At 55.7% G+C, this 56,313-nt stretch carries 55 protein-coding genes, 1 tRNA gene and 3 pseudogenes (2 of these 59 cut by a window edge); 35 read left to right on the forward strand and 24 right to left on the reverse strand.

The annotated features are described in order from the left end of the window. Both ribB and BSK21_RS10005 read right to left on the reverse strand, forming a co-directional pair. Positions 1-156, reverse strand: partial view of a 3,4-dihydroxy-2-butanone-4-phosphate synthase gene (ribB, locus tag BSK21_RS10000; RefSeq protein WP_067551116.1) — the beginning only. The gene continues 975 nt to the left of window position 1, outside the view; only the first 156 of its 1,131 coding nucleotides appear in the window; the start codon lies at positions 154-156; its stop codon lies off the left edge, out of view. An 85-nt stretch (positions 157-241) separates the two neighbouring features. Further along, the gene (locus BSK21_RS10005) at positions 242-838 is read right to left on the reverse strand and encodes a riboflavin synthase (protein ID WP_067551119.1); all 597 of its coding nucleotides are present in this window, start codon (positions 836-838) and stop codon (positions 242-244) included. 255 nt (positions 839-1,093) lie between these two features. Between BSK21_RS10005 and BSK21_RS10010 the strand changes: the two genes are divergently transcribed. From BSK21_RS10010 to BSK21_RS10020, 3 genes are all read left to right on the forward strand, one after another. After that, complete coding sequence (locus BSK21_RS10010) at positions 1,094-2,305, forward strand: capsule biosynthesis protein (RefSeq protein ID WP_082959459.1); 1,212 nt, start codon at positions 1,094-1,096, stop codon at positions 2,303-2,305. 151 nt (positions 2,306-2,456) lie between these two features. After that, positions 2,457-3,590, forward strand: a complete 1,134-nt coding sequence (locus BSK21_RS10015) for a polysaccharide biosynthesis/export family protein (RefSeq protein ID WP_067551125.1) — start codon at positions 2,457-2,459, stop codon at positions 3,588-3,590. After that, positions 3,590-5,623, forward strand: coding sequence for a capsular polysaccharide biosynthesis protein (locus tag BSK21_RS10020; protein WP_067551128.1), 2,034 nt, complete (start codon positions 3,590-3,592; stop codon positions 5,621-5,623). Before BSK21_RS10015 ends, BSK21_RS10020 begins: the two co-directional genes overlap by 1 nt. Here BSK21_RS10020 and ribD read toward each other — a convergent pair. The 6 genes from ribD to dnaG form a co-directional block, all read right to left on the reverse strand. Next, on the reverse strand, positions 5,620-6,690 hold the full coding sequence (gene ribD / locus BSK21_RS10025) for a bifunctional diaminohydroxyphosphoribosylaminopyrimidine deaminase/5-amino-6-(5-phosphoribosylamino)uracil reductase RibD (protein WP_067551131.1): 1,071 nt from the start codon (positions 6,688-6,690) through the stop codon (positions 5,620-5,622). The two genes, BSK21_RS10020 and ribD, sit on opposite strands and share 4 nt — an antisense overlap. Positions 6,691-6,713: 23 nt before the next feature. After that, positions 6,714-7,181 (reverse strand): transcriptional regulator NrdR, encoded by a 468-nt coding sequence (gene nrdR, locus BSK21_RS10030; protein WP_067551134.1) that lies wholly within the window; start codon positions 7,179-7,181, stop codon positions 6,714-6,716. Positions 7,182-7,296: 115 nt separating this feature from the next. Continuing rightward, the gene (locus BSK21_RS10035; protein ID WP_067551136.1) at positions 7,297-7,719 is read right to left on the reverse strand and encodes a secondary thiamine-phosphate synthase enzyme YjbQ; all 423 of its coding nucleotides are present in this window, start codon (positions 7,717-7,719) and stop codon (positions 7,297-7,299) included. 11 nt (positions 7,720-7,730) lie between these two features. After that, a complete protein-coding gene (locus BSK21_RS10040) occupies positions 7,731-7,943 on the reverse strand; it encodes a hypothetical protein (RefSeq protein ID WP_067551139.1) in 213 nt (70 codons plus the stop codon). A 46-nt stretch (positions 7,944-7,989) separates the two neighbouring features. Beyond that, positions 7,990-9,972, reverse strand: a complete 1,983-nt coding sequence (rpoD, locus tag BSK21_RS10045) for an RNA polymerase sigma factor RpoD (protein ID WP_067551142.1) — start codon at positions 9,970-9,972, stop codon at positions 7,990-7,992. 108 nt (positions 9,973-10,080) lie between these two features. Further along, on the reverse strand, positions 10,081-12,042 hold the full coding sequence (gene dnaG, locus BSK21_RS10050) for a DNA primase (RefSeq protein ID WP_067551647.1): 1,962 nt from the start codon (positions 12,040-12,042) through the stop codon (positions 10,081-10,083). Between the two features lie 440 nt (positions 12,043-12,482). Here dnaG and BSK21_RS10055 point away from each other — a divergent pair, with 440 nt between their 5' ends. The 4 genes from BSK21_RS10055 (at position 12,483) to BSK21_RS10070 (ending at position 16,066) form a co-directional block, all read left to right on the forward strand. Further along, entirely contained in the window at positions 12,483-13,937 is a 1,455-nt protein-coding gene (locus BSK21_RS10055) for a TadE/TadG family type IV pilus assembly protein (protein WP_067551145.1), read from the forward strand. Continuing rightward, a complete protein-coding gene (locus BSK21_RS10060) occupies positions 13,937-14,491 on the forward strand; it encodes a TadE/TadG family type IV pilus assembly protein (RefSeq protein WP_067551159.1) in 555 nt (184 codons plus the stop codon). Before BSK21_RS10055 ends, BSK21_RS10060 begins: the two co-directional genes overlap by 1 nt. After that, complete coding sequence (locus BSK21_RS10065) at positions 14,488-15,063, forward strand: TadE/TadG family type IV pilus assembly protein (RefSeq protein WP_067551164.1); 576 nt, start codon at positions 14,488-14,490, stop codon at positions 15,061-15,063. Before BSK21_RS10060 ends, BSK21_RS10065 begins: the two co-directional genes overlap by 4 nt. A 91-nt stretch (positions 15,064-15,154) precedes the next feature. Then, the gene (locus BSK21_RS10070) at positions 15,155-16,066 is read left to right on the forward strand and encodes a pirin family protein (RefSeq protein WP_067551167.1); all 912 of its coding nucleotides are present in this window, start codon (positions 15,155-15,157) and stop codon (positions 16,064-16,066) included. 16 nt (positions 16,067-16,082) lie between these two features. On the opposite strand, the gene BSK21_RS10075 is transcribed toward BSK21_RS10070, so the two are convergent. Then, positions 16,083-16,670, reverse strand: coding sequence for a TetR/AcrR family transcriptional regulator (locus BSK21_RS10075; protein ID WP_067551170.1), 588 nt, complete (start codon positions 16,668-16,670; stop codon positions 16,083-16,085). A 107-nt stretch (positions 16,671-16,777) separates the two neighbouring features. Between BSK21_RS10075 and BSK21_RS10080 the strand changes: the two genes are divergently transcribed. The 7 genes and pseudogenes from BSK21_RS10080 to BSK21_RS16180 all read left to right on the forward strand — a co-directional run. Beyond that, positions 16,778-17,017: a hypothetical protein gene (locus tag BSK21_RS10080; RefSeq protein WP_067551173.1), complete on the forward strand. Its 240-nt coding sequence runs from the start codon at positions 16,778-16,780 to the stop codon at positions 17,015-17,017. 73 nt (positions 17,018-17,090) lie between these two features. Beyond that, entirely contained in the window at positions 17,091-18,377 is a 1,287-nt protein-coding gene (locus BSK21_RS10085; RefSeq protein ID WP_067551176.1) for a homoserine dehydrogenase, read from the forward strand. Between the two features lie 176 nt (positions 18,378-18,553). Then, entirely contained in the window at positions 18,554-19,516 is a 963-nt protein-coding gene (gene glpX / locus BSK21_RS10090) for a class II fructose-bisphosphatase (RefSeq protein ID WP_067551182.1), read from the forward strand. Positions 19,517-19,594: 78 nt separating this feature from the next. After that, a complete protein-coding gene (gene recJ, locus BSK21_RS10095; protein ID WP_067551189.1) occupies positions 19,595-21,343 on the forward strand; it encodes a single-stranded-DNA-specific exonuclease RecJ in 1,749 nt (582 codons plus the stop codon). A 64-nt stretch (positions 21,344-21,407) separates the two neighbouring features. Beyond that, positions 21,408-21,482: transfer RNA gene (locus BSK21_RS10100), tRNA-Glu, on the forward strand. A gap of 207 nt (positions 21,483-21,689) precedes the next feature. After that, entirely contained in the window at positions 21,690-22,166 is a 477-nt protein-coding gene (locus tag BSK21_RS10105) for a polymer-forming cytoskeletal protein (protein WP_232230427.1), read from the forward strand. Positions 22,167-22,412: 246 nt separating this feature from the next. After that, a pseudogene (locus BSK21_RS16180) lies at positions 22,413-22,583 on the forward strand (IS481 family transposase); the annotation flags it as partial. 221 nt (positions 22,584-22,804) lie between these two features. On the opposite strand, the gene BSK21_RS10115 reads toward BSK21_RS16180, so the two are convergent. The 4 genes from BSK21_RS10115 to BSK21_RS10130 all read right to left on the reverse strand — a co-directional run bounded on the left by BSK21_RS10115 (position 22,805) and on the right by BSK21_RS10130 (position 25,842). After that, positions 22,805-24,253 carry a multicopper oxidase family protein gene (locus tag BSK21_RS10115; protein WP_067551197.1) on the reverse strand — a complete coding sequence of 483 codons (1,449 nt, stop codon included), beginning with the start codon at positions 24,251-24,253 and terminating at the stop codon, positions 22,805-22,807. A gap of 15 nt (positions 24,254-24,268) precedes the next feature. Then, entirely contained in the window at positions 24,269-24,730 is a 462-nt protein-coding gene (locus tag BSK21_RS10120) for a rhodanese-like domain-containing protein (RefSeq protein ID WP_067551207.1), read from the reverse strand. A gap of 21 nt (positions 24,731-24,751) precedes the next feature. After that, positions 24,752-25,138 carry a DUF302 domain-containing protein gene (locus BSK21_RS10125; protein WP_067551214.1) on the reverse strand — a complete coding sequence of 129 codons (387 nt, stop codon included), beginning with the start codon at positions 25,136-25,138 and terminating at the stop codon, positions 24,752-24,754. 89 nt (positions 25,139-25,227) lie between these two features. Continuing rightward, positions 25,228-25,842, reverse strand: a complete 615-nt coding sequence (locus BSK21_RS10130; protein WP_067551223.1) for an EF-hand domain-containing protein — start codon at positions 25,840-25,842, stop codon at positions 25,228-25,230. 168 nt (positions 25,843-26,010) lie between these two features. On the opposite strand from BSK21_RS10130, the gene BSK21_RS10135 reads away from it, so the two are divergent. The 9 genes from BSK21_RS10135 to BSK21_RS10175 all read left to right on the forward strand — a co-directional run bounded on the left by BSK21_RS10135 (position 26,011) and on the right by BSK21_RS10175 (position 34,505). Then, the gene (locus tag BSK21_RS10135) at positions 26,011-26,733 is read left to right on the forward strand and encodes a response regulator (RefSeq protein WP_009573615.1); all 723 of its coding nucleotides are present in this window, start codon (positions 26,011-26,013) and stop codon (positions 26,731-26,733) included. Beyond that, positions 26,730-28,115 carry an ATP-binding protein gene (locus BSK21_RS10140; protein ID WP_067551230.1) on the forward strand — a complete coding sequence of 462 codons (1,386 nt, stop codon included), beginning with the start codon at positions 26,730-26,732 and terminating at the stop codon, positions 28,113-28,115. Before BSK21_RS10135 ends, BSK21_RS10140 begins: the two co-directional genes overlap by 4 nt. A 22-nt stretch (positions 28,116-28,137) precedes the next feature. Next, positions 28,138-28,437, forward strand: coding sequence for an SHOCT domain-containing protein (locus BSK21_RS16050; protein WP_197498203.1), 300 nt, complete (start codon positions 28,138-28,140; stop codon positions 28,435-28,437). Positions 28,438-28,484: 47 nt separating this feature from the next. Beyond that, positions 28,485-30,485, forward strand: coding sequence for a heme lyase CcmF/NrfE family subunit (locus tag BSK21_RS10150; RefSeq protein ID WP_009573618.1), 2,001 nt, complete (start codon positions 28,485-28,487; stop codon positions 30,483-30,485). 3 nt (positions 30,486-30,488) lie between these two features. Then, entirely contained in the window at positions 30,489-31,049 is a 561-nt protein-coding gene (locus tag BSK21_RS10155) for a DsbE family thiol:disulfide interchange protein (RefSeq protein ID WP_067551235.1), read from the forward strand. Position 31,050: 1 nt separating this feature from the next. Then, the gene (locus BSK21_RS10160; RefSeq protein WP_067551240.1) at positions 31,051-31,521 is read left to right on the forward strand and encodes a cytochrome c-type biogenesis protein; all 471 of its coding nucleotides are present in this window, start codon (positions 31,051-31,053) and stop codon (positions 31,519-31,521) included. Then, the gene (gene ccmI, locus BSK21_RS10165; RefSeq protein ID WP_067551252.1) at positions 31,518-32,681 is read left to right on the forward strand and encodes a c-type cytochrome biogenesis protein CcmI; all 1,164 of its coding nucleotides are present in this window, start codon (positions 31,518-31,520) and stop codon (positions 32,679-32,681) included. The genes BSK21_RS10160 and ccmI overlap by 4 nt, the downstream gene beginning before the upstream one ends. A gap of 97 nt (positions 32,682-32,778) precedes the next feature. Next, complete coding sequence (gene lgt / locus BSK21_RS10170; protein ID WP_067551652.1) at positions 32,779-33,684, forward strand: prolipoprotein diacylglyceryl transferase; 906 nt, start codon at positions 32,779-32,781, stop codon at positions 33,682-33,684. Positions 33,685-33,746: 62 nt separating this feature from the next. Further along, entirely contained in the window at positions 33,747-34,505 is a 759-nt protein-coding gene (locus BSK21_RS10175; RefSeq protein WP_074039020.1) for an IS5 family transposase, read from the forward strand. 113 nt (positions 34,506-34,618) lie between these two features. Here the strand turns inward: BSK21_RS10175 and BSK21_RS10180 are convergent, their stop codons facing one another. Both BSK21_RS10180 and BSK21_RS10185 read right to left on the reverse strand, forming a co-directional pair. After that, entirely contained in the window at positions 34,619-36,967 is a 2,349-nt protein-coding gene (locus BSK21_RS10180) for a protein-disulfide reductase DsbD (RefSeq protein WP_232230428.1), read from the reverse strand. An 83-nt stretch (positions 36,968-37,050) separates the two neighbouring features. Continuing rightward, entirely contained in the window at positions 37,051-37,347 is a 297-nt protein-coding gene (locus tag BSK21_RS10185) for a DUF2933 domain-containing protein (protein ID WP_067551258.1), read from the reverse strand. 222 nt (positions 37,348-37,569) lie between these two features. On the opposite strand from BSK21_RS10185, the gene BSK21_RS10190 reads away from it, so the two are divergent. The 8 genes from BSK21_RS10190 to BSK21_RS10225 all read left to right on the forward strand — a co-directional run bounded on the left by BSK21_RS10190 (position 37,570) and on the right by BSK21_RS10225 (position 43,604). After that, the gene (locus BSK21_RS10190) at positions 37,570-38,073 is read left to right on the forward strand and encodes a L,D-transpeptidase (RefSeq protein ID WP_231924823.1); all 504 of its coding nucleotides are present in this window, start codon (positions 37,570-37,572) and stop codon (positions 38,071-38,073) included. Between the two features lie 29 nt (positions 38,074-38,102). Further along, positions 38,103-38,567 (forward strand): cytochrome c, encoded by a 465-nt coding sequence (locus tag BSK21_RS10195; RefSeq protein WP_067551263.1) that lies wholly within the window; start codon positions 38,103-38,105, stop codon positions 38,565-38,567. Between the two features lie 426 nt (positions 38,568-38,993). After that, positions 38,994-39,566 carry a cytochrome c gene (locus BSK21_RS10200; protein ID WP_067551266.1) on the forward strand — a complete coding sequence of 191 codons (573 nt, stop codon included), beginning with the start codon at positions 38,994-38,996 and terminating at the stop codon, positions 39,564-39,566. An 11-nt stretch (positions 39,567-39,577) separates the two neighbouring features. After that, positions 39,578-40,513 (forward strand): cytochrome c, encoded by a 936-nt coding sequence (locus BSK21_RS10205; protein WP_156529607.1) that lies wholly within the window; start codon positions 39,578-39,580, stop codon positions 40,511-40,513. Between the two features lie 56 nt (positions 40,514-40,569). Continuing rightward, positions 40,570-41,964: a multicopper oxidase family protein gene (locus tag BSK21_RS10210; protein WP_067551656.1), complete on the forward strand. Its 1,395-nt coding sequence runs from the start codon at positions 40,570-40,572 to the stop codon at positions 41,962-41,964. Continuing rightward, positions 41,961-42,431, forward strand: a complete 471-nt coding sequence (locus BSK21_RS10215) for a cytochrome c (RefSeq protein ID WP_009573641.1) — start codon at positions 41,961-41,963, stop codon at positions 42,429-42,431. Before BSK21_RS10210 ends, BSK21_RS10215 begins: the two co-directional genes overlap by 4 nt. Positions 42,432-42,436: 5 nt before the next feature. After that, positions 42,437-43,165 carry a DsbA family protein gene (locus BSK21_RS10220; protein ID WP_067551277.1) on the forward strand — a complete coding sequence of 243 codons (729 nt, stop codon included), beginning with the start codon at positions 42,437-42,439 and terminating at the stop codon, positions 43,163-43,165. Between the two features lie 118 nt (positions 43,166-43,283). After that, on the forward strand, positions 43,284-43,604 hold the full coding sequence (locus BSK21_RS10225) for a YnfA family protein (RefSeq protein ID WP_009573643.1): 321 nt from the start codon (positions 43,284-43,286) through the stop codon (positions 43,602-43,604). An 88-nt stretch (positions 43,605-43,692) separates the two neighbouring features. Here BSK21_RS10225 and BSK21_RS10230 read toward each other — a convergent pair whose 3' ends face one another. After that, positions 43,693-43,893, reverse strand: coding sequence for a heavy-metal-associated domain-containing protein (locus tag BSK21_RS10230; RefSeq protein ID WP_067551283.1), 201 nt, complete (start codon positions 43,891-43,893; stop codon positions 43,693-43,695). Positions 43,894-44,067: 174 nt separating this feature from the next. Here BSK21_RS10230 and BSK21_RS10235 point away from each other — a divergent pair, with 174 nt between their 5' ends. From BSK21_RS10235 to BSK21_RS15915, 3 genes and pseudogenes are all read left to right on the forward strand, one after another. Then, the gene (locus BSK21_RS10235) at positions 44,068-46,587 is read left to right on the forward strand and encodes a heavy metal translocating P-type ATPase (protein WP_067551659.1); all 2,520 of its coding nucleotides are present in this window, start codon (positions 44,068-44,070) and stop codon (positions 46,585-46,587) included. Then, positions 46,584-46,988 (forward strand): Cu(I)-responsive transcriptional regulator, encoded by a 405-nt coding sequence (gene cueR / locus BSK21_RS10240; RefSeq protein ID WP_067551288.1) that lies wholly within the window; start codon positions 46,584-46,586, stop codon positions 46,986-46,988. The genes BSK21_RS10235 and cueR overlap by 4 nt, the downstream gene beginning before the upstream one ends. Before the next feature lie 123 nt (positions 46,989-47,111). Beyond that, positions 47,112-47,287: pseudogene (locus tag BSK21_RS15915) on the forward strand (IS3 family transposase); the annotation flags it as partial. A 169-nt stretch (positions 47,288-47,456) separates the two neighbouring features. Here the strand turns inward: BSK21_RS15915 and BSK21_RS10250 are convergent. The 8 genes and pseudogenes from BSK21_RS10250 to BSK21_RS10295 form a co-directional block, all read right to left on the reverse strand. Continuing rightward, positions 47,457-48,221: pseudogene (locus BSK21_RS10250) on the reverse strand (ATP-binding cassette domain-containing protein); the annotation flags it as partial. Positions 48,222-48,401: 180 nt separating this feature from the next. Further along, positions 48,402-49,159 (reverse strand): IS5 family transposase gene (locus tag BSK21_RS15790; RefSeq protein ID WP_156529608.1). Its coding sequence is split into 2 segments (ribosomal slippage): positions 48,402-48,841 and positions 48,841-49,159, totalling 759 coding nucleotides; the frame shifts between segments, so codons are not numbered across the junction. Between the two features lie 808 nt (positions 49,160-49,967). Continuing rightward, on the reverse strand, positions 49,968-51,698 hold the full coding sequence (locus BSK21_RS10270; protein WP_067551311.1) for a DNA polymerase: 1,731 nt from the start codon (positions 51,696-51,698) through the stop codon (positions 49,968-49,970). Then, a complete protein-coding gene (locus BSK21_RS10275; protein WP_067551314.1) occupies positions 51,698-52,282 on the reverse strand; it encodes a hypothetical protein in 585 nt (194 codons plus the stop codon). Before BSK21_RS10275 ends, BSK21_RS10270 begins: the two co-directional genes overlap by 1 nt. A 107-nt stretch (positions 52,283-52,389) precedes the next feature. Next, on the reverse strand, positions 52,390-52,581 hold the full coding sequence (locus tag BSK21_RS10280) for an AlpA family transcriptional regulator (RefSeq protein WP_067551317.1): 192 nt from the start codon (positions 52,579-52,581) through the stop codon (positions 52,390-52,392). Between the two features lie 74 nt (positions 52,582-52,655). Then, positions 52,656-53,213: a hypothetical protein gene (locus BSK21_RS10285; RefSeq protein WP_156529609.1), complete on the reverse strand. Its 558-nt coding sequence runs from the start codon at positions 53,211-53,213 to the stop codon at positions 52,656-52,658. Further along, entirely contained in the window at positions 53,197-54,405 is a 1,209-nt protein-coding gene (locus tag BSK21_RS10290) for a site-specific integrase (RefSeq protein WP_067551322.1), read from the reverse strand. Before BSK21_RS10290 ends, BSK21_RS10285 begins: the two co-directional genes overlap by 17 nt. A gap of 159 nt (positions 54,406-54,564) precedes the next feature. Beyond that, positions 54,565-55,521, reverse strand: a complete 957-nt coding sequence (locus BSK21_RS10295; protein WP_074039022.1) for an NAD(P)-dependent oxidoreductase — start codon at positions 55,519-55,521, stop codon at positions 54,565-54,567. Between the two features lie 311 nt (positions 55,522-55,832). On the opposite strand from BSK21_RS10295, the gene BSK21_RS10300 reads away from it, so the two are divergent. Next, a protein-coding gene (locus tag BSK21_RS10300) for a Zn-dependent alcohol dehydrogenase (protein ID WP_067551325.1) crosses the window boundary here: on the forward strand, positions 55,833-56,313 show its start. The gene runs 602 nt beyond the window's last position; only the first 481 of its 1,083 coding nucleotides appear in the window; its start codon is at positions 55,833-55,835; the stop codon falls past the right edge of the window.

Consider the following 56,313-nt stretch of genomic DNA (forward strand, 5'->3'; position numbering starts at 1 on the left):
AGGGATCACCAGATCGCCTTCGTTCTCGCGATCTTCGTGATCGACGAGGATAAACATCCGACCGTTGCGGGCCTCATCAATAATCTCTTCGATGCTCGAAATGGCATCTTTGAGCTCCCGTTCTACTGGGCCTGCGGCTTCGAATTTGGTCGACATGGTATTTCCCGATCTTGTTAGGCGATCCTAAGGGGTTAGGCTGGAAACTGAGGCCAGACTTTGCGGTAGGTCAAACGCGGGTCGGTTAGTCCCATTCCCGCAGACGCGCAACGTAGCGTGCCATCGTGTCGATCTCTAAGTTGATACGGTCCCCAACCTGAACATCGCCCCAAATCGTCACCTCTTTGGTATGCGGAATCACGTTGATCCCAAAGGTCGCGCCATCCACCTCGTTCACGGTGAGCGAGGTGCCATTCAGGGCAACCGACCCTTTGGGCGCGATGAATTTCGCTAGCTCTTCAGGCGCGCGGAATGTCATCCGCGTGCTATCACCCTCGGTCGTCATGGCAATCAGGTCCGCAACGCCATCCACGTGCCCCGACACGATATGACCGCCAAGTTCATCACCAACCTTGAGCGCACGTTCTAGATTGATCCGTTTCCCAACGGCCCATCCGCCGATGTTCGTCTTAGCTACGCTTTCGGCGCTGATTTCAACGTCGAACCAATTCTGCGGCTCACGCCCCAAAGCCACGACCGTCAAACAGCAGCCATTGCACGCAATCGAGGCGCCCAAGTCGATGCCATCCACATCATAGGATGTCCCAATTCGCGCGCGCAAATCGCCGCGCTGCTCCAGTTCGAGAACCTTGCCAATATCCGTGATGATGCCAGTAAACATGGGTCTGCCTTTCCAAAGTTGACCAAGTGGTATCGCTCCATCAGTCCCCAGACAAGGGCAAGGGTCGCCTCGCAAAACCAACAGACCAGCATCACCCATGGAAAAGGTCTTATTTATGCCTTATCCACAGGGTAATCTGCGCGGATGCAGGTAATTTTATAGAAGTGCACCCTTTTTCACGTGACCCAAAGACCGAACCGCCATTTCCTGTTTTTGCAGGGTCCACACGGGCCCTTCTTCCATCGGCTTGGGCTTATGCTCCGCCGTGCTGGGGCAGAGGTATGGCGGGTTGGGTTCAACGCAGGCGACCGCGCATTTTCGTTCGGGGATCGTGGGTTTATTCCGTTTACAGGTGCACCATCTGACTGGCCCGATACCTTTGCGGCCCTCGTCGCAGAGCATCAGATCACGGATATCGTTCTTTATGGCGATGTGCGCCCCATTCACGCTCAGGCAGTTGCGGCTGCGAAGGACATGGGCCTTACCGTTCATGTCTTCGAAGAAGGCTACATGCGGCCCTATTGGGTCACCTACGAACGCGGCGGGACCAATGGGAATTCGCGTTTGATGGACATGACCATCGACCAAATGCGTCAGGACCTTGAACGCTCCGAAATGGACGTTCCAGAACCACCTGCGCATTGGGGCGACATGCGCCAGCACGTATTTTATGGGGCGCTCTACCACTGGTTCGTGATTTTCCGAAACCGCCAGTTCCGCGAGTTTGCGCCCCATCGCGATCTCAGCCCGCTGCATGAAGCGATGCTGTATACGCGCCGCTTGCTGCTCATGCCGTTCATTTCGCTGCATCGGATGTTGGCGACTGCGCGCGTGCGATTTGGCGGGTTTCCCTATCACCTTGTCCTGCTCCAGCTCGAACACGACTCGAATTTCCTGCGCCATTCGCCCTTTGGATCAATGGAGGATTTCCTTCGCGTCGTGATCGAAGGCTTCGCTCAAGGCGCGGGACGTCACCACCACCTCGTGTTCAAGGCGCACCCGCTGGAAAACGACCGTTCGCCCACGCGCAAAAACATCAACCGCCTCGCCAAAGAATTCGGTGTTGAGGATCGCATCCACTACATTCGCGGTGGAAAGCTGGCTAAGCTCTTGGATCACGCTCGCACGGCTGTGACCGTCAACTCAACCGCCGCCCAACAGGTGCTCTGGCGATCGATCCCGCTCAAAGTGTTTGGCAACGCGGTCTACGACAAACCAGAGTTCGTCTCGACCCTGCCCCTGCCTGACTTCTTTGCCCAACCGGGGCGCCCAGACAATCGAGCCTATCGCGATTATCGTCAGTTCCTTCTCGAAACGAGCCAAATTCCTGGCGGGTTTTATTCGTCACGCGGACGCCGTCAGCTGCTACGGCAGGTTGTAGACATGATGCTCGACGATGAAGATCCCTATGATGCGCTACGGTCAGGTAAGATCGCACCGAGGCAGTCCTTGCGTATCGTGAACTAAGCACTACTACCCCTAGTGTCCCTCCACCTACTCGCGGCAGGGTGGCAACAGATTGCACGCTTTGGTGTTGCAGACTGGATTTTATTCACAGACTTCGGTAACTTACTCTCAAAACTTGAGGCAGATAATAATAGGTCGAGGAGACCGAGCAGTGAGCACCCTAAGTTTGCGCCTTGCCCGAGGTGCGGCACTTATCGCCGCATGTTCCCTTTTGGGAGCCTGTGGTTTGCCGCGTTCTGGCCCGAATAAATCTGAAATTTTTGCGGGTTCCGTCATGCGCGAAGGCGATGCATTTGTGCTGATCGTCGATGACCGCGTAAACCGCATTGCGAGCGTTTCGCCCGCGCTCGGTTTTTCAAGCTCTCTTGAAAACGCAGCGATCCTTGGGTCTGACGTTATCAGCGCTGGCGATGTACTCGGTCTGACGATCTGGGAAAACGTCGATGATGGCCTCTTGGTGCCCCAAGGACAAAACGCCACCGTGCTAAACGAGCTTCAAGTTGATGGCGCTGGCTTTATCTACGTGCCCTACGCGGGCCGCGTTCGCGCTGCTGGCAACTCGCCAGAACGTATCCGTCAGATCATCACCGAAAAGCTCGCAGAACAGACACCAGAACCTCAAGTTCAGGTGCGTCGTTTGGCTGGTGACGGTGCGACTGTGACCGTTTCGGGCCGCGTCGGTGGCCAAGGTGTCTACCCGATTGAACGCCCGACCCGCACGCTCTCATCGATGATAGCTGCCGCTGGCGGCGTTGCCATCCAACCCGAAATCGCTCAGATCACCGTGATCCGTGGCGAGGCCAGCGGCACCATTTGGTACGAAGACCTCTTTGATCACCCTGCCGCGGATATCGCATTGCGTTCGGGCGACCAGATCTACGTCAAAGAAGACAGCCGAACCTTCACCGCACTTGGCGCAACCGGCGCACAAAGCCGCGTCCCATTTGAATCCAAAGCCATTTCCGCGATTGAGGCCTTGGCGACAGTCGGCGGTTTGCAAACCGCTGCGGCCGATCCGACAGGCGTGTTTGTATTCCGCAACGAACCCGCCGAAATCGCGAACCAGCTTTTGGCTCGGACTGATTTGATCGGCACCCAGCGTGTCGTCTACGTGCTGGACCTGACTCAACCGAATGGCATGTTCATGGCCCGCGACTTTGCGATCCGTGATGGCGACACCGTCTACGTGACAGAAGCGCCGTTCGTTCAGTTCAACAAAGCCATTGCAGCAGCGACAGGCTCGCTCACCGCAGCCGACACCGCGCGCTCTGCGTTCGCGCAGTAATGCACGCGCCCGATTGGACACCCGCCGCCGCAGGGGACACCTTGCGGCGGCTTTTTGTCTACAACGGCGGGTTCTTAACCCAAAGACGTGTCAGGCGTATTCTGCAGCTGGCAGGCTACGACATCAGCCTCGGCAAACCGTCAGAAGGTGATCTGGTTGGCGTCTGGGGACAAAGCCCAACCTCCCCTCGAGGAGAGGCCGTTGCCGCCCGCACAGACACTCCTGTCATTCGTGTTGAGGATGCGTTCCTCCGATCAATCCACCCAGGTCGGGATGGAGAACCACCGTTAGGCCTCTGCATCGATGACCTCGGCATTCATTTTGATCCCGAACGGCCCTCTCGGTTGGAACGGATTTTGGCGGAACATCCGCTCGATGACACGGCCTTATTGAACCGCGCAAGGGCAGGGATAGAACGGGTACGCGGTAACGAGCTGTCGAAGTACAACGCTTTTGACGTAACACTTCCTGCGCCAGAACCGGGGTATGTTCTGGTCATTGATCAGACCGCAGGCGATGCGAGTGTCACCGCAAGCCGTGCGAACCGTCACACGTTCCAAGAGATGTTGTTTCAAGCCCGCGAGGATCACCCCAACGCGCGCATCCTCATTAAGACCCACCCAGAAACTGCGGCAGGTTACAGGGGTGGACATTTCCGTCCCGACGATTGCCGAGATGGGATGGAGCTATACGATGCTCCTGTTTCGCCGTGGACGCTGCTGGATGGGGCAATCGCCGTTTATACGGTGTCCTCACAGCTTGGGTTCGAAGCGATCTTGGCTGGTCACCGCCCACATGTCTTTGGTCAACCGTTCTACGCGGGATGGGGCCTTACCGACGATCACACGCCGCTATATCGCCGGCAACGGCGTCTCACGCGGGCACAGCTTTTTGCCGCGGCCATGATCCTTTACCCGATTTGGTTCGATCCTTATCGTGATCGCCTTTGTTCGTTTGAGGATGCCTTAACCACACTGGAAGCTGAAGTTCGCGCCTATCGCGAAGATGGTCAGGGCTGGGTTGCTGCAGGCATGCGCCTATGGAAGCGCGGGCCGCTACAAAAGGCGTTTGGCCTCCACAAGCCACTGATTTTCAATTCCAAAAACCCTGTACCTGCCGCACAAAAATCTGGCCGTCCGCTGATGGTTTGGGCAGGAAAAACCACTCCCGACCTTGATACAGCGGGCGCTGTTCGGGTCGAGGATGGGTTCATCAGGTCACGTGGATTGGGTGCGGCCCTCACCCCTCCACTCAGCCTCGTTCTAGATGATCAGGGGATTTACTATGATCCGAGCCGTCCATCGCGGCTGGATGCCATTATTAATACAACCGCTCTAAGTGACGACCAACGCCGCCGCGCTGAAGCCCTCGTCGCGCGGCTCACCTCTGACGCTTTCAGCAAATATAATCTGGACCGCTCTGCGCTGCCCAATGACCTGCCCACAGGACGGCGCATCCTTGTCCCCGGACAGGTGGAAGACGACGCATCAATTCGATTGGGCGCGGGCGATATCAACACCAACCGCGCTTTACTCAGCGCCGTGCGTGCAGCTAATCCTGACGCCGTGATCCTCTATAAACCGCATCCAGATGTTGAGGCGGGATTGCGGATTGGGCAGGTTCCAGACGCCAAAGACATCGCTGATGTGGTTCTATCTGGCATCGACGCCGTGACCGCGATTGAAGCCGTGGACGAGGTCTGGACCATGACATCCACGCTCGGATTCGAAGCATTGCTCAGAGGCAAACGCGTCGTCACCATTGGCCAGCCATTCTATGCAAGCTGGGGCCTCACCCAAGATCGCGGAATGCCTGTCGCGCATCGCATTGCACGCCCCGATTTGGGAACCTTTGTTCATTGCTGTCTGATCGACTACCCCCGCTACTTCGATCCTGTGACTGGACGCCCCTGCCCTGTCGAGGTTGCCCTCGACCGCATCAAAGACGATACGGTCACGACCAGCAACGCAGGTCTAAGGGCGTTATCGAAATTACAGGGGCTATTGGCGAGCTACGCTCATTTGTGGCGCTAATTGCGCCGCGACCAGCGGCTCATGACGTCAGCGCCAACTTGGGTCACTTCGATCAAGTCAAAGCGTGGAGCGTCCGACAAAGTATCAATGCCCATCGCAGCCAAAGCTGGCATGCCTTCAGCACCAATGCCCATACCCGCCGAAAAGACGATCAATTCGTCGACCACATCCGCCAACAAAAGAGATGCTGCCAAGGTGCCGCCCCCTTCGCAGAACACACGGGTCAATCCGTTTTCGGCCAATGCTGAGAGCGCCGACATCACAGAAACCCGCCCCTGTTCCACCTTGCACGGGAGCATTTTCACGCCAGCCTCTTCCCACGGAACGAGGCGCAATGTGGCGTCTTCTCCGTGGCACAACCATACAGGAACATCCTTGGCGGTGCGGGTCAGATCACAATCGTCTGGCAGGTCCATACGTCGCGAAACCACGACGCGGACAGGCTGAACCGTCACGCCCATATCCCGCACGGTCAAAGACGGGTCATCAGCGCGGACTGTGCCAGCACCAACCATCACAGCATCATGCCGCGCGCGTTGCGCATGCACCATCCGACGAGCCTCGGGGCCAGTGATCCACTTACTCTCGCCCGTCGCTGTCGCAATACGCCCATCCAGCGTGCAGGCCAGTTTCAGCGTAACCCAAGGCCTCGACTGAGTAATTCGGTTAAAGAAGCCTGCATGATCACGGCGGGCCTCTGCCTCGCAGACGCCTTTTGTGACCTCGATCCCAGCTGATTTTATAATATCAATTCCGCGACCCGCGACACGGGGGTCAGGGTCAGTACAAGCAACAACGACCCGAGCAATCCCCGCTTCGACCAAGGCATTCGCGCAAGGCGGCGTTTTACCGTGATGCGCGCAGGGCTCGAGGCTGACATAGGCGGTCGCGCCACGCGCCCTGTCGCCCGCTTGGGCGATGGCAACGGTTTCCGCATGAGGTCGACCGCCATCAGCAGTGCGACCACGACCAACGATAATGCCGTCATTTACCAGAACGCATCCGACCGCAGGGTTCGGCCAGACACGCCCCATCCCACGCCGCCCCAAGGACAGCGCGAGACGCATGTATCTTTCATCGTTGTCTGGCGTCACTTTTCAGGCGAAGTCGCAGGACGCAGTTCATCGATGAACTTGTCAAAGTCGTCCGCAGCCTGGAAGTTTTTGTAAACGCTGGCAAAACGCACGTAGGCGACCGTATCGATCCGCGCGAGGCTCTCCATCACGATCTCGCCGATGATTTTCGACGAAATGTCTGTCTCGCCCATGCTCTCCAGCCGGCGCACGATACCAGAGATCATCTGGTCCATACGTTCTGGCTCAACTGGGCGTTTTTGCAGCGCGATACGGATCGAACGTTCTAGTTTATCGCGATCAAAGTCCTCACGGCGACCGTTGGATTTGATGACGACCAGATCGCGGAGTTGCACGCGTTCATAGGTGGTAAAACGCCCGCCGCAGGCTGGGCAAAACCGACGACGACGGATCGCTACGTGATCCTCTGCCGGTCGGCTGTCTTTGACTTGAGTATCGACGTTTCCACAAAACGGGCAACGCATGGGCCTGTCCTCTTACCGCTCATTCCAGGGTTAATCCCTAGTTATCCACAGGCACTATAGGACCGATAACTAGATTTGGGTAGAGTCAATTTGGACACACCAGATGATGTGGCGATTAGGACTCACCTAAAAATTGCGCAACAACACGGCGATCATGGGGCCGATCCCGATGTTCGAACAGATAAATACCCTGCCACGTCCCCAGCATCGGCACGCCCGCAATGACAGGAATGCTGATCGAGACAGGCATCAAGGCCGCCTTGATATGCGCCGGCATGTCGTCAGGCCCCTCGTAAGTGTGCGTGAGATAGGACATCGTGGAATGCGTTGTAGGCGGCACGAGACGCGCGAAGAACTCTTTGAGGTCCGTTTGCACCTCAGGGTCGGCGTTCTCTTGAATCAGGAGCGAACAAGAGGTGTGCTGAACAAAGAGCGTCAACAGCCCATCACCTTGACCATGACACCAGCGTTTTACGTCCCGCGTGAATTCGTAGAGGCCCTGCCCGCTGGTCGAAATCTGAAACAAAGTATGGCTCATCTCTGCCCCTTTCAGACCACAGACTGCGCCCAAGCGCCGAAACCATAGGCAACAACCGTCAGCGCCGTCCGTAAGCTATTCATCACGAAAAAGCGCCTGTCGTATGATTTTACGCCTACCGTGCAGATCATCAGCAAAACCGTAGCAAACGGCAAAATGATCCACGGGGTCACGCCCATATACCCAAGAATACCCAGTGCAATAAGGATCAAGCCACCGATCATATACCCCCCCTTAGACGAAAAAGGCGCCCCAAAAGGCGCCTCGTTCTTATTGATCCAAGAAGCTGCGCAGCTTACGCGAGCGGCTTGGGTGTTTGAGTTTTCGCAGCGCCTTGGCTTCGATCTGGCGGATACGTTCGCGGGTAACACTGAACTGCTGACCAACCTCTTCGAGAGTGTGGTCGGTGTTCATGCCGATACCAAAACGCATACGCAGAACACGCTCTTCGCGCGGGGTCAGCGATGCCAGAACGCGGGTCGTGGTCTCTTTCAGGTTTTCCTGAATAGCCGAGTCCAGCGGCAGGATCGCGTTCTTATCCTCGATGAAATCGCCGAGCTGCGAATCTTCTTCGTCCCCAATCGGCGTTTCGAGCGAGATCGGCTCCTTAGCGATTTTCATCACCTTACGAACCTTATCGAGCGGCATTTGCAGCTTTTCGGCCAATTCTTCCGGCGTCGGCTCGCGACCAATTTCGTGCAACATCTGACGACCCGTGCGGACCAGTTTGTTGATCGTTTCGATCATGTGAACCGGAATACGGATGGTGCGTGCTTGGTCTGCGATGGAACGGGTGATCGCCTGACGGATCCACCATGTCGCGTAGGTCGAGAATTTGTAACCGCGGCGATATTCGAACTTATCAACCGCTTTCATCAGGCCGATGTTGCCTTCCTGAATAAGGTCGAGGAACTGCAGACCACGGTTGGTGTATTTCTTAGCGATCGAGATAACGAGACGGAGGTTCGCCTCGACCATTTCTTTTTTGGCCTGACGCGCTTCTTTTTCGCCCTTCTGAACCTGCTGAACGATGCGGCGGAATTCAGAGATATCAACGCCAACATATTGGCCAACCTGCGCCATTTCGGTACGCAGTTCTTCGACCTTGTCGGTGAATTTCTCAACGAACATCTGCCAGCCGCGACCCGGCTTTTCGTTCATGCGATCCATCCAAGTGGGATCGAGTTCAGCGCCACGATATTCGTCGATGAATTCGCGACGGTTAATACGCGCTTGGTCAGCGAGCTTAACCATGTTCGAGTCGATCGACATGATACGGCGGTTAATGCCGTAAAGCTGGTCGATCAGCGCTTCGATACGGTTGTTGTGTAGGTGAAGCGAGTTCACCAGTTCAACGATCTCCGAACGAAGTTTCTGGTACCGATCTTCGTCAGCCTCAGAGAACGAACCATCCTCGTTCAGAGTTGCCGACATACGGGCGTCCTGCATGTCGGACAGGTCCGCAAAATCACGTGCGATGATTTCAAGCGTTTCTAGGACACGCGGTTTGAGCGCGGTTTCCATCGCGGCCAGCGACATGTTGGCCTGTTCGTCGTCGTCATCATCGTCGTCAGAGCGGATCGGGTTACCGTCCGCATCGTATTCTTCTTCTTTTTCTTTCGAACCCGCCTCGGTCGACACAGCAGAGGTGTCGACGACAGGCTCATCGCCATCTTCGTCAAGTTGGTTACCGAATGTGGCCTCAAGGTCGATCACATCGCGCAGCAGAATGTCTTCGGACAGAAGTTCGTCGCGCCAAATGGTGATAGCTTGGAAAGTCAGCGGGCTTTCGCAGAGCCCGAGGATCATCGTGTTACGACCAGCCTCGATCCGTTTTGCGATCGCGATCTCGCCCTCGCGCGACAGCAGTTCAACACTACCCATCTCGCGCAAATACATACGAACAGGATCGTCCGTGCGGTCCAGCTTTTCGGTTTCACCGCCCGAAAGAGCAACGTCACGATTGCCGCCGACAGCAACCAGATCGGTGCCGCCTGCGTTGTCATCCGACTCTTCAGATTCTTCTTCTTCGGTGACCTGAATGCCCATTTCAGAGAGCATCGACATAACGTCTTCGATTTGGTCAGAAGAAACCTGATCTGGAGGCAACACAGCATTAAGCTGATCGTAGGTGATGTACCCACGCTCGCGCGCCTCAGCGATCATCCGTTTAACCGCCGCCTGACTGACGTCCATGGAGATCTCGTCGTCCTTGTCGTCAACCTTGTTGTCGTCGGTATCTTTGGCGGCCATGAAATGCTCCTAAGCGGTTCAGCAAGTCTGTGCTGATTCGGTTAAAGTCGAATCAACGGTTTCGCGGGGTGATTCGCAACCTCTTGGCCACGATTTTTCACCCATTAATTAGGTTCTGGGCTTTTTACGACCCGATTTGGCAGGATCGAGCGATTCGAGCACCTTGAGGAAGTCGTTCCGTTCGTCCTTTGACAATGACAGCCCATTGTCTGCGGTCACCGTTTCCGTCGTATCATCGACATCACGCTGCGTTGTGGGATCAACAGCCAGCGCGGATACACCCAACCGCCACGTCAAATCCTCTCTATCTTCAGCCTCAGCAATCTCGACCTGAGCCTCCAAGATTTCCATGGAGTGCCCACGCAAGGCCTCAAGCTTCATGAACTCTTCCTTGACCGAGTTGTAGGCGAACTCGCTATCACCAGCGCGTCGGATCGCAGGGGTGATCACTACTTGGCGCTCGGCAAAGAGGCTTTCAAGGGGGCCAGACCCAATTTGATCCTCGATACGGTCGCGCAAATCATCTTCGCCAACCAACCGCAGAATTGCATCCCGCAGGGTTCTGTTGCGTTGGTCCTGACATTCCATCCGTTCAAGCTGCATCTCGAATGCGGGCACTTCAGTCGGATTGGCGATCAGAATGGCGAGGATCACCGTCTCACGCAGATGAATTTGCTGATCGTCTCGTTGAACCAACTCTGAACGTTTTGCAGAATCGCTCGGCGCGATGACGACCGATTTGCCAGGCTGCCACGGTCTGCGAGGCTGAAACGCGGGCCGTCTGTTCGATCCGAACAACTCATACCGCAGCTCTTTAATCGCCTCGCCATAGTGGTGACGTATCGACGGATCTTGGATCAGTTTAATCTTTTCACGGAGGGATTTATCCAAGGCCGCCCGACGCTCGGGACTATCGAATATCTTCCCGTCCGTTTCGCGTTGCCAGAGCAAACGCACCATCGGCATGGCTCCATCCAGCACCTTTTGAACGGCCCCTGCCCCTTTGGATCGGATCAGATCGTCAGGGTCCATCCCATCAGGCATCACCGCGAACCGAAGCGATTTACCCGCCTCCAGCACGGGAAGCGCAAGATCAATCACTCGCATCGCAGCGCGGATACCCGCCGTATCCCCATCAAGAGCAATAATCGGCTCGTCCGCCATACGCCACATCAGCTGCAACTGGTGATCCGTGACAGCGGTGCCCAAGGGCGCAACAGCCCCGGTGAACCCAGCCTCGGACAAAGCAATCACATCCATATATCCTTCGGCGACAATCAGCGGCTGACCTTTGCCAGAAGCCTCACGGGCGTTCTTGTGGTTGAACAGATTGCGCCCTTTGTCGAACAAGTCCGTCTCTGGGCTGTTGAGGTATTTAGCGTTGTCATTGGGGTCCATCGCACGCCCACCAAAGGCAATGGCCCGCCCGCGCACATCGCGGATCGGGAACATGATCCGATGGCGAAAAACGTCATACGGCGCTTTGCCCTTATCTGAGGGTTTGGCCAGACCCGCACCGATGAGCAACTCGGGCGAAATCCCTTTGGCAGACATCGCATCGAATAGGTTCTGCCACCCCTGCGGCGCAAAGCCTATTTCCCACCGTTCCTGCGCGGTCTCAGATAACCCACGTTTCGTCAAATACGCACGCGCCTCTGCCGCAGCACCCGTTCGCAATTGAAGGCGGTAGAACTTCACCGCTTCTTCCATGACCTCGGCCAATTGGGTGCGATGGTCCGCCTTTACCTGAGCTCGCGGGTCACGTTCGGGCATTGGCAAACCTGCCTCACGGGCCAAAATCTCAATGGCCTCCATGAAGCTCACGTTTTCCGTTTCACGAACAAACGAAATCGCGTCGCCTTTGGCGTGGCATCCAAAGCAATAGTAATAACCCTTGCGGTCATCGACATGAAACGACGCGCTTTTTTCTTGGTGAAACGGACAGGGCGCCCACATGTCGCCCTTGCCTAGATTGGACTTCTTATTGTCCCACATCACTTTACGGCCAACCACTTGGGTCAGCGACAGGCGTGTTCGCAATTCATCCAAAAAACCAGAGGGCAGACTCATATCGCCAATATCGGCGCTGGACCCGCGCAAGTCCAGCGGTCGGACGCAGAAGGTTGGGGGTAAGTTTTCCGACCGAGTTATCTGTTTGTTTACGAATTTGCGCCAATCTGGACGCCACAAATGCCCGATTTTGACGGGGATCGCACCCACCGACCCGGTGATGCGACTCATTTATTGCGACTCACTCATATGAACTAGCCACCAAACGCCCTTGCATTTAGCGCGTAGCAGTTCGGTTTGCCTGCCGACCGCCACATTTCCATCGATAATCAGGAAACAAAGGGCGTTCAGAGACCCAACCGTCCACCCAGGCCACACAATAGGACCAAAAGTGGCCAGTTGCTGCCCAAATTCTGCCACTCTCTAAAGGATATAAATGGGACCAACAGAGGTGGAAGCCCCACCAAAAAGCAGTGAAGCCCCCGAAAGGTCGGTCAATAATGAAGACATTGGAAACACAGACGCAGACGATTGCATCGCGCATCGCCCGCCACCTGCGTAAATTCCAAACCCGTGAAGATGGCACCATGGTCATTTTCGCGGTTTTCATGCTGATCTTGATGCTCCTCGTTACGGGCATGGCCGTAGACTTTATGCGTATTGAATCAACACGCACGCGTATGCAGGGCACACTTGACCGCGCGGTTCTGGCCGCTGCTGACCTCGGCCAAACTCTGCCGCGTGAACAAGTCGTTCAAGACTACATGGACAAGGCAGGTCTGGGTGACGCCCTTCAAGGCACACCAACCGTGACCGAGGGCCTGAACTTCCGCGAAGTATCCGCAGTTGCCGAAGCGACGGTCCCAATGATGTTCTCTGGCCTCGCTAAGATTTTGAATGCCGACGCGACCGTGCATGAATCGATGACCGTTCCTGCGTTTTCGGTCGCCGAAGAGCGCGTCTCCAAAGTAGAAATTTCGCTCGTCCTCGACATCTCGGGTTCGATGGAGAGCAATAACCGCATGACCAACTTGCACACGGCGGCGACTGAATTCGTTAACACCGTTCTAAAGGACGGGAACGAAGACCTCGTATCCGTGTCTTTGATCCCCTATTCTGAACACGTGAACCCTGGGCCAGACCTGTTCAACTTGCTGAACGTCCGCAAGGTTCACAACTATTCCCACTGCATCGAATTCGACAACAGCGCATTCAACAGCACCACGCTGAGCATGACGCACCAATATCAGCAGATGCAATATTTCCAATGGAACTATAACGGTAGCTACTACCACGGGAACGACCTGTCGGAAACTGTTTGCCCACGCTGGGACTACGAACGGATCAACCCTTGGGAATCTAACCGCACCGAGCTCGTAACGCAGATTAACAACCTCAGAGGCCGTGCTGGTACGTCGATTTTCTTGGGCCTGAAATGGGGCGCTGCCCTCCTCGACCCTTCGACGCAACCTCTACTGACCAGCCTGGTGGGGAGCAACAAAGTAGACAGCAGCTTTGCGGGTCGACCAGCGTCCTACTCCGACACCGAAACGGTGAAGTTCATCATTCTGATGACGGACGGCGAAAACTCGACTTCGAGCCGTATCCAAAGCTGGGCCTATGACTCGGACAGCGATTACGCACACTGGAGCCGCTACAACTTTAACTGGTACCTCGACAACTACGTCTCGACCTGGAAACACAGTCAGTATTCCTACCTGAAATACAATCGGACCCTCGGCAACGAGTTGATGGACGACATATGCGACGCCGCCAAAGCCCAAGGCATCGTGATCTGGACCATCGGCTTTGAGATCCCAGACCCCGTCGGCAACCAGGTTTTGGCCGATTGTGCGACCTCACCCAGCCACTTCTTTGACGTGGACGGCATCGAAATTTCCAACGCGTTCTCTGCAATCGCAACCCAGATTAACAACCTAAAGCTTACTCACTAATGAAACAACTGCTTCACACTCTCTGGTCTGGCCTGATGCGCCCGCTTTCGCGGTTCGCACGGGATGACCGTGGGACAGCTACAGTTGAATTCGCGCTTATTTTTCCTGTCTATATTATTCTTCTGTTATCAGCGTTTGAATCCGGCATGTTGATGACCCGCCAAGTCATGCTTGAACGCGGGCTCGAGATGGCCATGCGTGATGTGCGGATCGGGGCGATGTCGCCTGTGACCCACGACACGCTAAAGAACGCAATTTGCAACAACGCTGGCATTATTCCGAACTACGCCGATGCGTTGAAGATCGAGATGCGTCGCGTTGATCTGCTGAACTGGACAAACCTTCCTGCCGCAGCGGACTGTATTGATCGCAACGATCCTGCCGCACCTCTGGTCGCATTCCAACAAGGTGGTGCAAACCAAATGGTCGTCGTTCGGGCCTGTGCTCTGTTTGATCCAGTGTTCCCGACACTTGGCCTCGGCGCACAAATCCCGCGTGAAACGGGCAATGAATACGCACTTGTGTCGCGCTCTGCATTCGTGAGGGAACCATGAATATGTCCCGCCTTTTCCGTCGGTTCCGCGATGACGAACGTGGCAGCATGGCGATCGAGACCGTCCTGATCTTTCCGATCCTATGCTGGGCCTACCTTGCAACGTTTGTGTATTTTGATGCCTTCCGCATTCAGAGCACAACGAACAAGGCCGCTTACACGATCAGCGATCAGGTGAGCCGTGAAACGGGCTATATCACGCCCAACTACATGACGTCGCTTTATAATCTGCACGAATTCCTAACTTCGTCGAACCACCCGACAAAACTACGGTTGAGCGTTGTTCGTTTTACCGACGACAACGGCTACGACGTCCGCTGGTCCCAAGGGCGCGGTGGTGCGGGCACTCTCACCAATGCGGGTCTGGCTGACATTTTGGACAAGTTACCCGTGATGCCAAACAATGAGGTTATCATCGTCTTGCAGAACTGGCTTAGCTACGAGCCGATGTTCAGCGTTGGCCTCAGCGCCTTTGAGTTCGAGAACCTGATCGTGACCCGCCCTCGATTTAATTCGGCTCAGCTTTGCTGGAATTCCCAAGAGAACGGCGGCGTGACGACGGCGACTTGCTAATTGGCGCAGGGGTCCTGTGCAAAGCAGAGTGGCTCTGACAGATTGATGGATGCTTTGAGCAGGACTATCTCTTGCTCAAAGGAGATACGCTATGTCCATCAGACCAACCCTCGAAGCTCGCCGCGCAACACCTCACATGGAAGGTGCTGGAGTACGGCTTCATCGTGCGTTCGGCTTCCAAGACCCGAGCGAGCTTGACCCGTTTTTGATGTTCGATGATTTCCGCGGGGATCACCCCGATGACTATATCCGTGGCTTTCCATGGCACCCACATCGCGGCATCGAAACCATCACCTACGTTCTAAACGGCACCGTTGAACACGGCGACAGCCTCGGCAATACAGGCACGTTGGGTCCAGGTGACGTTCAGTGGATGACCGCTGGATCAGGTATCCTTCACCAAGAGATGCCCAAGGGAAATATCGCAGGCCAAATGCATGGGTTCCAGCTTTGGGCGAACTTGCCGAGCCACCTCAAGATGACCGCGCCCCGCTATCAAGACGTGAAAGGCAAAGAAATTCCTGAAATCATCGACGACGACGGCACCCGCGTCAAAGTCATCATCGGTGAATTCTGGGGCAAACGCGGCCCTGTTGATGGTATCGCGACTGACCCGCAGTATCTGGATATTTTCGTGCCAGCTGGTGTCCGCAAGACTTTTAAGGTCGACACCTATCGCCGTGCTTTTGCTTATGTATTCCAAGGCGCTGGCGCCTTTGCGGATGCGTCAAAACCCGAAGGCGTCCTCCTCGAAAAAGAGGTGATGGGCGAAGAGGTGAACATCCGCGACATGTCGGGCAACCGGACCCTGATCCGCTTTGGCACTGGGGACGAAGTGACCGTGCAGGCAGGCGAAGAAGGCATTCGGTTCTTGCTGATCTCTGGCGCACCGATTGAGGAACCTGTCGCATGGCACGGCCCGATCGTGATGAACACCAAAGAAGAAATCCGTCAGGCCATCGCTGATTTGCGTAATGGCACCTTCATCAAACCCGCCCATTGATGCGGGAACGCGTCGGTCAGGCCGAGACTGACCGACGCACAATGCCCCAGTAAATCTCTTCGATCTCGCTCAGCGGCAGGCGGCCACCTTCGCGATACCACTGCGGGATCGCGGTCAACATGCCGATCAACGCGATTGACGTAATGCGCGGATCGCTAATGTTGAAATCACCACTTTCCTTCCCCGCCATTAGGATGCCAGCCAGCACTTGTTCGTAGTCCCGACGGCGCTCTTCGATGACCGCAAAGTTGTCCGGATCTAGGTTACGAAGTTCCATGTAAGAGATGAAAACCTGTTCAACGCGCGGAACGTGGAACAAGATGTGAAATCGAATGAAAGCCTCGAGCGCAGACCACGGCGGACCTGAAAGATCTACCTCGTTCAATGAGTCCACCAGATCATCCATGTGATCCAATACGATATCAAACAATAGGCTCTGCTTATCGGCCGTGTAATTATACAACGCCCCAGCTTGCACGCCGACTTCAGCTGCGATCTGACGCATCGAGACCGCCGCATACCCATGCTGCGCAATCAGCTTGAGCGCCACCTCCCGAACCTTGGGTCCGGTAATGTCTGAATGTGAGCCCTGTTTGCGCGCCATTCGCCAACATTAACTGAACAAATGTTCATTTGAAAAGCCTGATCTGACCTTGCCCCTCAAATGCAACCAGAGATAAGGTTCGCCGATCACAAACCACTGGAACGGCCATGCGCCTCGTATTCTTTTTGCTATCGGCGCTTTTGCCTGCCTGCGCAACTTTTCCCGCGCTGGATGAGACTATCGATCCCGCTGCGGCCAAAGCGGCCTTTCCCGACTTTGTTCCGTTCGAGACGTTTGTCACTACGGGTAATGACCAAACCGCCGCAGAAATGACCGATGACCTGCCCCTTCGCGCAGCCGTTCTGGAAAATCGGGCTGAACAATTGCGTAACAGCGCAGTTCAATAGCACCTGCGCGTTGCAGTGACCGCAAGGACGCGGTAACAGCGGAGTGGTCAAAATTCAAAAAGCGGAATCCCATATGTCTGACACCCTTCGCCTTGGTATTGCCGGTCTCGGAACGGTCGGTGTTGGCGTCATCCGCATCGTCGAAAAACAGGCTGCACTTCTCGCCCAGCGCACTGGAAAATCGATCATCGTCAGCGCTGTAAGCGCACGCTCCAAAGACAAGGATCGCGGCGTTGATCTGTCTGGCTATGCCTGGGAAGACGATCCTGTTGCTCTCGCAACTCGTGACGACGTCGATGTTTATGTCGAGCTCATGGGCGGTGAAAATGGACCAGCGAAAGCATCTATTGAGGCTGCAATCGCCGCTGGTAAAGATGTCGTCACCGCCAACAAGGCGTTGCTGGCACATCACGGCCAATCCATCGCAGAACAAGCCGAAGCCAATGGCTGCGTCGTGCGATATGAAGCTGCCGTTGCGGGTGGCATCCCTGTTATCAAAGCCCTGACCGAAGGTTTGGCTGCAAACGGCGTGACCCGCGTGATGGGCGTCATGAACGGCACCTGCAACTACATCCTTACTCGCATGGAAGACGCTGGCCTGTCGTACGAAGAGGCTTTTGCCGAAGCCGACGGTCTAGGCTACCTCGAAGCCGATCCGAACTTGGACGTTGGCGGCATTGATGCGGGCCACAAACTGTCGATCCTCTCTTCCATCGCCTTTGGAACGCAGGTGGATTTTGACGGTGTCGAGCTCGAAGGGATCGGCGCGATCACCATCGAAGACATCCGCAACGCGGCCGACATGGGCTACAAAATCAAACTGCTCGGCGTGACGCAGATGACAGGCCGTGGGCTTGAACAACGCATGTCGCCCTGCCTCGTTCCGGCGACCTCGCCTTTGGGCCAATTAGTTGGCGGTACGAATATGGTTGTCCTCGAAGGTGACGCTGTTGGCCAAATCGTCCTTCGCGGTGCTGGTGCAGGCGAGGGCCCGACTGCGAGCGCGGTGATGGGTGATGTCTGCGATATCGCGCGCGGTCTGCGCCTCCCAACCTTTGGGCAACCCGCAAACACGCTGCGTTGTGCAAAATCTGCTCGCGCCGCGATCCCTGCGCCCTACTACCTCCGTCTATCGCTCTTGGACAAACCAGGGGCGATGGCAAAAGTGGCGAGCGTTTTGGGCGATGCGGGCGTATCGATTCATCGGATGCGCCAACATGACCACGATGGCACTCACGCGCCTGTCGTGATCGTCACTCACAAAACCACCCGTCAGGCTGTCGATCAGGCGATAGAAGGCTTTGCCGCGACGGGCGTCGTTTCGGGGGCACCCGTCGCCCTACGGATCGAACAAGTCTGATCCCAAATTTCAGTTCGAAATGTCAAAGGCAGGGTGAAAACCCTGCCTTTTTTGTATCAGAAAAAAGAAATTTTGAACCAAAGCGATTTTAGCGACAGACTGTTAGCGCCGACAGCCTTGCCCCCATAGGCTTGCCCTGCGTAGATGCACCCGAATGTTACTTGAGGACTTTTGACATGTCGCAGACCACTGAATTCCACGACCGTATGCTTTCGCTCGGGCTCGCTCGCGTCTCCGAAGCTGCGGCTCTCGCATCGGCAAAACTGATCGGGCGTGGAGACGAAAAAGCTGCGGACCAAGCCGCCGTAAACGCGATGCGGGATCAGTTGAACAAACTGGACATCAAAGGCGTCGTCGTCATCGGAGAAGGCGAACGTGACGAAGCTCCGATGCTCTACATCGGTGAAGAAGTGGGCACAGGCGAAGGTCCGGCGGTGGATATCGCGCTCGACCCACTCGAAGGGACGACTCTCACAGCGAAAGATATGCCCAACGCTCTGACCGTTATCGCGATGGGTCCGCGCGGCTCGATGCTGCACGCTCCTGACGTTTATATGGAAAAGCTCGCCATTGGACCGGGTTTCAAAGCGGGCGTCGTGACCATGGACATGTCCCCATCCGAGCGCGTTTCCGCACTGGCAGCAGCCAAAGGCTGTTCGACCGAAGACATCACCGTCTGCGTTCTCGAACGTCCGCGCCATGACGAAATGATCGCAGAACTGCGCACCACAGGCGCAGCTATCCGCCTGATCACGGACGGCGACGTTGCGGGCGTAATGCACTGTGCAGAACCTGAAAAGACAGGCATCGATATGTATATGGGCTCTGGCGGTGCACCTGAGGGTGTTCTGGCTGCTGCAGCGCTGAAATGCATGGGCGGCCAGTTCTTTGGCAAGCTGCTGTTCCGCAATGACGACGAACGTGGCCGCGCCACCAAAGCTGGCATCACCAACTTTGACCGCGTCTACACCCGTGATGATCTGGTCAAAGGCGACGTGATCTTTGCAGCCACCGGCGTGACCGACGGCAGTCTCTTGGCTGGGATCAAACGCGAACCGGGGTATTTGACCGCTGAAACAATCCTGATGCGGTCCAAAACGGGCTCTGTGCGTCGGATGACTTACACCAACCCTATCTAAATCCTGATCGGGCCAGAGCATCGCTCTGGCCCTTTTCATATCATTGCGCCGCTTTGCTCTCTGGGCGATAAGCGAGGTATGAAAGCATTTCTCAACGTCGAACAGTCCGCAACGGGCCGCCGCTGGATCGGCCCGAGCATCGAAGAAGATCGGCTTGCCGAAGCGATGGAACAGGCGACAGGCCTGCCAGCGCCCGTCTGTCGGACATTGGCGCGACGTGGCGTTGAACCGCATGAAGCAGATAGTTTTTTAGCGCCCACGTTGCGGGATCTGCTCCCTGATCCGCTGACCTTGCTCGACATGAATAAGGCGTCCGAGCGGTTTATTACCGCGCTCGAGCGCCGCGAAAAAATCGCCGTTTTTGCTGATTACGACGTGGATGGCGGAACCTCTGCGGCGCTTCTCATAACATGGCTAAAGGCGATGGGACATCGGGCAACGCTGTATATCCCTGACCGCATTGACGAAGGCTATGGCCCTAATGAGCCTGCAATGGAGACGCTCGCCAAAGATCACGACCTGATCATTTGCGTTGACTGCGGCACCCTCTCGCATGGCCCAATTGCCGCCGCAAAAGGCGCGGATGTGATGGTCCTCGACCACCACTTGGGCTCTGAAACCCTGCCCGACTGTGTCGCCGTCGTGAACCCCAACCGCCAAGATGAAACGGGCGAACTCGCACATCTCTGCGCTGCGGGCGTTGTGTTCATGATGCTCGTCGACGTGAATCGCCGCCTTCGGGCAAAGGGCATAACGGGGCCAAACCTGATGTCATTCCTTGACCTTGTCGCATTAGCGACGGTTGCGGACGTGGCCCCGCTGATCGGCGTCAACCGTGCGTTCGTGCGTCAGGGCCTCGCCGTTATGGCCCAGCGCGATCGGATCGGCCTAACAGCATTGGCGGATGTCGCGGGAATGGACAGCGCACCGACCTCCTATCACCTCGGGTTTCTACTTGGCCCTCGCGTCAACGCGGGCGGTCGCATTGGGGCTGCCGATCTGGGCGCGCGCCTTTTGGCGACAGATGACCCACGCGAGGCCGAAAGCCTTGCCAAACAATTGGACCAACTAAACCGCGAACGCCGTGAAATCGAAAACGAAGTGCGTGATCTGGCGCTTTTGCAGGCGGAAGAGCGTGGGTTTGATAGCCCTCTGGTCTGGGCCGCGGGCGAAGGTTGGCATCCGGGCGTCGTCGGTATTGTTGCAAGCCGTCTTAAAGAAGCCACCAACCGCCCATCCATTGTGATTGGTTTTGACGGCGATATCGGCAAAGGCTCTGGCCGTTCGGTGACGGGTATCGACCTCGGAGCGTCGATCCAAAAACTCGCCATGGAAGGGCTACTGATCAAAGGCGGCGGTCACAAAATGGCGGCGGGCCTGACGGTACATCGGGACAAGCTCGACGCCGCTATGGAACGGCTCGCCGAACTTATGGCGCGTCAAGGCGCTGATCGCTTGGGGCCCGCAGATCTTCGGCTCGATGGCATCCTCATGCCCGGTGCTGCCACGGTAGAATTGGTAGAACAGATCGAAAAGGCAGGACCATTCGGCGCATCGGCCTCTGCCCCTCGGTTCGTTTTCCCCGACGTTCAAATCCATTTCGCGAAACGAGTCGGCGCAAATCACCTGAAGGCCACATTCGGCGACGGGCTCGGCGCACGAATCGATGCGATTGCCTTTGGCGCGTTTGATGGTCCAATCGGCCCAATGATCGAGGCCCACAACGGCGCGCGGTTCCACCTTGCTGGGCGGTTAGAAATCAATATTTGGCAAGGCAGACAGAGCGTTCAGCTCCGTCTCGAAGATGCGGCGCCTGCTGGGAAATAATTTTTTACAAAAGCCTCTTGCGGGCGGATCACACAATACGTAAAAACCGCCTCACGCACAGAGTGGCCCGTTCGTCTATCGGTTAGGACGCCAGGTTTTCAACCTGGAAAGAGGGGTTCGATTCCCCTACGGGCTGCCACTGCATTCCCCAAAATATTTTAAAAACAATATTTTAGGCGCTTAGTCATCTAGCCTGTATACCATTCCGTATACCAAATTGATGATGGATAACATTGGTCCTGAGCTGACTGAAGGTTCACACCTCACACTCGCACTCTCCAAGAAACTTGACGATGAATGCCCTTCTGGGACATGTCACTGGTGATTATCCAATGGCGGACTGATTATGCTCTCGAAATTCAAAATTAAAACGGCCAACGAAGCCCCCCCCGACGATGGGCATTCGCCAAGCGATCAGAAGCTTAAGTCATCGGCATTAGATGTGGCACCTACCAAAAAACCATTTATGCCGCCCTATCGAGAAGGCAGCGTTACCGACAAACGTCGCTCAGTTCTTCATGAAGGGATCAAAATCGAAGGCAACTGGACAAGTGATGGTGTTGTCGAGTTTGGTGGGACGATTACCGGCGACCTTACCCCTGACATTCTAGTGGTGACCAAAACTGGGAAAATCACAGGCACAATTCGGGCTGATCAAGTCATGATTGAAGGACAAGTGATAGGCAAAATCTATGCCAAATCTCTCAGCTTGAAACCGACCGCAAATGTAGAGGCAGACATCACCTCACCTACCTTGAGCATGGATATGGGTGCAAAATTCAACGGCGCAATCTCGATGCCACCCCAGAAAACTATGATTTAAGTTTGCCTCCACAAACCGCGATCGCTGCCATCGCTTCTTAGTACACGCAGACCCTGGTGCTTTATACAATAGTTCAAAAATAAGTCTCCGCGGCGCAGTTTCTCGCTCTATTTACTGATACCTAGCGTTCCGCAAAGCTCGTTTATGGTCGGGAGGTTCCGAACATCACCATCCGCGAGATGACGGATCTGGTGACGGCGAGTTGGGAAAAGCAGGAAGAGGTGGTGTTTGGGGCGTAAGGGCGGGAAGACGGTGGAGGGAAAGCTCTACCTCTTCGTCGGCATTGACCGGACTAGCAAGTTTGCCGTGACCCAACTCATGGAAAAGGCGGATCGCAAGACCGCGTAGGAGTTCTTCGAGCATCTGCTCAAGGCCGTCCCCTGTCGCATCCATACCATCCTCACCGATAACGGCATCCGGAACTGTCAGACCAATTTGAACTCGTCTCCGTTTGCCACTCAACCAAGTCTTCAGATCGCACCAAGTTGGCGCCACTCAGCGAGAGCAGCGGCTTTGAAAAGGCGACCCCAAGATTGCTCAGAGAAACCGTGCCCGAAAAAGGCCGAAAACTGCAAGAGACAGAACTGTTGCTATCGCCAAACAACCAATCAGGCGACCATATCCCCATGCTTGCACGATCATGTGACCGTGAACTGCGCCATCATTCCTCCATCTTCGTGTTCAAGGATGTGACAGTGATACATGAAGGGATTGGCGCGATCTGCCTTCTGCTCAAAGCTGACCAGGATATCGACACGGCCATTTACGAGCACGGTATCCTTCCAGCCAGAATTTTGTATGCTTGGTTTCTTTCCGTTTTCGGCGAGCACCTGAAACCTCACGCCATGAACATGAAACGGGTGCATCATCATGTTTGAGGAGACTTGCCAAATCTCGGTCGCACCCTTCGAAAGAGACAAGTCTATTCTCCCCATGTCGAAGGACTGCCCATTGATCGCAAACCGATCATTCGACCTACGCATCATCATGCCCATCCCCATTGGCATATCGAGTGTGATCTGACGTGTATTGACTGATCGGGTCTCACCGTCAGGCAGGATGCCGCCCAAGTCGGCGGGTATTTCCAGAATGCGGGCAGGAAGTCTAGCATCCGCACTAAAGGGTAGAACTACGAAGCTCCCCCCAGCAGTGCTCGCACCGCCCATCATCCCACCCATCATCTGATTGGGATTTGCAGAGGATACCAGCGTGCCAGCCTCTCCTCCCGAAAAATCGACGAGGACTTCGTATCGTTCGCCGGGAGCGATCACGAGGGACTCAATGGCGACAGGTTGATTAAGATAGCCACTGTCCGTCGCGATGAGGTGCCTCTCGCGACGGTCAGAAAACGATAGGGGATAAATCCTCGCGTTCGAGCCGTTGAGCAAGCGCAAACGGACAATACCGCGAGGGACGACAGCCTGGGTGCCTAGCTGACCGTTAACAAGAATGACATTTCCCATGAAACCCATCATCTGATCTGGCATAGACAGTCCATAATCGATGCGGCCCTGCCGGTCGAACCGGCGGTCTTGCAGAACCAAGGTCAAATCATCGACGCCGTATGAGATCGGGAGACCCCGAGCATCGTCCCGACCGTCATCAACGTGGATCACACCGGCCAATCCCCTTTGAACTTGTCGTCCGGTGTCGCCATGAACATGCGAGTGGTACCAAAGAGTAGCGGGTGGTTGTGTCAGATCCAGTTCGGGAGACCAAGTCGTGCCCGGTTCAATCGTCTGGTGTGGGCCGCCGTCAACTTCGCCGGGTATCAGCATACCGTGCCAGTGCACCGAGATTTTCTCTGACAGCGTATTGTCGATCTGTGCTTGCGTCGAAGCTCCTGCGGGAAGACGTAGCGTAGGCCCCAAAAAGGATTGGTTGAACCCCCAGGTCTCACCGCCGCCCAGTCCTGTAAAATCGGTCTTGCCCTTTTGGGCAGTCAGACGGAAATGCCGATCGCGGGTTGCGTCGAGCAATGGTGGCATAGCCAACGCCCTGACACTCCCCTGTGCGATGGCCGCCAGCGGACCTGTGGCGAACGGCAGGCCAGCCAAGCCGGCGATGAAGGCTCTACGATTTGTCATGGTATAGCCTGTTTCTCACGCTAGCTCACTTGGGAGGGCAGCCAGTGCGGCTTCTCTTGTTACTGTCGGCAGACCTTGCTCGATCCAGCCGGATCTCCCCGGGGCGCCAAGCATCCCGCCTACGGCGTCAACAAAGCCGGCAGTTTTCGCTTCACGCAACTTGCTCATTACGAGACCTGAGCGATGGCCGGTCCGACAAATCAGGGCGACCGGGCGTCCCGCAGCAAGATCGCGGGCGGCGAAGAGGCGCTCCCCGAACCGCGGATGGGTCATGTCGATTGGCCACGCCCCCTCCGCGACGCCGGTATCTTGCCATTCCTCGGGTCTGCGGATGTCCACAAGCCTTGCCAAATCGCTTTTCAGCGCATCATGGAGAGTATCGAGCGCCCATACGTCATGGTTGTCAGCCCAAGCTGGCGAATAGGCAAGCAAGGTGCTCGATGCGAACAGGCCAAAAGTTTGACGGCGGCTCAGCATGGTCTGCCTCCTCAGTTTAGTTTATGCATTATCAACCGCAGATCGCAGCATATCGCGCACCTGCGCGGCGACTTCGTGCAGCTTCTTATTCTCGACAGCGGCCATCGAAGCCACTGGATCAACAGCGCTGATTTCAGTGCCGTTTCCGACCGTCCGCAAGATCACATTGCAAGGCAGCATCGATCCTATACGGGGCTCCAGCCCAATGGCCTCCCATGCCATATGAGGGTTGCACGCACCCAGAATGCGGTATCCATCCATGTCGCGGTCAATCTTTTTCTTCATTGTTGCCTGTACGTCGATTTCGGTCAGTACACCAAATCCCTTTTCTTTCAGGGCTTCGCGCAGGCGCATCTCCGCATCATCAATCGCCGTATTGGGCAGATGTCTGTTGTAGGTATAACTCATTTTGAGCCCTCTCGATCTTGTTCAGGCAAACCCAAAGCACCGAACCGTTGACGGGCTTACCTGAATGGGGAATTTCTGAACGACGGGGTTCAGTTGTCTTGGTCCGTCATCATTCCGGGATTTGCGGCCATACCCTGTGCCATGTTGTCGGCAGGGGCGACCATTTCGCCTTGAGAAATCTGGCCGTCGCCATCAGCATCAAGCATCTGGAAACGATCGACCATGGTCTCGCGCATCGCCTTGGCGTGAAGCGACGCGAATTCGTCAATCGAGAGCGTGCCATTACCGTCGGCGTCATAGTCCGACAGCATCGACTGAAGGCCCTCATGCGCCTCTTCGGGAGACACCGCGCCGTTTCCATCCATATCGAACATTGACATCATGTTGCCCCCCATCATCGGGAACATACCTTGACCGGTTGTGCTTGGTCCCATCATGCTGCCGTTTCCGCTCATCATGCCCGAATGCATTTGCATCATCATGCCGTGCATCATCTGAAGATGCTCGGCCATCTGACTGGGATCCATCATGCCGCCACCCATCATCATTCCGGGCCCGCCCGTCCCTGCCATCGGTTGAGCAAGTACATTGGGAGAGACGCTTTCAGCGCCCGCAGCTTGGTGATGGCTGTCATCGGCGAGCGCAGCACCTGCTGTGAGAACGGCAACCAGAAGACCGGTAGAAACTTTTGTTGAGTAGGACATTTTGAAGCCTTTCCTTCTTTTGACCTCATACAACTTGGCATCAAACATTTGAATGTAAGGACGTACACCCGTGGATTTGTATCCGTCTGTCGCAATGGACAGGGGCTGATACAATTGGCGACAAAAAGGAACCTGACCGTCTGATTTCCAATGCTTTAGAAGGGCCCCATGCAACACGCGCCACATATTCTCGTCGTGGATGACCATGAACAGATCCGGAAAAGTGTAACCCGCTATCTGGAAAAGAATGGCATGCGAGCAACCGCTGCCAAGGATGCGGCGGAGATGGACGCGAAGCTGGCTGTCGGAAGCTTCGACCTACTGGTCCTGGATATCATGATGCCTGGCGAGGATGGCCTTTCCGTTTGCCAACGTCTGTCAAGCGAAGGGCGACTGCCGATCATCATGTTGACCGCGCTCGGTGAAGATGCGGACCGTATTGTCGGCTTGGAGATCGGTGCGGACGATTATCTTCCCAAGCCGTTTAATCCACGCGAACTCCTTGCGAGGATCAAAGCCGTCCTGCGAAGAAGCGAGCACAAAGAGGCCTTCACCGGATCTCTGAGCGGCCGCAAAGTCCGCTTTGCACACCTTACCTTGGATGTAGACCGGCAGGTGCTTCTCGACGACGCGGGACAAGAGACCGCTCTTACAGTCGCAGAATTCAAACTGCTGACGGTCCTTCTGGAGCGCCCTCGGATGGTGTTGAGCCGCGATCAGTTGCTAGATCTTTCTCAGGGCATTTCCGCTGGTCCGTTGGACAGGAAAATTGACAACCAGATTTCGCGCCTTCGGCGAAAGCTCGAGCCCGACATTCTCCGTCCACGTATTATCAAGACGATCAGAAGCGGCGGCTACTGCCTGTCGGTCGACGTCGAGGTGTCCGAATGATCTGGCGGCTCCTACGATCTCTCCGGGTCCAACTCGTTCTTCTCATCATCATCGCGTTGGGGGTCGCACAGTTTGTCAGCCTGTGGCTCTTTGCCGATGAACGAAGCCTCGCCATACGGGCTGCTCTTGGGTTTGAGGCAGCTGGACGAGCGGCAAATGTTGCGCGCTTGATTGAAGAGGCACCCGCTGACCTGCGCCCATCAATTATCCGCGCGGCGAACTCGCCCCTTGTTCGCTTTGACCTCGGGACGAAGCCGCTTGTGCAACATAGCGACCATTCGGATGGCGGGTTGGTTGAAACCCGCGTCCGCGCACTCCTGAACGACAGCTACAGCCGCGACATTCGAGTGGAGCTTCACCAGATCCAAGGCGCGATCCTGCCGCTACCGAACCTGTCGCACGAAATGACCGAGATGCACTTGGCCATGATGCGAGGTGAACTGTCCGCAATCGAGATGAACCTTTCAATTTCGATCGCCGGTGGCCAGTGGTTGAACGTAAGTACGCGCTTTGAGCGTCCGCCGATTCAGTGGCCGCTTTATTCCATGCTGACATTTGGTCTGACGGCAATGGCCCTGTTGGTCGCAGTGAGCTGGTTTGTCATGACCGGACTGCTGGGCCCTCTGCGGCGATTGGCCAGGGCGTCGGAACGATTGGGGCGTGGAGAAGACATAGACGCGTTGCCAGAACGGGGACCCCAGGAGGTTCGGGAGCTGACCGCTGGTTTCAACCGCATGCAGGACAGGCTGACACGGTTCGTTGCCGACCGAACGAGGGTTCTGGCGGCCCTTGGACATGATCTTCGATCTCCGCTCACCGCAATGAGAGTACATTCAGAAATGGTAGAGGAAGACGAAACCCGAGAGAATCTCGTCGCAACCGTCGAAGAAATGCAGTCGATGGTGGAAGCAACCCTTACCTTCGCGAAAGGTCTCTCAGGGAACGAACCAATGCAGGATGTTGACCTGCAATCGTTCCTGGAAGCTCTGCGGGGGGATATGGTCGTACCGTTTGTGCTCTCTGACGGCCCCGAAGTCACGGTTCGATTGCGCCCCAATGCCATTCGACGCGCATTGCGAAACGTGATCGAGAACGCGGTGCGCTACGGCGGGTCCGCAACGCTGGGCTGGATATCAGCCGATGGGGAAATTGAAATTTCCGTCACTGACAGAGGGCCGGGGATTCCAACCGCAGAATTGGAACGCGTATTTGACCCATTCGTCAGGCTTGAAGAAAGCCGCTCTCTGGAAACCGGCGGGCATGGGCTGGGCCTGTCGATCGCAAGGTCCATTCTTCGCGCGCAGGGTGGGGAGATCAGTCTGGCGAACCACCCGGACAGGGGGCTTACCGCGACAATTCGATTGCCAGTTGCTGAAACATGAAATGACAGGAAAGGAAACCGACATGCTTAGACTTACCAACACAACCGCAGCATTCACGCTGTTCGCGACGACCGCCATGGCGGACCCCGGCGGAGATTATTACGGCCACATGTGGGGCGGTGGATTTGGAATGCTGGGTGGGCTGATGATGATCGTGTTCTGGGGCGTGATTATTGCGCTGATATTCTTCGCCGTTCGCTGGTTCAGCGAAAAGGACCGTGTTTCCGGGTCTAGTGCTCAGGACATTCTCAGGGATCGCTTCGCGCGCGGTGAGATTGATGAAGACGAGTATCGCAAGCGCAAGGCCGCTTTAGACGACTGAGAAACTGATCACCAGTCGATCCCACTGCCAAAGATCATGAGGCTCCTATGACCCCGGAACTCGGCCATTTTGTGCTGGCCCTCGCATTGGCGTTGGCCCTCGTCCAATCGACTATTCCTCTTTTCGGCGCGGCCCGGGGCAATCTTCTCTGGATGCGTTCGGCCCGGTCGACTGCTTTTGGGCAGGTCGTCTTCGTCGGACTTGCCTTTGCCGCCTTGATGCGCGCTTTTGTTGTCTCTGATTTCACTGTTTTGAACGTCGCGAACAATTCGCATTCGCTGAAACCAATGATCTTCAAAGTCGCGGCGACTTGGGGAAGTCATGAAGGATCGTTGCTGCTCTGGGTCTTCATTCTGACCATCTTCGGTGCTGCGGTTGCTGCTTTCGGCTCAAACCTACCGGAAACACTCCGAGCGCGAACTTTGGCAATGCAGGCATGGATCAGCGTCGGGTTTCTGTCCTTCCTTCTCTTTACATCCAATCCGTTCGAGCGCGTCTTTCCTCCGCCGCTTGATGGCGCTGACCTCAATCCTCTGCTCCAGGATATCGGCCTCGCGATGCACCCACCGCTGCTGTATTTTGGATATGTCGGTTTCTCGATCGTCTTTTCGTTTGCAGCCGCAGCCTTGATCGAGGGGCGGATCGACACAGCCTGGGCAAGATGGGTTCGACCCTGGACACTGGCCGCGTGGATAAGCCTGACCGCGGGGATAGCTTTGGGATCGTGGTGGGCATATTACGAACTGGGTTGGGGTGGATGGTGGTTCTGGGACCCGGTTGAAAATGTCAGTTTTATGCCCTGGCTTCTCGGGACAGCACTTCTCCATTCGGCGATTGTCACTGAAAAGCGTGACGCGTTCAAAAGCTGGACAATCCTACTCGCGATCTTGACGTTTTCGCTGTCACTCCTCGGCACATTTGTGGTTCGGTCTGGCTTGCTGACCTCTGTGCATGCTTTTGCCGTGGATCCGGAGCGAGGCCTATACATTCTTGGCCTGCTTGCGATTTCAATTGGTGGCTCACTTGCACTCTATGCGTGGCGGGCGCCAATGATGGAAGGTGGCGGGTTGTTTAAGCCGATTAGCCGAGAGGCAGGGTTGTTGCTAAACAACCTGATCCTGGCTACAGCGACTGGCACGGTTCTGTTCGGTACGCTTTATCCGCTGTTTCTCGAAGCCGTTTCTGGTGACAAGATTTCCGTCGGTCCGCCGTTCTTCAATGGCGCGTTCGTACCAATGATGCTCCCCTTGGTTTTTGTCATGGGTCTCGGGCCGTTTTTGTCCTGGAAACGAGCCGATCTCGTCGGAGTGCTTCAACGTGTCCGCTTCGTGGTGGTGCTGGCGGTGCTGGCAACGCTCGCAATTTGGTATTTCGCCAAAGGCGGGCCCGTGTTGGCATATCTTTCGATCCTCATCGCGCTTTGGTTGTTTTTTGCTTCCTTACGTGAATGGGCGCTGCGGGTTCGTTTGTTCGAGGTTCCGCTCCAGGAAAGCATCCGGCGTGCCCGCAATTTGCCCCGCGCGGCGCATGGAATGACGCTGGCTCATGCGGGAGTTGCGGTCTTGATGATCGGCATGATTGGCTCTTCGGTTTGGAAATCTGAAGAGATCGCATTTGTAGAGCCCGGCACGAGTGTCAACATTGCGGGATTTGATGTCACATTTGAAGGTGTGCAGCGCGTTCGTGGCCCGAACTATATTGCGGATCAGGGAACCCTGCGCGTCGAAAGGGGCGGCTCTTTCGTGACGGCTCTCAAACCTGAACGGCGCAGCTATCCGGTCGCACAAAGTACGACAACAGAATCGGCGATACGGTCAACCCTGGCGGGAGACCTATACGCTTCGATCACGGAACCCTCTCTGGACAAAGCCGAAGAGAGCGGTGCCTGGACTCTGCGTATTCTCTATGAGCCATTCGTCGGCTTGCTTTGGTTGGGTGCGGCCATGCTTGTCATAGGCGGCAGTCTGTCCTTGTCCGATCGCCGCTTCCGGGTCGGGGCACCCCAAAGCTCCAAGGCACGATCCACGAAACCGGTCGCAGCGGAGTGAGCAATGAAACGAGCTGTAGCGATTATTCCCTTGGTACTGGCAGTGATTGTCGGCGGATTTTTCTTGTGGGGCCTGAATCCCAATCGTGACCCAAGCGAGATTCCTTCGGTTCTCATTTCTCAGCCAGCTCCCTCGTTCATTCTCGGGCCGGTGCCGGGTCTTGATGTACAGGGACTGTCTCGGGAAAACCTGCTCGGAAACCCAACGCCAGTCGTCGTTAATGTCTTCGCTTCCTGGTGCGTTCCCTGTCGTGCCGAACACGCGGTTCTGAGCGCTTTGGTTGAGCGCGATGGCGTGCGTTTGTTCGGGATCAACTACAAGGATCAACCGGTAGACGCGGTCAATTGGCTTCAAAATCTCGGTAACCCGTACGAACGTATTGGCTTGGATCTGTCAGGTCGTGCTGGGATCGAGTGGGGGATTTCGGGTGTGCCCGAGACATTCATTGTCGCAGGCGATGGAACGGTGCTCTACCGATACGTCGGCCCGATCGTCGGTGAAGAGGCTGTATCAACCTTTCGCCAGGCTCTCCGACAAGCGGGTGTGTTAGAGGAGAGGAGCTGACATGCGTCGTTTTTTCCTTGTGTTGGCACTCATCATGCCAATGTCTGCGCAGGCTGTTGAGCCCGACGAAATCCTCTCCGATCCAATCCTCGAGGCTCGGGCACGGGAGGTTTCCAGGCAGCTTCGCTGCGTAGTTTGCCAAAATCAGGATATTGACAGCTCGAACGCCGGCGTTGCGCGCGACCTACGACTTTTGGTCCGGGAACGGTTGGTTGCGGGTGACACGAACGAAGATGCACTTGCTTTCATCCAAGCGAGATACGGCGATTACGTTCTACTGAAGCCTCCGTTTAAACCCGAGACCTACGCTCTCTGGTTTACCCCCCCACTCCTTGGGCTCTTGGCTCTGGGGATCGGTGGCGACATCCTGATGGGCTCTCGAAAAAGAAAAAAAATCGCAGACCTGAGCGATGACGAGGAGGCCGAGGTCGCACGCATTTTCACTTCATCCAGCGAAGGGGACCACCGATGATATGGATTGCAATGGCAGTCCTCGCCTTGACTGCCTCAGGTATTGTTGCGGCTTCGGCGTGGAAGCCTGCCTTGGTGCAAGGTCCGGCCGAAGACAGGACTCTCGCAGTTTTGAAGGACCAGTTGTCTGAAGTCGATCGGGATGCTGAACGCGGCCTGCTTTCAGTCGCAGAGGCGCATGCGGCGCGACAGGAAATCAAGCGGCGGGTTCTCTCCGTGGGGAGAGTAAAAAACACCGGGGAATCCAACGGCGGCGGCAGGGTCATACTCATGGCTGCTGCGGTCTTTGTGCCGCTGTTCGCGGCGGGGTATTACAGTTTTGCTGGAGCGCCAAACCTATCCAGCATCGCTTTCGAGGATCGCCAGGCAGAGGTCGCGCAAAATCGTGAAATCGAAGCGTTGGCGCAGAAACTATTGCAACGGTTGCAGGCGGATCCTGAAGGTGGCGCCTTAGAGGGCTGGATGCTCCTTGGGCAGACCTTCATGAAATTGGGCCGCGCTTCGGATGCCGCATCGGCCTACGAGCGTGCAACACAATCCATGAATGCCGATTCTGCTGTGTTTTCGATCTATGCGGAAGCTCTCATCGTTTCCGAACAGGGGATCGTGACACCCCAAGCGAAGCGGGCCATTGCAAGAGCACTTGAGCTCGATCCGACCAATCCTGCTGGAACTTTTTACGATGCTGTCGGGCTTGCGCAAGCGGGTGCGAATGAGCAGGCCTACAATCGTCTTCTCACGCGATTGGACGAAGTGGATGGGTTCGCACCCTGGATGGAAACATTTGTCGCGGAAGCAAACCGGATAGGTGCGGCACTGGGCCGAGCGCCTATCAGTTTGTCGGATTATGCTCCAGTAATGTCAGGCAATTCGCCCGGCCCCACTGCTGCAGATGTCGAAGCGGCCAGCCAGATGGATGATGTCGATCGAGATGCATTTATCCGATCCATGGTGGAACGTTTGGCAACACGCCTTGAGGCTGAACCAGACGATATCGATGGATGGATGCGTCTTGGCAGGGCCTACAGGGTGCTCGGCGAAACTGACCTCGCTTTGAACGCGTACAGTCGAGCCAAAGAGCTATTGGTGCCCGTTTCCTCCGAAGACCCGCGCCAAAGTGTCATTTCGCAGTCCTTGGAAGAACTCCAGTCGGGCCAATAGCCCGCGGCAGCTTCACTCGCGATGAACAAACCATGAGAGAGCACGAACGGCTTATGTGCACGATCCGGCCTCACCCGAATGACTAGAAAGAATGTCCATGCCATTGTCCGCACTTCCGTTCCCAAATATCGGGCCGGATATATTTTCGGTTGAGATCGGCACGTTTACGTTGACTCTCCGCTGGTATGCGTTGGCCTATATCATCGGCCTTCTCGTCGGCTGGAGAATTTGTGTTGCCACGGTCAAACGCGCCGCTCTGTGGCCTGCATCGGGCGCCCCGCTAACACCGCGCCAAATTGAGGATCTTTTGACCTGGATTATCATCGGGGTGATCGTTGGCGGGCGGTTAGGGTTCGTCATGTTCTATCAGCGCGGGTTCTATCTTGCCAATCCGATAGAAATTCTAAAGGTCTGGCAAGGGGGAATGTCATTTCATGGTGGGTTTGCTGGCGTAACCATTGCCGCGCTTGTTTATGGCATCCGTCAGCGTGTGCCGCTCCTGAGCATGGCTGACCTTCTCGCTCTGGCAACGCCACCGGGCTTGTTCTTGGGCCGGATCGCAAATTTCATAAACAATGAACTATGGGGCCGCCCATCGGACATGCCCTGGGCCGTCATATTTCCCGGTGACGCAGCGCAATCATGCCCCGGAATAACCGACATTTGCGCACGGCATCCTTCGCAACTGTACGAAGCCATTTTGGAAGGCCTGTTGCTTGGCTTCGCTCTCCTATTCCTTGCGTGGCGGCGCGGATGGCTTCGGACACCAGGGGCAATTTGCGGGCTCTTCCTGGCCGGATATGGTTTTGCGAGAAGTTTTGTAGAGTTGTTTCGCCAGCCCGACGCTCAATTCGCAGACGTGAACAATCCGATTGGGTATGTTGTGCAGTTTGGTGACTGGGGGCTTACGATGGGGCAATTCCTTTCCTTGCCGATGTTAGCCGCGGGATTTGGATTACTTTGGCTGGCGCAGAAGCGGTCCGCCATAGGATCGGTATCTTAGGCTCAGGATGCATTGATTTCGGTCTCGCTGCATGATTCACGGCTCCGAAAAGGAGTGGTGACATGAGTGATCTTTTCTGGCTGACCGATGAGCAGATGGGCAAACTTGCGCCTTTCTTCCCGAAGTCGCACGGCAAGCCAAGGGTCGATGACAGACGGGTGTTGAGTGGAATTATCTTCATCAATCGCAATGGCTTGCGCTGGCGGGATGCACCGCGAGAATATGGCCCTCATAAAACGCTCTACAGCCGCTGGAAGCGTTGGAGCGACAAGGGCATCTTCGCCCGGATGATGGCCGGACTGGCGGCGGAACACGGTGAGAAGACGACCGTAATGATCGACGCGACATACCTGAAGGCCCACCGAACAGCGACCAGCATGGCCGCCAAAAAGGGGGGGCGTGGCCGTCTGATCGGACGGACCAAAGGCGGCATGAACACCAAGCTGCACGCCATCTGCGACAGCAAGGGGCGACCAATCGACCTATTCGTTACCGCCGGACAGGTGAGCGATTACATCGGCGCAAGGGCCCTGCTGCGCGGCCTGCCAAAGGTCAAATGGCTGCTCGGGGATCGCGGCTATGATGCTGACTGGTTCAGAGAAGCGTTACAGTACAAGGGGATACGCGCCTGCATCCCAGGCCGGAAAAAACGCAAGACGCCGGTCAAATACGACAAGCGCAGATACAAGCGTCGCAACCGGATCGAGATCATGTTCGGTAGGCTTAAGGATTGGAGGCGTGTCGCGACCCGTTATGACCGCTGCCCCAAGGTGTTTCTCTCTGCCATCGCGCTCGCGGCTCTCGTCATCTATTGGTTATGAATCCTGACCCTAAGTGATTATAACACGCTATCCATATGGTGTGGTTGATCTAAATCAGGGCGTTAAATGCTGCCTGACTCGGCGTCCTTGATGCGCAGCTTAGGCGAAATTACTCAGTCGGCACTTTGCTCCAAAGTGTTTCCAAATCTGGAAACCTTCACATCGTCCTCGATGAGCGTTGCTTGAGCGGCCCCCGGACGCGCCGCGTGCAGAGCAGCAAGAACATCCTGAGTCGACAATATTTCAGATAGGATAATTCCTTCGGGAGCAGACGGCCCATAAACCGCGTTGAATGGAATGCCGTAACGGTTGTTGGTCTCCAAAAAACGGGTGATCGCGTCATCTGGGCGGGTCCAGTCGGCCAGCATCGGCGTGACACCAGAGCTGTTCAATGCCGAAAGAACCGGGTCGCGTTCAAGAACGAGCGCCTTGTTGGCTTTGCAGGTCAAACACCAATCGGCGGTTACATCGACAAAAACGACCTCTCCGCGTGATACTCGACGGGCAATATCGCCGCGGTCAAATGTGACCCAGGCAATTTTTCCTGCTTGGGCATCGGGGGGGGCGGGTGTTGCCAAGAATGGCGCGGCCGCAACCGCGAGTGCCGCCAGCGCCAGCCCAAAGGGCCAGCGAAGAGATCTTGGCACCCAGGGCGATGCCGCTATGAAGAGCATAACCGCACCGAGAGATGCAACTGTTAGGGCCGCGCGCGATCCAGCAACGCCGAGCAGGACATAGAACAGCCATGCCGCGGTACCCATCAGGAGGATGCCAAGGCCGGCTTTCAAGGCGATCATCCAGCGGCCAGGCTTGGGCACGAACCGAACAACGTTCGGCACGATGGCCACCAACAGATATGGGCTGGCCAGACCTAACCCGAGAAAGGTGAAAACGACAGCGATGTCTATCACCCGCCCCGCAAGTGCGAATGCGATAGCTGTTCCAAGAAACGGCGCGGAGCAGGGAGTAGCCATGACCGCCCCGAAAAATCCGGTGGCAAAATCCGCTCCATACCCGGCCGTACCTCCTGCTTTCATCAACCGCGTTGTCAGGGCGGCAGGCAAAGAGAATTCAAACAGTCCAAACAGGTTTGCGGTGAACAGACCAAGGATCAGGAGCATCAGAACCAGGAACGTTGGGCTCTGGAACTGGAGCCCCCAACCGACGGCAACGCCAATCTTTTGCAATGCGAAGAGAACAGCCGCGAGTGCCCACATAAAGACCATGACTCCGGCGGCGGCGGCCAAGAAGCCTGCCCTGACTTGGGCATTGCCGCGTCCTTCGGATTTCAGGGCAGAAGATAACTTGATCGACAGAACAGGAAGCACGCAAGGCATGGCGTTCAGGATCAAGCCCCCAAGAAAAGCGATGATGGCGATCCAGATCACTTGATCAATGCCGGGGACCACCCGATCAATACTGAAAGGGGGAGTTGGGGCGGTTGTTGCCCGATCTGGCGTGACGGTGAGGGCGTGATCCGGCCCGTCCGTCACGGTTACCCGTGGCGGCGCGTCTGTATCTGCCATGTAGGCAAGAATTGGGAATTCAGCCCAAAGCGTTCGCCCGCTTGCCCCAAGGCGAATGTCGGGCTTCCCCAACGTGTTGCCATCACCAATTTCAGGAAAGACGTCCGGGGTTTTGAAGGCAGTCGTGGCAGCTATTTCTATCGTTAGGCCGGTGAAATCATCGTTTATATGGGATGTGGCGGCGGTCACGCCTGCCGCTCCTCCTTCCGCCGGAACGCGTGCGAGAAATGCCCCGATACGATTAGCCGAGACTTGATCGATTGAGTTCCCCTGAGGCAACGAAAGTGCCAAGTCAAAATCCTGGGGGACACAAACTGCTGAGCAGGTCAAGAGCTTGACGTTTGCTCTGAGTTCGACAGGTTCCCCAGGATCCTTCAGGGTGATCTGAAGTGGAAAGACAACCTCATCATGATAGCCGAAGTTTTCGATGCCAAAGGCAGTGAACCGCTCGGGCGCAGGCCATAGGAAATCAACGCCCGCGACATTCGTCGACCCGCTCCAGTCGATCTGTGGCGGAATGCCAACCTCGCCAGGCGAACGCCAATAGGTTTTCCATCCGTCAGCAAGGTTCAAATCCAGACCGGCGGAGAGCGTTTGAGCTTCGGCGGAAACGGCATCCTCGGCGGAGATCAGCCGCGCTTCCACCGCAGTGACCTTGTGGGCGACTGATACCTCGGCCGTTGCAGCAAAGGGGATCAAGAGCCAGAACATTGCGGCAGCGAGGGTACCGCAGAAAGCAAGACGGATTGGCGAGCGCCAGATGGTCATCGCACTATCTCCAGGCTTTGAACTTGAGTGGCAACAAAGCCTGATCGGCCGTTTACACAATCCAACTGGCCCACACCGTTGGAGATAGGCCCTGCCAGACGACATCCATTGGGCAGCTCCAGCTCTGGTGACTTTGTCGACAAAGTTGGCGGCGGGTTTGTCGGGCACAGGACTGGTCCGCCGGAACAAGCGCTCACGAAAATCGCTCCCAAGAATACAGTCGCCAGCCGCGCTCTTTTTCTCATTTCGACTTACCGCCGGACAGCGCTGTCGGTCATATCTTCAATCAGCACTGGTTGGGGAGCGGTCTTCTTGTGCTCGTCGCTTCCATGGCATGAACGCCCCATCATCTTGTGCATCACAAAATGGGCGCCAACGCAGAGCGCCAGAGGCGCAAAAGCGGCAGCGTTTGCCCACAGGCCAGCGACGGTGCCTCCTCCGATCAGGAAAGCTGCGACGGGTAGAAGCATGACAGCACAGCAAGCCATCATGCCCCAGTGCATCAACTTTCCGTGGCGATTGCCTGCTGAATCGTTATCCTCTTGCATGGGATCCACCTCTGATTTGGTCAACGCATCCTGTTTAGCTTGCTCTCCTGCTGGAAGGTCAAGGATACACTTCGATACAAATCTTGCGGCCTGTTGCGGTTGAGATTCAGCCCCATCTGAGCAATGCCTGTCTTGTCCAATTGAGCAACCAAGGACGAACAAATGGCAGAGAGACAGAGGCTGAACAGGCGGAGCCTGATTGCAATTTCAGGCGCATTCTTGATGACCCCCCAGATTCTTCGGGCGGAAGAGACTGGTGTGGTAAGACGCAATATCTCGTCGTTCGTTCTCCACAATTGGCGCGATCACTTTGACCGTCTCGGGAAGGGCCTCATCATTTCGGATACTGTCACAAAGGTGCTCCAACACTGGACAGAGAATGAAGAGATGCGGATTTACCCGACCTCTGTTCCTTTAACTGATGAATTGACGAAGCGTGGGTATACAGAAGTTGTCGAGAAACGGGAAAATCCAGGTTGGGCGCCGACCCCTTCAATGCGTGAACGCAATCCGGAATGGCCAGCCTATGTGCCTGGAGGAGATCCCTCCAATCCTCTGGGAACGCGTGCGCTCTATCTGTCGTGGCAATACTACCGGATCCACGGAACCCAAGACACACGGAAAATCGGGCGTCGATCATCAAACGGCTGCATCGGCCTTTACAACGAACATATCGAAGAGGTCTTCGACCGCACACCGGTCGGGACGCAGGTTAAGTTGATCTGAACGGATCACATGCAGGAGAGTAAAACACTATGAATTTCTGGGAATGGTTCGTTGGCGGGTTTTTCGTGCTCGGCCTTGGAGCGGTCGGTTGGCAGGCGTTGCAGCCGGCCCCGGCGCAGACTGCTCAAGGACACTCAATGGTTCCGCCGGACACGAGCGGCATACCTCAGGGCGCGCCCATTGCCAATGTACTCCTTCCAGCTGAATTCTCTCCGCAAGCCCAAATGGGGCAACGCGCGTTCGAGGCAAAATGCGCCAGCTGTCACGGAGAAAATGCCGCAGGCCAGAATGGGGTCGCTCCTCCGCTTGTTCACAAAATCTACGAGCCGAACCACCATTCCGATGCCGCGTTCCTGAATGCGGCGCAAAACGGCGTCCAATCTCATCATTGGAATTTTGGCAATATGCCTCCCGTTGAAGGCCTCACCCAAGGTGATGTGAAGATGATTGCTGGATACGTGCGCGAACTGCAGCGCGCGAACGGGATCAACTGACTTTGGTCGCCGGGCTGAACATATTCCGTAGCGCGATCCAGATTCTCCTGCTGGTCTCGATCGCGTTATATGTCGTCCTCCCGGCGGGATCTCTCGATGCAATTGGCCATGAAACGGTCGCTGCCAAAGTTTCCGAACGAAGTGTGCAAAAACATCAGACCTCCCATGAGGAAGATGCAGATAATCTTCTCCCCGGGCATTGCGATCCGGGGCCGGACTGCTCGAAAAATATGGTAATTGTCATTGTATCAACTCCGAGAGCTTCGACCAACTTGTCGCAATTGCCTCGCGAACATCCAGATCAGAGCTTTTCTAACCGGAATGTCCTAAGGGACACCCCGCCTCCCAAACACCTATCCTGACCTAGGGGCAACCACGCCTCATCAAATTAAATCTATCAAGCATGGAAATACAGGATACGGAACGATGAAAAGCGAACTGATGATCGGCCTCTTGGCAGGAACGACAATGGCCGCAGCTGCATTTGCACATGGTGGCGCGGAAGGTGTCGTCAAGGAACGCATGGACGGCATGATGGCCATGGGGCAATCGGTCAAAGAACTGGCTCCGATGATGCGTGGTGAAATCACCTATGATGCTGAAGCTGTTCGTGCGGGAGCACGCGTCTTTGTCGAACATAGCGAAGGCATGACCGAATTGTTTCCCGAAGGGTCTGCTGGGAAACCGTCGGAAGCAAAGTCCGAGATCTGGTCGGATTGGGAAGAATTCAGTGCGCTCGCAGAGCAGCTCAAGGTGGTTAGCGAAGGTCTTGCCGAGGCCGCCGACAACGAGCTTATGGCGTCAGGTGCGGGAATGGATGCAGGCTCCATGATGGGCACGCAATCCCCCGGAAGCATGATGGGAGCTTCGTCCATGATGGGAACTTCGTCAGGAAGCCCGATGATGGACTATGCCTCGATGCCCGCAGATGGGGCATTCAACATGGTGACCCAGACATGTTCGGCATGTCACGCGAAATTCCGCTACGAGGCGAAGTAAAGATGGGCCGGATGAAAAAACTGGTCTTTGCTGCAGGGGCGCTTTGCGCCCTTGTGGTCGGCGGCCTTGTGATCTGGCCGATTGGCAAGGTGCCCGCGTCGATCACGCAAACGGGTGATGTCCAGCGCGGCGCCTATTTGGCTCGCGTATCCGGGTGCATTTCATGCCACACCAATTCAGAGGCTGGCGGCGCCGCACTCGCGGGCGGCGCGGGACTGACGACAGATTTTGGCACGTTTTTTCCGCCCAATCTGACGACAGACAAAGAGAACGGCATCGGGGGGTGGACGGTTGAGCAGTTCGCCAAGGCGGTTCGCCAGGGCATTAGTCCTAGCGGAGAGCCGTATTATCCCGCTTTTTCCTATCCGTTCTATGCGGATTTCACGGATCAGGACATTGCCGACCTTTGGGCAGCTTTCCAGACCGTGCCACCGGTCGCCGAGGCAGCGCCTGAGCATGAAGTCAGGTTTCCTTTCGATCAGAGATGGGGCCTGAAGCTATGGCGGGCGGCCTATCTCTACGATCCACCCACGGAACCGATTGACGAGAAAAACGCACAATGGAACCGCGGTCGCGAGCTGGTTCGAGGTGCCGCACATTGCGGTGCTTGCCACACGCCACGCAATATCGGAGGCGGGCGTCTGCTTGACGCGGTTTTTGCTGGAAATGAGGCATTGCCAGGGGGGAGCAAGGCGCCTTCGATCACGCCGAACTCACTGGCGGAACGCGGCTGGACCGTTTCCAACCTCGCCTATGCGTTGCGTACTGGCGTGACGCCGTCAGGCGACGCATTCGGCGGCAGCATGGTGGAGGTCGTGCAGGGCAATACGCGCTTTTTGTCCCCCAACGATCTGGAAGCGATGGCCGTGTACTTGCTTGATGGTGATGAACCTCGAGCCGACCGGGTCGCTCAGGGCGAGGGCGCCGCTGCTAATAAAGGCATGTGACTGCAATAGAGACCATGTGTGAGCCAAAACTGGCTCGCACAACAAACGAGAACGAAATGACACACACCAGAAGAGCATTCATTCAATCGGGGTTGGCAATGAGTGCGTTGAGCCTCTTCCCCAAGGCCGGATCAGCAGCCACCCCTGAATTTCAGGTGATGACAGCGCAAAGTGGCGCCGTACAACTCGCCCCTCCGGACTACCCCAAGACGGAGATTTGGGGCTATGACGGAAAGCTTCCTGGCCCCGTGATCCGTGTTCGGCAGGGCGCGCGTCTTCAACGTCGGCTCGTCAACAAGTTGCCGCAGGCGACGTCCCTGCACTGGCATGGCGTGCGGATATCAAATGCGATGGACGGCGTGGCCGGGCTCACCCAAGATGCCATCCCCACAGGCGAAACCTTCGACTACGATTTTGCCGTTCCAGATGCAGGAACTTTTTGGTTTCACGCGCATAATCGCTCCGTCGAACAGGTCGCTCGTGGGCTCTACGGAGCGTTGATCGTCGAAGAACCGATAGCCCCGGATGTTGATCGGGATGAAGTCCTTATTCTTGACGATTGGCTCCTCAACCCGGAGACCGCACAACTCGACCCAGATTTCGAAGCCGTTCATGATCGTAGCCATGCAGGCCGCCGCGGCAACTTTGTGGCCACCAACGGAAGCTTCAATTCTACGCTCAACGTGAGCCGGGGCGAGCGGATGCGGCTTCGGTTGATCAACGCGGCAAATGCCAGGATCTTTGTTTTGGGCCTGTCAGGTCTGAAGGGGTGGGTGATGGCGTTCGACGGAATGCCACTGGAGACACCAAGTGAGATTAGCGAACCGATCATCCTTGGGCCGGGACAACGAGCGGATTTGTTCGTCGACGTCATTGCGGATGAAGGGGAAAGTGCTCATCTGGTGCGGCTTGAAGACGGCCAGGGATTTGCCCAAACCGAGTTTCGCGTGACCGGCACTTTGGCCTCCGCTGTGCGGGATGCCCCCCAAGTTCTGCCACCGAACCCTAATATGGATGTGCCGGGACTGGAGCAGGCGAGACGCATCAGGCTCAACATGGAAGGCGGTGCAATGGGCAACCTTGACGCAGCCATACTTGAGGGTGAGCGAAAAACGTTCCGCCAACTGGTCGACGCGAACCAGTTCTGGGCTTTCAATGGTACCGTGGGCATGACCGAGAAGCCACTGGCTAGCCTGTCACGCGGTGAAACAGCGCGAGTGGAGATCTACAACGATACATCCTTCCCCCACGCCATGCATTTGCACGGGATGCATTTCCGGGAGGTGCTGGAGGGCGGTGAAGTTGGTCCCCTGCGGGATACCTTGCTGATGTTCGGTGGCGAGACTCGCGAGATCGCCTTCGTTGCCGACAATCCGGGAAAGTGGCTGTTTCACTGTCACATGCTCTCGCACGCGGCATCCGGCATGATGACGTGGCTGGAGGTCGCATGAGATCAGCTTACCTAGCGGTAATTTCATCCATTGGCCTGATTGGGCTAGGTGCAACCTGGTGGTTCAGCGGCAATGCCTCCCAGGGTTCTTCCCCGTTTGACGACGTCAATATCGAACTGGGGCAAGCTCTCTATTCTGAAAACTGTGCGTCCTGCCATGGCGCCAATCTCGAAGGGCAACCAGACTGGCGAAGCCCTGGTTCAGATGGCCGCCTGCCCGCGCCGCCGCATGATCGCAACGGTCATACCTGGCACCATAGTGACCAGATTTTGTTCTCCTACACCAAGCTCGGGGGGGCGGAACTGATGCGACAACAGGGCTCAGATTTCGACAGTGGCATGCCGGGCTTCGCCGGCAAACTCACAGATCAGGAAATTTGGAACATTCTCGGCTTCATTAAGTCGACCTGGCCAGAGCGAGAGCGCAATGCTCAGGCCGCACGCACAGCAGCAGAACAAGAGGGATAATAGACATGATTTTCAGAAATTTGATGCTCGTATCGTCATTTGCCTTACTTCCAATGGCAGTGCAGGCCGCAGACCTGGACGAAGCGCGGGTCAAGGAACTTGTATATGAGGCTATCCGCGAGAATCCGCAAATCATCATGGAAGCAGTCGAAATACTTCAACGTCAGGACGCCGAAGCCCAGGCACAAGCGCAGGCAACCGTCTTGCGCGATCAGCGACAATTGCTCGAGCAAGACCCGAATGCACCGGTTCTCGGCAATCCCGATGGGGATGTGACCGTTATCGAATTTTTCGATTACAACTGCCCATATTGTCGCCGCGCTATGCCGGAAGTTCAGGCACTGCTGGAGGCTGACCCCAATGTGCGTCTGGTCTATCGCGAATGGCCAATTCTCGGGGACGGATCCGTGTTTGCAACCAAAGCTGCACTCGCATCGCGGCTGCAAGGCAAGTATGAGGCATTCCACTGGGCCCTAATGGGTATGAACGGCCGGGCGGAAGAAGCAAGCGTTCTCAGGATAGCACAAGAAGTCGGTCTCGACATCGAACGCCTTCAAACTGACATGGAGCGCCCCGAAATTGAAGAGCATATCGCGACCTCGATGCGGTTGACGCAGTCGCTCGGCTTCAGTGGCACGCCTTCATTTGTGATCGGCGACAATCTGGTTCCAGGCTTCGTGGAAAGCGATAAGCTCACGGAACTGGTCGACAACGTGCGGGCGTCGGCAAACTAGCACTCTGCGGTGGGTTCTGACATCAGGCCCGATGAGCAATGTAGCAGGCGAATGTGTCGGAGCCCCTACAGACCAAAAGACCTAGGCACGGCCTACCACTGAAAGAAGCGGCGAGAAGATGACTTACCTTTGGTATCTTATTGCTGCCTTTGCCGAGATCGCTGGATGTTTTGCTTTCTGGGCATGGTTGCGGCTCGATCGTTCGCCGCTTTTGGTCGGGCCAGGTCTGGTAAGTTTGGCACTCTTCGCATGGCTTTTGACGCGCGCAGAAAGCGAAATGGCCGGTCGGGCATATGCAGCTTACGGGGGCGTCTACATAGCGGCGTCCATGATCTGGATGTGGCTAGTGGAGGGGAGCCGACCGGACCGCTGGGACATTGCAGGCATTCTTCTTTGCCTCTTAGGCAGTGCTCTCATCCTGTTGCCTTCGCGCTCATGATCTGCGGAACCTCAGAAAACCAGGCAAATCCGTCGCTAGAAATCGCTAGGTCATCGCACCCGTTGTGACGGGTGCGATGACCCATAGATTAGGCAGCCGCCACGGTATTTTCGTACCCAGCTTCACGAAGCAGGGCCGTCAGCCGTTCTGTTGACAGTGCACCTTCAACAGAAACCGTGCGGGCCGGAATGTCGCAAGATACGCTCGCATTTGCGTCAGCTGCCTTGATCGCCTTTTCGATCGTACTGGTGCAATGACCACAACTCATGTCGGGAACGTTGAATTTCATGTCGATGTCTCCTCTGTGACAGCTTGTTCAGTGCAGATGGGGCCTCCAGTGGGGGGAAGGTCAAGGGTCTCCGTAGATTTTTTAAGCGATGCCAGGAAAGTTCAAATTGGGCATTGACCTTCCAGTCACTGGAACTCCTATTTGGGGTGTCAAATGGGATTCCAGGAGACTGAAATGACAGATCAATCCAAAGTGACACTCTCGATTGAAGGAATGTCTTGCGCCTCATGCGTAGGGCGCGTGGATCGGGGCCTAGCCGCGTTGAGGGGAATATCCGATGTCTCGGTGAACCTCGCGAACGAGACGGCGCGTTTCAGCGTGGATGGTTCGCCCCACCTGCAAGATGCGGTCCAAGCCCTGAAAGATCTCGGGTATCCAGCGCGAACGGCATCCGTGACGCTGAACATCGCGTCCATGTCATGTGCTTCTTGTGTCGGGCGCGTCGATAGGGCGCTTGCCTCGGTTCCCGGCGTGTTGGAGGTCAACGTTAATCTTGCGGCGGAAAATGCGCGCATCACATATCTTGAGGGCATGACCGACCCTGTGGCCCTCATCCGTGCATCCGAGCAAGCCGGATATCCAGCCAGCGTGGCCGAGGCCACGGCAACACAGGATCGCACTTCGCGAAAAGAAGAGGAAGCGCGCGGGTTGGCACGCCGGGTGGCACTGGCCGCAGCACTCGCTTTGCCGGTTTTCCTGATGGAAATGGGCGGGCACCTGATCCCGGCCGTGCATATGGCGATCAACAATACCATAGGACAGCAGGCCAGCTGGTTGATCCAGTTCATCCTCACAACGGCTGTGCTCATTGGGCCCGGCCGACAGTTCTATCTGAAAGGGTTTCCGGCCTTGCTGAAAGGTGCTCCAGACATGAACAGTCTGGTCGCCGTCGGCACAGGCGCAGCTTATCTTTATTCAGTTGTCGCAACGTTCTTGCCGTCGCTGATGCCCGAGGCCGTCCGCGCTGTCTACTTCGAGGCCGCCGCGGTTATCGTGGTCCTGATCCTCATCGGGCGCTGGCTCGAAGCGCGAGCGAAAGGGCGAACAGGGGCTGCAATCGAGAAGCTGCTCGGCCTGCAGGCTCGTACGGCGCGTGTTTTGCGTGACGGCGATCCCGTCGAGGTCGAGATCGATGCCTTGCGCACCGGAGATCTGATTGTTGTGCGCCCCGGAGAACGACTCGCCGTGGACGGTGAGGTTGTGGACGGCGAAAGCCATGTCGATGAAAGCATGATCACCGGGGAACCCGTGCCGGTCGGCAAGTCGGCTGGTGATCCTGTCACGGGCGGTACGGTCAATGGCGCGGGCAGTCTGACCTACAAAGCAACGCGTGTTGGGGCGGATACCACCCTGTCGCAAATCATCCGCATGGTCGAAGAAGCGCAGGGCGCCAAGCTCCCCATTCAAGGGTTGGTGGATCGGATCACGCTTTGGTTCGTCCCCGCTGTGATGACCCTCGCCGCCTTGACGATCCTTGTCTGGCTAATATTCGGCCCTGATCCCGCCCTCACCTATGCGCTGGTCGCGGGTGTCTCAGTTCTCATCATTGCTTGTCCCTGCGCGATGGGACTGGCGACGCCGACGTCGATCATGGTCGGGACCGGTCGCGCTGCTGAAATGGGCGTGTTGTTCCGCAAGGGGGATGCTCTGCAAGCATTGGGGGACGTTAAGGTTGTCGCCCTGGACAAGACCGGCACCGTCACCGCCGGACGTCCCGCGCTGACCGACCTTGTGCTGGCCAAAGGAGCCGAGCGCTGCACCGTTCTTGCGGCAGTCGCATCGGTCGAAGCCAGATCAGAACACCCGATCGCCGAAGCTGTCGTGCGCGGCGCGCAGGCGGAAAACATCAGACTGTCGGAACCGAGCGCGTTTACTTCGATTACAGGGTATGGCGTGCGCGCCATCGTTGACGGGGCCCAGGTTGTTGTCGGAGCTGACCGGATGATGCAGCGCGAAGGGATCGATCTTGGTGAACTCGCAGAGGCTGAAACTATGCTCGCACGGCAAGGTCGCACCGCAATCTTCGCCGCAATCAATGGCAAGGCGGTGGCTGCGATTGGCGTCGCCGATCCGGTCAAACCCTCGAGCCGAGCCGCGATTGCCGCACTGCACAGTCTGGGTTTGAAGGTGGCAATGATTACCGGCGACAAACGCGAAACGGCAGAAGCAATTGCCGAAGAGACTGGTATCGACCACGTGATCGCGGGGGTCTTGCCCGACGGCAAGGTGGCGGCACTGGAAAATCTGCGCCAGCAGGGCACATTGGCCTTTGTTGGCGATGGCATCAACGATGCACCCGCGCTCGCTCACGCGGATGTTGGCATCGCCATCGGCACTGGCACGGATGTGGCGATCGAAAGCGCAGATGTCGTATTGATGTCCGGTGATCTTCGCGGCGTTGTGAACGCTTTCGAGATCTCGCGACACACCATGCGAAACATCAAACAGAACCTTGGTTGGGCCTTTGGTTACAATGTGGCTTTGATACCCTTGGCCGCCGGAGCGCTTTATCCGAGTTTCGCCGTGCTGCTGTCACCGGTCGTCGCTGCCGGTTCGATGGCACTTAGCTCGGTCTTTGTCTTGACGAACGCGTTGCGGCTGCGGCGCGTAAGACCGGCGATGGACGAGCGCCAAGAGTCTGGGCGGGTGGAGGACTTCGCCCCGTCCCGGCCGAGTGAGAGGAGGCAGAAATGAACATTGGTGATGTTGCCGAGCGGTCAGGAGTGCCGGCCAAGACCATTCGCTACTATGAGGATATCGGTCTAGTAACACCTTTGCGCGCTGCAAACGGGTATCGAAGCTTCAGAGAGATCGATTTTCATAAGCTGGCATTCATCGGACGAGCGCGAGCCTTGGGATTTACAATCGAAGACTGCCGTACGCTCTTGGCGCTCTATAACGATGACAATCGAGAAAGTGCGCAGGTAAAGGCCGTCGCAGAGGAGCACCTGCGCCAGATTGATGAAAAGATCTCTAAACTCATGTCGATGAAAGAAACTCTTTCGTCTCTCGTGCACCAGTGTGCTGGCGATCACCGACCGGATTGTCCAATTCTTGCGGATCTTTCTGTCGTAGACGACGCAACTTGCTCATGATCTCCGACGACGAATGAAATCGCGCGCCCTGCGAGACAGGGCGCGCGACCTGTAGTTACTGCACCAGCTCTGTAATAGTCAGCTTGCCATTCACACGGTCGGCAACGAAGTTGATCTGTGCGCCAGATTGGGGCCTTCGTCGAATATTACAACAACAAGCGATACCACGAGAGCTTGAACAACGTCACACCCGCCGACGTCTACTTCGGCCGAGACAAAGTCATTCCGAGAGAAAGAGAAAAATCAAGAGACAGACAATCCGACAACGCCGCTTGCAACATCAAAAACAAGCAGCATAATTAATCACACAACCGAACCAGAGCCTCCAATGATCAAGCCGCTCTGATGTCCCATTTTATATGACGACGGACACCGCAAACCTCCCGATCTTGGCATCCAGTTCTTTGACTTCCGCTTCTTTCGGCCCCCTCTGCTTGCCGCCTGAGAAAACGTCGGCCATCCCATCGATAGCTTGCCGCTATACATCGCAACGATACGGTCGCTGACGTGCAATACTTCCGGCATTTCCGAGCTGATCACGATCACCGCATAGCCCTGTGCTGCCAATTCGCGGATCAAATTGTGGATCTCGGATTTTGATCCCACGTCGATCCCACGTGTGGGTTCGTCAACGATCAGTACATTGGGATGCATCGAAAGCCACTTGCCAATGACGATCTTCTGCTGATTGCCGCCGGACAGGTTGCCGACGAGCTGCTTCCAGCCCGGTGTCCGGATATCCAGACGATCCCGATACTGATCAAAAATCGCGATTTCGGCGCCCTCGGCTACGAACGGACCAGAGGTCAAATCGCCCACCTGTGGCAGGGTCATGTTGTCCCGGCAATTCATGCCCAGCACCAGACCTTGTCCCTTACGGTCCTCAGGGACGAGCGATATTCCCAGACTGATAGCATCCGCCGGAGGGTTGATGACAGTTTCCTGTCCGTCCAGAAGGATCTTACCATCCGAGGGTTCCCGCAGGCCGAACAGCGTTTCGGCGATTTCGGTCCGTCCTGCACCAACGAGGCCGTAGAAGCCGACAACCTCGCCGCGACGAACTTCAAAATTGACGTTTTGGTAAAGCGACCCGCAAGAGAGATCACGCACTTCTATCGCGACATCGCCCAACTCGTGATGGGACGCGTTGCGCGACAGATCGAGCTTTCGACCGATCATCAACCGGGTGACTTCTTCCTCGTTGGTCTCGACGGTGGTCAAAGTTCCGCGATGAGCCTCCAAACCGCAACCCGATAGCGAGCAATTTCCACTAACTAATTGTATTTAATGTACTTGATGACAAAGACCCAAAGTTACTCAGGTTCGGTGCTTTTGAGACAAAACCATATCTGAGACGGAAATCGTCCAATGTTTCGTCCTCAGTAGCCCCTTGAAGGTCACTAGGGTCAGGATTCATAACCAGAACATGACCACGGCGGCCGAGGCGCATGCGGACAGGAAGACCTTCGGGCACCTGTCGTAGCGCGTTGCGACCCGTCGCCAGTCCTTGAGACGGGCGAAGCTGTTCTCAATCTTGTGGCGCTTTCTATAACGCGCCTCATCGTGCGGGATCGCGACCTTGCGGCCTTTCCTTGATGGGATGCAGGGTTTGATCCCCTTGTCTTCAAGGGCTTCGCGATACCAGTCCGCGTCGTATCCACGGTCTGCCAGAAGATGTTCGGCGGGCGGCAGCCCATCCAGCAATGCCCGCGCGCCGATGTAATCGCTCCGCTGGCCAGCCGTCAGAAACATCCTCAGCGGGCGGCCTGCCGCATCGGTCACCGCATGCAGTTTCGAGTTCATCCCACCCTTGGTGCGCCCGATCAGGCGACCACGCCCCCCTTTTTTAGCCCCAAGCTGGAGGCCGTGCGGTGCGTCTTGAGGTGGGTTGCGTCAATCATCAGCGTGTCGGTGCTGCCGCCCTGATCGGCCAGTTCGAGAAGCATTCGGGCGAAGATACCCTTGTCGCTCCAGCGTTTCCAACGGCTGTAGAGCGTTTTGTGTGGACCGTACTCTGCAGGCGCATCGCGCCAGCGCAAGCCGTTGCGATTGATGAATATTATACCGCTCAACACCATCTTGTCGTCCACACGGGGCTTGCCGTGCGACTTCGGGAAAAAGGGCTCCAGCTTGGCCATCTGCGCGTCGCTCAGCCAGTAAAGATCGCTCATGTCACGGCTCCGTTTTCAGAGCCGTGAATCACGCCACGCGGACGAAATCAATGCATCCTGACCCTAAGTCCCTTTGAAATAAAAAGGAAAACGCGCCCAACGCCGACATATTTTTGGAAAGGGGGAAGTGGCTGTGGTAACGAGATTCGAACCTGGGGTTCTTTGAAGACCCAAAAGTCATCAACCAGCTCGCTTACATTACTAGCGGCCTGTTGACCTCCCCATAGTACACCCCATCGCTAGCCAAGGTCAGCGGCCCGAACCACTCGCAAGGGTAAACGTCCAGAAGGACCCGCACGCTCCCTGAGCGCCCCGTAGAAGCGCCACTTAAGCAGGCCTTAGTCCTGACTGAGCTGGACATGATCCCCACCAGAGAGCGTCTGTCCGCCACTCAGGCAATCCTCAAAATTAACCCCAATCACCGCAATTGGCGATCGCCCTTTCCTGCGGCTAAATCGAAGCATTTGAGGAGGCACCTTAGCTTCCAGGTGAGCCAATATCTTCTTTCGGCGATCTAAAGTCTCTACACCCGCGGAGCTCCAAATCGGCGACCTTAACTCTAATTCACCACCGGGACCAATTTTCTGAACCCGAACCTGCCGTGCGATCTCACAAAAGACCATCAGCCAGTCTGGCAAAATCTGACCACACCCGTCTAAATTCAGACAGAGGTAACGCTTTGGTGTGTTGTAGGGTCGAACCATCTCAAGATACCCCTCAATATAATAGAGGATAAGTAAATGAGTAAGTTACACCGGGTCGGAAGGTTTCGGCCTAACCTTGGGCCGAAACCAGCCTTTGTATGCACTTACTCGAGAAGCCGTGAGACCTGCGCGAACATCGCCTCACCACGCTCGTCGGAATATCGGTCTGGGTAACTGATCGCTTCGACATCCACCCGACAGGGATACTCAGCTCCCAGAACAATTCGGGAAGCTTCGACCATCAAATTACAGGTTTCCCGAACAACCCGCTCCTGATCCCCCAAAGAATATCCAACCAAGAACGCGTCATGCACAGGACAACAGACCTCGATACCTGCCTCTGTCAGCAGACACGCCGCCAAGCGCATGATATCAGCTCCGGTTGATTGCATCGGCCAATTCAGCAAGCTTCTCTCATTTGGATCCGGGTCATCAGCTAACTTGATCTCCCAACCCAACGGGGTGCGCAAAGTGTCTTGCATTAACGCGTGAAGCTGATTTCTTTCGGCCCAAGCCCAGAACTTCCGATAAGTCATCTTGTGACTTTGCAGTAATGCACGCGCTTGAACGACATAAATGCCACCTGCGCCCGCCATTGCTTCGGCACCCATGCCATATCCCACACCCAGCACAATCTGCTTGCACTGATTACGGATATCTTTGTGGGTTGCCTTTGTTGCTCCCTCGGGCGCCAGTCCAGCCTGTATAGCAAATGCCATGTAGGGGTCACCTGAGCTGTATGCTGCCCACATGTTTTGATCGCCACTTAAAGCTGCCGCGATTGCAATCTCCTGACTGGAGTAATCCACATAGGCCAGGCCGTGTCCTGGAGAAGGCTTTATTAGCGACCGAAGCCAAGCCGCATTCCCAAAGATGAAGCGAGTGGTTGACGGCTGGTTGCGCCCGGTCTTCGACCCGAAGGGGCCAAGTAACGTCCGATTGCGCCCATCCTTGCCGACAGCAAGCTTAAGGGTTTGCATTTGCGACATTGTCTTCCGCAATTCACGTAAAGCGCTTAGCTGAGGATGCTTCAACGCAAGATCGCGAAACGTTGCATCATCTAACTTAGGCTTTCCATTTGCAGTGCGAGGCCAAGAAATTGCCTGCGTTTTTAGCCACGCTTCAAACAAGGATGTCTTAAAGACGGCGCCTTGATAGACACCATAGCCCTTGTCAACCTCGGCAATCAGGCGATCTTTTATTAAAGGCCAACGCTCTAAGAGCTGCTCGTGAAGCTCTACATCCATTGGAACACCGGCATGCTCCATGCGCGCGACAGCTGCTGTGTATCGACCTCTAAACAAAGCCTGGCCAAGCTTTACCTCTGTTGGGGCAAAAATGGGCCACATTTTCAAAAATAGCTTTGCGGTAATCTCCACATCTGCCGCACAATAATCGAGGATGGAATTACGCTGCTGTTCCGTCCAAGGTCCGCCCGCAACGATCAAGTCTCTCATTGCATTCTTCTCTGAAGTTTCCATCACGCGGATACCGAAACTCTTGCATGCACTGATGAGACCATTGCCCCGAGCGGCGGCAAGGCGGCCATTCATGTGCAAACGGAATTCAGCATAAAGATCGATAATCCTCTCAGGTATTTCCCATCCGAGCTGTAGGAAGCAGCCCCATTCAGCAGATGCAAAATATCCAACGAACAGATGCTCAGAGCCAGTTGGGAACGGGCACTTATCAAGCTTATCTAGCCAATACTTCGTGGTGGTGTTGGTGGTGACATTTGTCACCACCATGCAAACTGGAGTTGGTCGCTCGCCGTCCTTAGCTATGAACTCAAAGTCCAACACAAAGATCGATTTATACGATTGCATCCAGTCCATCAGTCGCGCCCCAACAGCTGGCGTATGAGCGGGTGCTGATCACTGCGGATGACCCTCTCCTCCCCAAAACCCAATTCCATCAATTGCGCCATTGTCAGCTCGGGCCAAACTGGGTCAGGTTCTTCACCCGCAGTATGCACATTATAGCAGCCTTCATGCATGTTAGCGGAAAGACGCACCCACTTCGTCAGAGCGAGATCAAGCCCCTTCAAAGCTGTTTCATTCCAGAGGTTGGCTCGCATCGGGCTTGTGGTATCAACACGCGGAGCGAGCCACAAAAACGGGATACCCATCTTATCAACGCACAGAACGAGAAGTTTCGGCGTCGTTTCCTCAGCGTATTGAAGCGCCATGTGGGGCATGACGAGATACTCTTCTTTCATACCCCCGCTGTGGTCCTCAATCACACTTACCGGAATGCGATAAGACTCATTGGGGTGAACTCGGAAGAAGGAAGATTTTTTCGGTTTACCGACACGGATACGCGTCAGTTCTTTTTTGATACCGTCGCCAGTAATTCCCAAAGTGTCAGTGACACGGAATTGCTCTGGGTCAAACGGGTTTGCGGTTTGTTGCGTAGACATAAAAGTCCCTCCGTTAAGGTTAAGTTTTCCGTCCATCCAACTGTTTCAGTTGAATTTTCACGGAACGTTAAAGTGGAAAATTGGGGGATTGCAGCGACCAGCCAATCTCAATCAGGCTGGGAAGATAGACGCTCAATCAATGCATCGATGTCAGCCTCGCGAAACCCGATGCAACGCTCGCTTAGTTTGACAGGCTGAGGGAAAAGCGGATCGCGATGCATAGCGCGATACCAGCCCGCACGAGTGTAACCTGTGCGGTAAAGGGCCTCTTTCAGGCGGATAATTCGAGTTGGTCGCATAGTAGCTCCTGTGCAAGGTGAACTGTATGCGACTCATCGTAGTCACCCCCGAAGGGTCTGTGACGACGGGATAATTATCCTTCTTTTTTCCCTACGTGGGAGGCCTCAGCATTTTTTCTATTTAGCAATCGGTTATAATCGTAATACGCATCGAAAGCGGTCGACTGCTCCATCCCAAACGCTTCTGCAACCACAGCAATTGCTGTATCGGGCGCGATATGGCTCGCATCATCAATTGGCAGATTTGTATTCTCGTGAACAATCTTTACCAGACGCCCGAGCTCATGATTGCGAAAAGTCATTGGACGCCTGCCTCGCTTCTTCTTAGCTGGCTCCAATATCTCAGCTCCGAGCCACGCAAGAAGGTCAGAAGGCACAGAAATACGCTCTTTGAGAGCTCGTGCGATTGCGCGCTTCGTTCCCTCTGTCGGAGTGCTGTGAAAATCCAGGCTTAATAATGCTTCATCATTATCGCGCAGGAAACCAAAGAGCATACTCTCCCAATCTATATTCAGTTCAACGCTAGTATCTCCACGTTCTGCCCGAACCGCGGCTACCAAGTCCTCCCGGCTCATATCTCGCCAGGTTGGTCGTGATCTTCCCTTTTTAATACGGTCAATCAGCGCTGACATAATCCGCCCACCTCTGCAGGACATCGCGACGCTCTTCCAACAAATCAGACCGTTGATAGGCGACGTCAAATGATTTTGGCTGATGCGCTTTGACAAAATCAGCGACAATCTTGCGGACACCATTCTCCGCCATCCACGACCCAAGAGTAGCCCGCAATCCATGGACTGTTACATCCGAGAACTCTTTGATTGCATACAGCATCGCATTCTCCGACATCACTCGGTCCTTCGCATTCCCCAGCACATATCGTCTTCCACCGGAAACATGGTGGAGTTCGCCAAGAAGTGCGAGAACTTGACGGCTCAACGGCTGCCGATGTTCTTTACGCATCTTCATGCCCTCTGCAGGGGTCGTCCAAATGCCTCTATTGAGATCAATATGCCCCCACTCCATATGACGGACCTCGCTTGAGCGTTTACCAGTCAACAACACAAGCATCAGCCCATATCGAGTTTGGTCACGCAATCCGAAGTGATTATTTAACCAACGCCACATTGCTGGCGCCTGCTCTGGCGTCAAAGCGTCGAAGTGCTTCTCAACGTAATTCTGTTTGGGCATGGAGCGCACTGGAGGACAGGGATTAAACTCCAAGAATTCCTGATCCACAGCGTAGTCGAAAATGCGCTCCACATTGCCGCGTAATTTTTTGCCCGACGGAGGCTTCGTAAGCCAGATATCTTTCAACGTCTCGACGATCTCTCGTCGTTTAATTTGATCAACAGGTCGCGTGCCCAAAGCCGGAAAAACATAGTCTTCGAGCTGTTGGATAACCTGACGCTTGTAAGCACCTTCAGATAAACCAGCCTTTAAATGGTTTTCATACCAATCACGCGCAACCTCCTCGAAAGTTGGCGGAGCGTCATGGTCACTTACTCGCCCAGTGATCACCAGACGCTGCATAGCAATTGGGTCTACAGTCACACCTAAGGCAGACTTGATAACCTGCGCGCTATACCCTGCCCCAACCAAACCCTTGATCACACTGGTAACCTGGCGTGCCACATCCGCTTTCAGGTCAGGCCACGTGCCAAGCGTGAGATTTGTTCTCTTACCCCCAATCGTGATGCGGCAGACCCAGGACATCCGCCCAGAGGACCTACAAAACACATAAAGGTTGGGGGTGCCATCGGGGACCCATTGCTCTTCGCGCTGCTGAGCCAGCCCCTCCAACTCACGAAACTTCAAGGCCATCCTGTATACCAATTGTAGCCAAACACCTTACTACAGAATGCATATCATGAGACAAATTGAAAGCGAAAAACCCAATAAATAAAGGAGATATGGAACTCATGCACCTAAATAGAACAAACACCAGAGTTCCCTACGGGCTGCCACTTTTCCCCAACATTGTTATCGCCCCTTAGGGAAAACCTCGTAGCCTGCTTCTTCGGGTTCATCGTCGATCAGCTCGCGTGGGAACCCATCCGCCAGAACGCTAAGGCCCGTGGCTTCTTCGAGACGTTCAATAATCCGGTCCGATTGGGCGCGGTCACCAAACCGTCGCTGACCGTCGGTCATAATCTTAATCATCAGAGGCGAAATTTCGAGCGGCACACCGTGATCGTCCGCGATTTTCTGGAACAGCCCGATGTCCTTTTGCACGAGATCCATCGTGAAGTTCACATCCCGCGACCCCGACAAGATCAACTGGCTTTCGGTTTCATGGACAAAGCTGGTCCCCGACGAAATCTTAATCGCCTCGTAGGTCGTCGCCATATCCAGCCCTGCGGCTTTCATCGTGATCAACGCCTCACAGCAAGTCAAAAGGTTCGCTGTGGCGAGGTAGTTCGTCATCACTTTCAACAAAGATGCAGACCCCAGTTCGCCAGTATGCAGCACACGACGGCCCAATGTGGTGGTGAGTGGCAGAACCTTATCAAAGGCAGCTCGATCCCCGCCCACAAAAATCGAGATATTGCCCGTGTCCGCGCGATGGCATCCGCCCGAAACTGGACATTCCACCGCATAGGCGTCCTTTGACTGAACGATCTGGGAAATCCGTTTGAGTTCATCGGCATCGGTCGTGGACATTTCCATCCAAACCTTGCCCGCAGACAGCCCCGCAATCACGCCATTGTCGGCCTCCATCACCACGGAACAAGCTTTGGGCGATGGCAAACAAGTGATCACCACATCGCAGATTTCGGCCATCTCTTTGGGACTATCCGCCCAAGAGGCGCCACGCTGTTCATACACCTCTTTTAAATCGCTGTTGAGGTCGTGAACAACGGTATCGAAACCATTGCGGATCAAACTCCCCGCCAGTTTGCCACCAACATTTCCGAGACCGATAAAACCAACTTTCATTGCGTCACCCTCATATTTCGGTGTTTTCACCTCTGGCACGGCAGGGTGGATCTTTGACGTCAGCGTTTCACAGTTATTTTGATCTGTCAGTTTATTTCGATAGGATATCTACCTTTGGAGCGCGCGCGGAGCTTTCGATATATCTTTAGCGAAATCAGATAGTTCGCACCCTTTTTGTGTGTGAGATCACAGCACATTTGGCGTGACATCCTTCTAATTCGAACCAACATCAAAATTTGATCAAGTTTTTCCTTGTTCGACTCAAACAATCCGCGCAACCCTGCGTCGGAGGAATGAGGAGAGCCGAATAAATGCCACATATTAAAGCCGCCGTTTGTCACGAGTTTGGAAAACCACTGGTCGTCGAAAATGTTGAACTCCGCGCCCCGATCGGTGGCGAAGTTGAGGTGACTCTTGCTGCCTGTGCGATCTGCCATTCCGATATTACATACGCGTCAGGCGCTTGGGGCGGATCGCTCCCTGCCGTATATGGGCACGAGGCCGCTGGCCATGTCACTGCCGTCGGCGATGGTGTCCACGGGGTCAAGGTCGGCGACCCAGTCGTCGTCACACTGATCCGGTCGTGCGGGACATGTGCGCCCTGCTCGTCCGGCAAGCCTACGATTTGCGACACGTCCTATGACGGCGACCATGGGCCATTGAAAACGGTTGATGGCGGCAAGCTGCATCAGGCGATGGCAACGGGCGGGTTTGCTGAAAAGGTCGTAGTGGATCACAGTCAGGTCGTGCGTATCCCCGAAAATATGGACCTCGCAGCTGCGTCTCTGCTCG

Origin of the sequence: Marivivens sp. JLT3646, assembly GCF_001908835.1 — a bacterium.
GTDB classification, from domain to species: Bacteria; Pseudomonadota; Alphaproteobacteria; order Rhodobacterales; family Rhodobacteraceae; genus Marivivens; species Marivivens geojensis.

What these genes read in the sequence shown, in the direction of transcription:
- rpoD (WP_067551142.1), bottom strand. Translation starts at nt 9,972, where the DNA reads ATGGCCGCCAAAGATACCGACGACAACAAGGTTGACGACAAGGACGAC.
- cueR (WP_067551288.1), top strand. Translation starts at nt 46,584, where the DNA reads ATGAACATTGGTGATGTTGCCGAGCGGTCAGGAGTGCCGGCCAAGACC.
- BSK21_RS10075 (WP_067551170.1), bottom strand. Translation starts at nt 16,670, where the DNA reads ATGGCGCGCAAACAGGGCTCACATTCAGACATTACCGGACCCAAGGTT.
- BSK21_RS10295 (WP_074039022.1), bottom strand. Translation starts at nt 55,521, where the DNA reads ATGAAAGTTGGTTTTATCGGTCTCGGAAATGTTGGTGGCAAACTGGCG.
- BSK21_RS10150 (WP_009573618.1), top strand. Translation starts at nt 28,485, where the DNA reads ATGACCCCGGAACTCGGCCATTTTGTGCTGGCCCTCGCATTGGCGTTG.
- BSK21_RS10115 (WP_067551197.1), bottom strand. Translation starts at nt 24,253, where the DNA reads ATGACAAATCGTAGAGCCTTCATCGCCGGCTTGGCTGGCCTGCCGTTC.
- BSK21_RS10020 (WP_067551128.1), top strand. Translation starts at nt 3,590, where the DNA reads ATGCACGCGCCCGATTGGACACCCGCCGCCGCAGGGGACACCTTGCGG.
- BSK21_RS10065 (WP_067551164.1), top strand. Translation starts at nt 14,488, where the DNA reads ATGAATATGTCCCGCCTTTTCCGTCGGTTCCGCGATGACGAACGTGGC.
- glpX (WP_067551182.1), top strand. Translation starts at nt 18,554, where the DNA reads ATGTCGCAGACCACTGAATTCCACGACCGTATGCTTTCGCTCGGGCTC.
- BSK21_RS10135 (WP_009573615.1), top strand. Translation starts at nt 26,011, where the DNA reads ATGCAACACGCGCCACATATTCTCGTCGTGGATGACCATGAACAGATC.
- BSK21_RS10215 (WP_009573641.1), top strand. Translation starts at nt 41,961, where the DNA reads ATGAGATCAGCTTACCTAGCGGTAATTTCATCCATTGGCCTGATTGGG.
- BSK21_RS10185 (WP_067551258.1), bottom strand. Translation starts at nt 37,347, where the DNA reads ATGCAAGAGGATAACGATTCAGCAGGCAATCGCCACGGAAAGTTGATG.
- BSK21_RS10175 (WP_074039020.1), top strand. Translation starts at nt 33,747, where the DNA reads ATGAGTGATCTTTTCTGGCTGACCGATGAGCAGATGGGCAAACTTGCG.
- BSK21_RS10190 (WP_231924823.1), top strand. Translation starts at nt 37,570, where the DNA reads ATGACCCCCCAGATTCTTCGGGCGGAAGAGACTGGTGTGGTAAGACGC.
- BSK21_RS10040 (WP_067551139.1), bottom strand. Translation starts at nt 7,943, where the DNA reads ATGATCGGTGGCTTGATCCTTATTGCACTGGGTATTCTTGGGTATATG.
- BSK21_RS10220 (WP_067551277.1), top strand. Translation starts at nt 42,437, where the DNA reads ATGATTTTCAGAAATTTGATGCTCGTATCGTCATTTGCCTTACTTCCA.
- BSK21_RS10035 (WP_067551136.1), bottom strand. Translation starts at nt 7,719, where the DNA reads ATGAGCCATACTTTGTTTCAGATTTCGACCAGCGGGCAGGGCCTCTAC.
- BSK21_RS10200 (WP_067551266.1), top strand. Translation starts at nt 38,994, where the DNA reads ATGAAAAGCGAACTGATGATCGGCCTCTTGGCAGGAACGACAATGGCC.
- BSK21_RS10235 (WP_067551659.1), top strand. Translation starts at nt 44,068, where the DNA reads ATGACAGATCAATCCAAAGTGACACTCTCGATTGAAGGAATGTCTTGC.
- nrdR (WP_067551134.1), bottom strand. Translation starts at nt 7,181, where the DNA reads ATGCGTTGCCCGTTTTGTGGAAACGTCGATACTCAAGTCAAAGACAGC.
- BSK21_RS10275 (WP_067551314.1), bottom strand. Translation starts at nt 52,282, where the DNA reads ATGTCTACGCAACAAACCGCAAACCCGTTTGACCCAGAGCAATTCCGT.
- BSK21_RS10130 (WP_067551223.1), bottom strand. Translation starts at nt 25,842, where the DNA reads ATGTCCTACTCAACAAAAGTTTCTACCGGTCTTCTGGTTGCCGTTCTC.
- BSK21_RS10055 (WP_067551145.1), top strand. Translation starts at nt 12,483, where the DNA reads ATGAAGACATTGGAAACACAGACGCAGACGATTGCATCGCGCATCGCC.
- BSK21_RS10085 (WP_067551176.1), top strand. Translation starts at nt 17,091, where the DNA reads ATGTCTGACACCCTTCGCCTTGGTATTGCCGGTCTCGGAACGGTCGGT.
- BSK21_RS10195 (WP_067551263.1), top strand. Translation starts at nt 38,103, where the DNA reads ATGAATTTCTGGGAATGGTTCGTTGGCGGGTTTTTCGTGCTCGGCCTT.
- BSK21_RS10105 (WP_232230427.1), top strand. Translation starts at nt 21,690, where the DNA reads ATGCTCTCGAAATTCAAAATTAAAACGGCCAACGAAGCCCCCCCCGAC.
- ccmI (WP_067551252.1), top strand. Translation starts at nt 31,518, where the DNA reads ATGATATGGATTGCAATGGCAGTCCTCGCCTTGACTGCCTCAGGTATT.
- BSK21_RS10070 (WP_067551167.1), top strand. Translation starts at nt 15,155, where the DNA reads ATGTCCATCAGACCAACCCTCGAAGCTCGCCGCGCAACACCTCACATG.
- BSK21_RS10060 (WP_067551159.1), top strand. Translation starts at nt 13,937, where the DNA reads ATGAAACAACTGCTTCACACTCTCTGGTCTGGCCTGATGCGCCCGCTT.
- BSK21_RS10205 (WP_156529607.1), top strand. Translation starts at nt 39,578, where the DNA reads ATGAAAAAACTGGTCTTTGCTGCAGGGGCGCTTTGCGCCCTTGTGGTC.
- BSK21_RS10270 (WP_067551311.1), bottom strand. Translation starts at nt 51,698, where the DNA reads ATGGACTGGATGCAATCGTATAAATCGATCTTTGTGTTGGACTTTGAG.
- BSK21_RS10280 (WP_067551317.1), bottom strand. Translation starts at nt 52,581, where the DNA reads ATGCGACCAACTCGAATTATCCGCCTGAAAGAGGCCCTTTACCGCACA.
- ribD (WP_067551131.1), bottom strand. Translation starts at nt 6,690, where the DNA reads ATGCGTCTCGCGCTGTCCTTGGGGCGGCGTGGGATGGGGCGTGTCTGG.
- BSK21_RS10080 (WP_067551173.1), top strand. Translation starts at nt 16,778, where the DNA reads ATGCGCCTCGTATTCTTTTTGCTATCGGCGCTTTTGCCTGCCTGCGCA.
- BSK21_RS10010 (WP_082959459.1), top strand. Translation starts at nt 1,094, where the DNA reads ATGCTCCGCCGTGCTGGGGCAGAGGTATGGCGGGTTGGGTTCAACGCA.
- BSK21_RS10125 (WP_067551214.1), bottom strand. Translation starts at nt 25,138, where the DNA reads ATGAGTTATACCTACAACAGACATCTGCCCAATACGGCGATTGATGAT.
- BSK21_RS10285 (WP_156529609.1), bottom strand. Translation starts at nt 53,213, where the DNA reads ATGTCAGCGCTGATTGACCGTATTAAAAAGGGAAGATCACGACCAACC.
- BSK21_RS10230 (WP_067551283.1), bottom strand. Translation starts at nt 43,893, where the DNA reads ATGAAATTCAACGTTCCCGACATGAGTTGTGGTCATTGCACCAGTACG.
- lgt (WP_067551652.1), top strand. Translation starts at nt 32,779, where the DNA reads ATGCCATTGTCCGCACTTCCGTTCCCAAATATCGGGCCGGATATATTT.
- BSK21_RS10155 (WP_067551235.1), top strand. Translation starts at nt 30,489, where the DNA reads ATGAAACGAGCTGTAGCGATTATTCCCTTGGTACTGGCAGTGATTGTC.
- BSK21_RS10120 (WP_067551207.1), bottom strand. Translation starts at nt 24,730, where the DNA reads ATGCTGAGCCGCCGTCAAACTTTTGGCCTGTTCGCATCGAGCACCTTG.
- dnaG (WP_067551647.1), bottom strand. Translation starts at nt 12,042, where the DNA reads ATGAGTCTGCCCTCTGGTTTTTTGGATGAATTGCGAACACGCCTGTCG.
- BSK21_RS10290 (WP_067551322.1), bottom strand. Translation starts at nt 54,405, where the DNA reads ATGGCCTTGAAGTTTCGTGAGTTGGAGGGGCTGGCTCAGCAGCGCGAA.
- BSK21_RS10140 (WP_067551230.1), top strand. Translation starts at nt 26,730, where the DNA reads ATGATCTGGCGGCTCCTACGATCTCTCCGGGTCCAACTCGTTCTTCTC.
- BSK21_RS16050 (WP_197498203.1), top strand. Translation starts at nt 28,138, where the DNA reads ATGCTTAGACTTACCAACACAACCGCAGCATTCACGCTGTTCGCGACG.
- BSK21_RS10225 (WP_009573643.1), top strand. Translation starts at nt 43,284, where the DNA reads ATGACTTACCTTTGGTATCTTATTGCTGCCTTTGCCGAGATCGCTGGA.
- BSK21_RS10005 (WP_067551119.1), bottom strand. Translation starts at nt 838, where the DNA reads ATGTTTACTGGCATCATCACGGATATTGGCAAGGTTCTCGAACTGGAG.
- BSK21_RS10160 (WP_067551240.1), top strand. Translation starts at nt 31,051, where the DNA reads ATGCGTCGTTTTTTCCTTGTGTTGGCACTCATCATGCCAATGTCTGCG.
- BSK21_RS10210 (WP_067551656.1), top strand. Translation starts at nt 40,570, where the DNA reads ATGACACACACCAGAAGAGCATTCATTCAATCGGGGTTGGCAATGAGT.
- recJ (WP_067551189.1), top strand. Translation starts at nt 19,595, where the DNA reads ATGAAAGCATTTCTCAACGTCGAACAGTCCGCAACGGGCCGCCGCTGG.